This is a genomic window from Lentimicrobium sp. S6 (assembly GCF_013166635.1).
Lineage (GTDB): Bacteria > Bacteroidota > Bacteroidia > Bacteroidales > UBA12170 > UBA12170.
Genome location: NZ_JABKBZ010000016.1, coordinates 1 through 57,671, shown reverse-complemented (window position 1 = coordinate 57,671; position 57,671 = coordinate 1). Strand labels below are relative to the sequence as shown.

Genomic DNA, 57,671 nt, shown 5'->3' with positions numbered 1-57,671 from the left:
CTTTGGAGGAGCTCCAATAGTTGGGTTTTCTTCTTCAAACATAATTGAATTAACATCAGCATTACTCATCATTCTCCAGTCTTCTTTTACTTGTCCTTGGCTATTATAGTCCTTAACAAATAGTAGGGCATTCAGCTGAAATAACATATCATAAAGCAATTGGCCTTTATCTTCGTAATTTTTGAATGGATTATCAATATCTAAACCTGGTTTATACTTTTCCCAGGTGGTTCCATGATCTGAGGCAATCACTATTTTTGTGTTATCATAAACCTCATTGTCTTTCATCCATTTGATCCAAAGCGCAAATTTTTCGAGAGACCATTGAGCACTTTTAGTAGGAGAAACATCCGAAATTAATACTCCATCATCATCAATATAATTCCAAGGAAAATGTGGGACACTAGAATATATCATAATAAAATTTGGGTTTTCATCCTCTGCTGTTGAAATATAAGGGAGCAAGCGAAGAAAATTATATTTCTTTGCTATCCAAGTGTTTTTTCGTCTTTCATTCAGTGATTCTGTTTCTGAACTCCCTAATTTCATTTGGTTGTAAATTTTTGGTTTAAGGAATAATGGGGCAGAATAAAACAATGCATTTTGGGTAAGGATTTTAAAGCCATTATCAGTTGCTTTAGCAATATTTAGTTCGTTTTTATGTAAATTCCAATGGTCACTCCAAATAGGGAGTTTATGATTGTGGCTAATATCATCCATATTGGTATATGGGAATTTAGTCATAGTAATTTGAAAATCTTTATCATGGGCTTTATGAATAAGATTTTTCATTGCATTGGTAGTTTTAACTCTGTTTGAAGTTAAAGAATCCTGATTTAGTATGTTTGGATAAAATTCAAATCCCCCTAACATTCCTGGTACAGACGTGTTTGTAACTCTAGAGATTGATAGAGTGTTTGGATACCAAACAAAGCCCGAAAAAACATCTTTGTATTCTGGATTGTCTTTTAGGATTTTGTTCATACTCCAACCTTGGAACATATCAGGAAGGATAAAAACGATATTCTTTTCAGTTTTTGAGAAGCGGATGAGATCCTGGTTTGGATCAAATGTTTCTACCATTTCTTGTTTGGAGTTTGTTCTATAAAAACTGTCAGATTGAATTGAAGAGTTTAAGCTTTGACTAATGATTATTATATTAAGGGCTATTAATCCAAATTTCAATAACCTAGATTTTTTTGATAAAAGGATTTTTCTGGAATAATAGACAAGAATAAGAAGAATAAATGCCTCTAAAATATAATAATATGAGGCTGTAGCAAGATTGGCTTCCTTCTCAAATTTATTTATTTGTAAACTTCCTAAATCAATAGGTATTATAGAGGTATTTATGAATGTCGTAATTACAGCAATAAGGACTAATATCAGAATGGACTGCTTAAATCTACTTGGTATCAAGAAATAAATGCTTAAAGCTATAGCTGATGATATTATAAAAATGAGAATATTGTTTTTAATAATATCAATACCAGTGTATTCAAATGCTTCTGGGAATGAAGCTAAACTTAAGATTGGATTCCAGAAAAAAATTAAACCTAGAACATAAAAAATTGAAAGAGAATAGATTTGGAAACTAGTTTGAGTTTTGGCATTCCTACTTTTTGGAACTATTGAATAATAATAAAACATGGTAATAAAAGAAAACAAAAAACCAGGCAAAATTAAATCAGACCAAGAGGAAGGGGTTATTATTAGGTTTAGTTTTGCGATAGAAAAGGAGAATTCTTCACCATTTAATACCGAACTAGAGACTAAAAGCTGATATACCAACAAGCTAATTAGGATAATTTGTGTAGGGATAAAAAGATATTTATTTGTATTTCTTTTTGCTCTTAAAGTATATACATATCCTACGAATTGAGATAGTATTAATACAATAAGAGTGATGATATATAATTCTTTGTTCTCGCCAGAGAAATATAAATTTGCCGCAATGAAGAAATATATGGAAAGAAATAATAATGAATTAAAGTAAAAAGGAGAAACTTTGAAATTGACAATAGCTTCCCTGTTATTTCTAAAAATAATTATAAATAGGAATGCAATAAAAGTTAGAACGAAACTAAAAAAAAATGCAAAACCTAACCTTAGGTAAATATCATCGAAATTATGTTGAAAGGCCCAGATAAACTGTGAAACGAAGGCTATTGTTACTAAGGCAGTAAAAATGATCCTTAGGGAGAAAAGGTTCTCTTTATAATCGGTTTTTATTCGATTTATGGGATAGGTCTTTTTACTTTGAAACACTTCAGGGTTAGTAATGAATAATCGGAAAAAGCTAAAAACATTATTCATAGTCCAATACAGAACTAATCCAGAGGGGAGGTTGAAAAGTAAAACTAAAAATGCAATGGCAAGAACCAACATTTGCTTACGTTCTCCGGAGTCCCCATTTTTAGTGTAAAAGTAAACTGTGATTAGGTTTACTAATGTCATAATGATGGGTAAGATATTAATACTTCCCAAAAAACCATCTGGCTGACTAAGGTTAGGTATAAACCAAAAACTAACTCCATTAAGAGGTTCGAAATTTTCAAGAAATTGATAGGCTGCAATAAAAAAAGGAATCTGTAATAATAGACTTAATATTGGAATTAATGCCTTAAAAGAACTGTAATTATGCTGTCTGTTGATGGTTTTGATATAATAAAATCGTTCTTGTCCTTTATACACTCTTTTGATTTCATCAATAAGAGGTTGCATTTTTTTCTTTACTATATCATCCTTTTTTTTGGATTTTTCAATGTAGATAAAAACCGGCAATAATAGAAGAGATATAGAAAAGCTTAATATGATAATTGATATACCGTAATTTCCGGTTATACTATAACTGAACAATAGAATTTGCTCAATAATATATATAAAAGGTGACATGATTTGCTCAAAAATATTCATTCTTTATTTTATTGCTGGTTCATATTTATTTTCTCTACAATCTCCAAAATCTGATTGGCAGCTGTTTCACCAGCATGGCCAAAATGGTAAACAGATTGGTCTCTTAATTCTTCTAATTGGGTAAGAGGAGGATGGTCAAGTAAATTCCTTACTATGCCACTTATGTTTTTAATGTCGTTTTCATCAAACACTTGACCGGCTTTACTCCTTTCTCTCATTTCCCACATTTCATAATCTAACTCACTCCCTTCAAAACCTTCGATGGATTCAAAGTCGGTTTTTAAAAGCAATACTGGTTTAGAATAAAGAAATATAAAATCCCAAAAGACTCCTGATAAATCGCTGATCATCATATCAGCTTTAAGCATACTTTCTGTTCCGAGGGACTCTCTATCTATGCTAACATGTCTTTCGTTTTTCAATCGCTCCTCTATTTGAGCAATAAGTTTAGGATGGCTCACATAGGTTTGTGGGTGAGGACGTAAAATAATATCGTAGGAATCATCTTTTAATAGGTTCTCAAAGAAATCAAGGCCAAACCTATTGATAATAGAGTATTCTTTCCAGGTTGGTGCAATTAAAACAACGGGTCTTGATTTGTTTGGTTTTGGTAGGCTTTTGATATCTTCTAACATCTTGTCATAGACTGTGAAACCAGTTTCTAGTAGTTGTTTTTTATGGGTGCCTCTTTTTTCTTCTAGCTTTCTTATTCCTTCCATTTGATGAGGACCTGAGCAAAATACAGAATCAAAATAGTCAAATGCAAATTTTCTATAGGTAAATACATCAATTGGAGCATGAACGATGTGTGCGTAATGCTTAACATGCTTAGAGCGGCGTATCATCATCACGTCTAGTTGAGGTGTTGTCATCCCAACAAATTTAGCTTTCAGTTTGTTTAAATAAACCGAAGTCATGGTCAGGTTACCAATATATTTGGTATGCAAAAGAGGGGAATTGTATTTTAATCCAGGGTCGTTTTCATCAGAGCTAATATAGGCGCATTCAATGTCTCTGTTTACAAGGGCTTTAATGATAGGAGAAAAAACATGCCAATATTGTTTTCCCTCGGAATAAAAGATGATGTCAATATGTTCAAAATCATTTGTGTTCACAAAGCCTTTTCCAAGAAATAGATTTTTAACTTTATAGAAAAAGCCACGTAAAGCAAAGCCTAAAGTAGCAGCAATTGCAATAATAATATACAGTAAAGCACTAGTTGAAGCTGGATCAATATATAGTAGAATCCCTATCATTTTTGTTATTTTTTTCTATTTAATTATCGGTTTCTTCTAAGTTGAAACTAATTTTATACTAAACATCTTTAATCTTGCTCTAATAGATTAATAAAATTTTGTAGTTCTTTTGATTCTATATTTCGAGGATTGTTTTTCAACCTTTGAATATTCACATTCTCTATTATCAATTCTGGATTAAAACTCTCTATTAATATAGAGATTTTGTTTTCTAGACCAATTGATTTGAAAAAACTGTTTAAATCATTTTTTATTGTGGTTTCGTTTGAACCCAATATGCTTAAAATCTTTTTTAATCGGTTTAATACTTCCTCTTTCCCTCTTTTATCATTGCAATTGGACTGAGATACATAGCAATTGAATTCGAAAAAATAAGCTAAGCTTAAACTAACGGCATGTCCATGAGGGATTCCATAATAACTAGTGAAGGCATAAGATATGGCATGTGGGGCTGTGGTCTTACTGATATTGATGGCCTTCCCAGCCAAAAAGGATGCTTCTAGCATCAGTTCTTTTGCTTTGGCATTATTGTTTACAGCTTTGGGAAGGTTTTTCCATGCAAGTTCAATAGCTTTTAAGGCATATTCTTGGGATTCAGAATTTGAATTGATGCTCCAAATTGACTCAACTGCTTGACAAAAAGCATCTGCGCCAGTACAAGCCGTTAAATATTTATTTGCAGTTAATGAGAAGGAAGAAGACAAATAAGCATAATTGGGGAGCATGGTTTTGCTGGCTACTGAATACTTTTTCTTGTTTACATATAAAACAGAGAATGCTGTAGCTTCTGCCCCTGTTCCAGAAGTGGTAGGAATAGCTAATAGGGGAGTCTTTTGATTATTAATCTTACTATTATTTAAGATAATATCTTCAATACTATGACTTTGGTGGGTAAAAACACTAATTAGTTTTGCCATATCCAAAACACTTCCGCCTCCAATGGCAATGATACAATCGTAAGGCTTTTGCTGAAAATTTTCAATACCTTTTTTTAAATCTTCTATCTGTGGATTATTATCAAAGCCAGAGAAACTATCTGTGATTTGAAATGTATCTTCAATAAATTTCTTAGCTCCAGATTCTGTATAAGATTTGCCTCCTTTTACCAGAAAGATATTCTTGTATTTTTTGACTTTAATAAGTTCCGTTAATTCCGCTCTATTTTCTTTAAATACTATCTGCATGCTATTGAGCTAGATTTTGCATAAAGTTTGTTTTATTGTCAACAGGTTTAATTGTTGGTCGACCAAGATTATCACGTGAACCTGTTTTGGTTAATATTTCAATAAGTGCAGGATAAGAGTTTTCTGTCAACTTTTTCAATGCAAGTTCTAATTCTTGAGCATTTGCTACTTGCACTGCAGATTTATACTTGTTGGCTATGGCAATTTGAGGAATGTCAAGTCCAAATGCAACCGTAGGTTGTCCTCCAACGGACTCATGCGCACCATTATTTATGACTATGTGCAAAAGGTTTTTGGGTGATTGAGCTCCAATAATAGAAAGACCACCCATTTGCATTAATAAAGCGCCATCACCGTCAATGCAGATGATTTTCCTATTGGGTTTGTTCAATGCAATTCCAAGTGCAATTTGACTAGCGTGTCCCATGGAACCTACGGTTAAGAAATCGGCATTATGTTTTTGGTTTTTCTCAACTCTGTATTCGAAAAGTTCTCGTGAAGTTTTGCCGGTTGTAGAAACAATTAGTTCATCGCCGCTCAATTGGTTTACAATGATTTTTATGGCATCCTCACGCAAAAGAGAATAATTAGTTTCTAGTTTATTCTTGATGCTGTATTTTTCGAAAGTTCCTTTTCTTATGATAATAGCGAAAGCAGTGTTGGTCTCATTAATTTTAAGTATTACTTCTTCTAATTGAATCTGAGCTTTTTGTTCGTCATCATCAAGTATCAGATAAGGAATCTTCATCGCATCCAGCAAATCAGCTGTAACTTTTCCTTGCTTTATATGTTGGGGTTCATCTTTTTTTTCACCGCGCCATCCAATCATCATCAATAAAGGAATTTTGTATACTTCTTCATCAGTAAGGGAGAGAAGTGGGTTGACAGCATTTCCTATACCTGAATTTTGCATATAGACCATGGGTATTTTATTTGTCGCCATGTGATATCCAGCAGCAAGAGCAATTGCATTCCCTTCGTTTGCAGCAATGATGTGGTTTTGTGCAGAAGTATTATCTGTAATATAGGCACATATATCTTTTAATAATGAATCAGGAACTCCTGTAAAAAAGCTTATGTTCTTTTTTATTAGGAAATTATAGAAATGGCTAGGTTTGATCATAAGAATACTATTGGACGAATTAGGAAATTACCGGGTGAATTAAGCTTGTTCATAAAATGCACAAGCTTAATGAAATCTTTTTATTTGATAAGAGTAAGAATCTCTTTAATTGGCATACATCTATCGTTAACTTCGCTGGAGCGCTCGTTTTCTAGGATGGTTTTTGCTACATCAACCATGGCTGGATAAGCGCTACGTAATAAATGATTGGCATAAATGACCACATTAGCACCTGCTTCAATGAGTTCACTTTCGTAAATATGATTATAGCTTGATGGAACAACAATCAATGGTTTCTTATTTTCAAATTGCTTGTACTTCTCACAAAACTCTAAAATCTCATCTGAGCTTTTTTCCTTACTATGAATCATAATACCATCGGCACCAGCTTGAATATAGGCTTTTGCTCTTTTTAAAGCATCCTCCATACCTTGCTTTAAAATAAGGCTTTCAATACGAGCAATAATCATGAAAGTATCAGTAATTTGAGCTTTCTTTCCAGTTTCTATTTTTAGACAGAAATTCTCAATAGAATCTTGTGTTTGAGCAACATCAGTTCCAAATAGAGAGTTTTTCTTTAAGCCTGTTTTATCTTCAATAATGATAGCAGATACCCCAAGACGTTCTAGTGTTTTTACTGTGAATAAGAAATGTTCAGGAATACCACCAGTGTCACCATCATAAATAATAGGTTTGGTTGTTACTTCCAAAATATCATTTAAGCTATGTAATCTTGAGGTAACATCAACAGCTTCAATATCTGGCTTTCCTTTTGCTGTTGAATCCGTGAGACTACTTAGCCACATGGCATCAAATTCTTTCTTCTTACCCTCTTTATCAACAGTTAGATTTTCTACAATAAGACCAGTAAGACCATTGTGAGCCTCCATCACTCTTACAATTGGTTTGGCATCAATTAATCGTCTTAATTTTGCCATTCTAATTTGAGGGGTAGTTCCTATTTCTTTTAAACTTTGGTTAAGCTGGGTTGAGGATATTCCTTTGGTGTAAGGTACTTCATGAAGTTTACCACCCCATTCATTAAGAGTTTCAATGACCCTTTGGCGTGTTATTTTTTGAATTCCATCTTTCCAATCATCGCCATGCACTACAAATGCAGGTTTTATCTTCTTTAAATTAACAGAGTAATCTAATTCATGCTGAGGAATAACTTGGCTAACCCCTTTTATATTTTCAATGATTATTTTACGTTGCTCATATTCCAAAGCTGGTAATCTTTTATAGGAGGCTATGGCTTTATCAGTTAATAAACCAATCGTAACTTCTCCTAATTTGGCAGCTTCTTTTATAATGTTCAAATGACCAGGATGAACCATATCTGCACTCATCCCCACATAAACTATATTATTCATATATTATTTTTTTGCAAAAGTAAGCATTTTCAAATGTTATACCTATTAGGAGCTAAAGTTTTATATTCATTCTCTTAATGCCAAAAAATAGATGTTTTATATTTTATAGATGATCCAGAGGAAGTTAGTAATGGAAGTAAAGAATTGGATTACTTACTTTTGTAGAAATATTACAATCATTAGTTGTGTTATAATACTTGTGTTCCGACGGCATTTTAAACCGCTCGTTTTTCCAGATTTTACTCAGTTTTATTAATTCTATTAATCAGGGAATGGTTTCGTTTAAGAGCTAACTAAAGTGTCTTAAGTACTTAGGCTTAGTTTGATATCTGAATGAGCTCTGAGTTTATTAGTGAAAATTGAGCTGGTCTTTTAGTGACTATCTTTTTTGACTTAGTGCTTTTAGATTTAGCTTCATTTATAGCATTAATTCTTTACAAAACTCAAAGTCAATGCTCTGCCTTCAGGATTATAAACTTTCACAAAATACTGGCCTTTTGTCAATTGATTAATTTTAATCATTCCATCAGGAGAGAGTTTTCCTGAATTAAGGATATGCCCTTGTATATCAAAAATCTCATAAGTTGTTTTTTGTGAATGGTAAATATCAGATTCAATAATAATGAATTCTGTACTTGGATTAGGGTAGAGCTTGAAGGTGTTTATTGGGAGTTCATTGGTACTGGTGAGGTATTTATTCCAATATGTAAGACCTTTTGAGGTACTATCCCAAATACTTTCATTTACATTATAGTCAAAGTAAACTCCACTACGAATAATTTGTATTTCTGAGTCGAAATATTCTTCTTCTGTCTTATAATCTGGAACCCAATATTGATTTGTTGAATCTCTTCGCTCCTTTATAAAGAATATTTTTCTATTTTGGTTGTCATATTCTGTTCTTTCTGCTTCTTTAGGTAACCAAAACGAATCTGCAATGTCCCATGTGTATATACTATAGCTTAATAATAAATCATTATCATATTCCCAATTCCATTTAGTCCTATTTCTGAAACTGTTTATATCAGCATAAAAAGAGCTTTTAACCTTTTCGATCATTTGATGATTGTTATTAAAAATGTATTCCCATTTTTGAGATCTTACCCAAACGGTGTCAGCAATATCGTTAAAGCTCAACTCCATTAAAATGTTACCTAAACTATCATTAACATAGTCTGTTTTTTCTTTGAATTTCCAATATCCACTTGACCTCCATTGTATCCAAGTTGTTGAATTTAAAAACCCAAAATCATCATAAGTGTTTATAATAGAATCTAAATGAATCCAATTGTTGTCGGTAAAGTAATAATGGTTGTATCCAATTTCTTCATTATTATCATTATACATATAATTTGCTTTATACTTTTTAAGCCAAAAATTGTTGTCATCCCTAAAATATCTCACGAACAAAAATTTGTGGCCTTCAGAATTATAATACCAGTATGATTTTACTATAGTATCTAAATATTCCATAGAATAGGATACGAGTCGCTGATTAATTATATCATCATAATTATGACCTTTTCCTCTAAAATTCCATTCTTCGTTTTCATTGTTTCTAAAATATCTCTCAGTATAGTTTTCAGTATTTGACATATAAGATACTGTTTTTTCCCCATACCATGAATTATTATAAAACTCTTCATTGATTTCAGAAACAAGACCGTTTTCATCATTAATGTAGGTGTATCTTGAATAAGGTGTAGTTAATCCAGTTTCTTGATAAATACTAAATAAAGACTTCGTATATACATTTCTATTATTGATATCAGGGTACTCCCAAGTATGTTTAATCTTTATAAAATATTCCTCGAGTTGTGAATCGTAACCTAGCTCTTCAAATACCAATGGAAGACCTGTTAAAGTTCTGTCAGCTATTCTTGTTATTCTGCTTGGTCTCCAAATGAGTTCGGGTGAACTTAAATAATTGTAAGCAGAATCCAATAACCAATCTAATTCTTGTAGTGGAAAATACTCAATCTCATCAATAGTAAAGAATTTCGGAATTTCGCTTTCTTTTTGCGTTTTAGTATTTTGAGACTGCAGATATGTTATAGATATACTAAATAACAATAAAAAAGAGATAATATATTTCATAATAAACGTATTTATAGACAAACAAATATAATATTTGTTCAATCAGATGTCAATTTTGAATGAAAATAAATTTACAAAAAGTGATTAAAACAATGCATTTTGCATTTACTTTGCAGCATGGAACCAGTGGAACAAATTATAGATATCATCACGGTTGTAGGGGTGTTTGCCTTTGCTATTTCAGGTGCTTTGACGGCGATGGAGAAGAAACTCGATTTATTTGGCGTTTTTATTATTGCCTTTGCAACTGCTGTGGGTGGAGGATCGCTTCGTGATGTAATTATTGCCAATCGTTCTGTGTTTTGGCTTACAGAACCCATCTATACTTATATCATTATTGGAGGTACTATTTTTTCTATTTTATTTAGGAAGAAACTGGGCTACCTTCGTACTACATTATCCTTATTTGATACTATTGGATTGGCTTTATACACCATTATTGGAGTAAAGATTGGAATACAAAATGATTTGTCAGGTGTGAGTTGTATTGCTCTTGGTACAATAACTGGTGCTTTTGGTGGAGTTATTCGTGATATTTTAGTGAATGACGTACCCATGATATTTCAAAAAGAAGTCTATGCCACTATTAGTATTTTTGGAGGTAGTTTGTATTTTGTCCTCCATAACTTAGGTATGAATGGTTTATGGGTGGAATTATTAGCTATTTTTATTATCATTATACTGAGATCTATTGTGGTTCACTTTGAAATAAAACTGCCAACAATTTACTCTAAGCGCTAGTTTTGACTCGTATTACTCATTTATCATTAATTATATCTTAAAGAATGCTTAATTATTGAATTTCCATCCTCAGGAAACCTGCTAGCTGGAAAGAATTTGTAATTTTACACTTTCAAATTAAAGCAAATATAATGATTCAAAGAATAAAGATTTTAATTCTATTAGTTTTTATGGCTCAGTTTTCATGGGCTCAAACTACTCAAACTGCTAAGACTACTCAAGCCAAAGCATATTTAAAAGGAGATTATAAAAAAGAAGCTGTTGGACAAACCTATACTACTAATAATCAACACCAGGTAGAAGTGATTCCCGCTGTAGTAAATCCAAATGCGGAAATTAAAAACATCATCTTATTAATAGGAGATGGAATGGGTGTGAGTGAAGTATTTGCTGGATTAAGCGCAAATAATGATCAATTATATATTGAATATGCCAATAGATTAGGTTTGCAAAAAACAAAGAGCAAAAATAAATATAAGACAGACTCAGCTGCCGGAGGAACTTCAATGGCCTGTGGAATAAAAACCAATAATGGTTTTATTGGCATGGATGCAGATAGTAATGCAGTAGAAAGCATTTTAGAAATAGCTTCACAACATGGCAAAGCAACAGGATTGGTTGCTGCAGCAAAAATCACCCATGCTACACCTGCTTCTTTTGTAGCACATGTTCCGAGTCGAAAACTATATGAAGAGATTGCCGAATTCTTTATTTCCGACCACTTAGATGTATTTATCGGAGGAGGTCTTGATGATTTTAATAAGAGAGAAGATACCAGGACTTTACTTCCAGATTTAGAAGCTAAAGGTTTTCAGTTAGCCAAAACAGAGCAAGAGTTGGACAAGATTAAAGGAGGTAAAATTGCTGGATTATTAAGCAGTGGCCACATTGATAAATATCCAGCACGTGGCGAGTTTTTGCCAAACTCTACTAATAAAGCCATTGAAATTCTTTCAAAAGATGAGGATGGGTTCTTCTTAATGGTAGAAGGATCTCAGATTGATTGGGGAGGACATGATAATAGCGTAGGCTATGTGGTAGAAGAAATGTTGGATTTTGACAGAACGGTTGGAGAGGCTTTAAAGTTTGCAGCAAAAGATGGCCATACTTTAGTCATCATCACTGCCGACCATGAAACTGGTGGAATGAGTGTACATGATGCAGATCCAGAAAAAGGAAAGGTAGAAGGACGATTCACCACAGGCAGTCACTCCAGCGTTATGGTTCCTGTTTTTGCCTATGGCCCGGGAGCAGATGCCTTTATGGGTATTTATGAAAATACAGAAATTTTTCGCAAAATGATGGAAGCTTTTAAATTTGAAACAACCAGTAACCAGTAACCAGTAACCAGTATGAACTCCACTAAGCCATTAGCAGAAATCCTTCGTCCACTTAATTTTGATGATTATATTGGTCAAGAACATCTAATTGGCGATAAAGGGATATTACGTCGTTCTATTGATGCTGGAAATACACCTTCTATGATTCTTTGGGGACCTCCAGGTGTTGGAAAGACTACTTTGGCTTTTATATTAAGTCAGAATTTGGATGTCCCATTTTACTCATTATCAGCTATTAATGCGGGAGTGAAAGCAGTTAGGGAAGTTATTGATAAAGCAAGTGCATCAGGACGTAAATCGGTTTTATTTCTAGATGAGATTCATCGCTTCAGCAAATCGCAGCAGGATAGCTTATTAGGAGCTGTTGAAACTGGGACTGTAACGCTAATTGGAGCCACTACTGAGAATCCTTCTTTTGAAGTGATTTCTCCGCTATTATCACGCTCACAGGTTTATATTCTGAAATCATTAGAAGAAAAACATCTTTTGCAATTAGTGGAAAGAGCTAAGACCTATTATTCAGAAGCTTTAAGTATAGATTTAGTGTTTACGGAAACGGCAGCTTTGTTTAGAGTTTCTGGAGGAGATGCTCGTAAACTCTATAATGCCATTGAACTGGTTGTTGGAACCTTTGGTTCTCAGATTAAAAAAATAGAGTTTACAGATGCTTTAGTCTCCGAATTGATTCAAAAGAATTTAGCGACCTATGATAAAAAAGGAGAAATGCATTATGATGTCATCTCTGCTTTTATCAAATCCATAAGAGGTAGTGACCCTAATGCTGCAGTTTATTGGTTAGCCCGTATGATAGAAGGAGGAGAGGATGTTAAATTTATTGCTCGTCGTCTTTTGATACTAGCATCAGAAGATGTTGGAAATGCTAACCCCAATGCACTTCTTCTAGCCAATGCCTGTTTCGACGCAGTGAGTAAGATTGGCTGGCCCGAATCGAGGATTATCCTCAGCCAGACTACAGTGTATTTAGCCAATAGCGATAAGAGTAATTCCACTTATGCTGCCATAAATCAAGCCCAAAGCTTAGTTAAGAAAACTGGAGATTTGCCAGTCCCACTGCATCTTAGAAATGCACCTACCAAGCTCATGAAGCAAATTGGTTATGGCGCTCATTATAAATATGCCCACGAGCATAAAAACAATTTTGTAGATCTAGAGTTTATGCCCGAAAGAGTTAAAGGAATCACTTTATACCAACCTGGTAATAATAAACGAGAGCAAGCAGATCAGCAAAAAATTAAAGAACGCTGGAAAGGCAAATATTAAGTCTATTTTTTGAGAGCACTAATTCTTTGTGATGTATATTAGTACATTAAATCTTTAATATTTATTTCCTTTTTATGATGATCACAATGTTTCATGACGCTCAACAACTATGCAATCCTTAGACAGTCGCCTATCGTTAAACAATTGTTAATCTGTAAGACAAAAGCAACGAAATCATTCTAATACTGTACTTTTAGATAGCCTATTTATAAAATCAAACCTATATCTAAATGAGAAAAGTAGTTTTAATGGCGTTTATTGCCTTAATTGTAGTGAGTTGTAAGCATGAGAGGGTAGTACCCGAGTCTTTAGAAACACCAACACAAAGTCTAAGCTGTAATAGTGATACTGTTTATTTTGTCAACGATATTCAACCATTAATCAATTCTACATGTGCAACCAGTGGATGTCATGATGCCGCTTCTGCAGAACATGGTGTAGATTTAAGTAGCTATATCAGAATTATTAAAACTGGAGAAGTAAAACCCTTTCGACCTGAAGATTCAGAACTATATGAAGTGCTTTTTGAGGATGGTGATGATTTGATGCCTCCTCCGCCAATGGCTTCATTGACAAGGGAGCAAAAAGAGTTAATCAGAAAATGGATTTCTCAAGGTGCAAAAAATAATCAATGTATTGAAGATTGTAATTTAGAATCGGTGAGTTTTGCAAATGATATTCAAACTATTATTAGTAATAACTGCGCCAGTTGTCATACAGGAGCCAATCCTGAAGGAGGGATTTTATTATCGAATTATACTGAGATTTCCTTTGTGGCCAATTCTGGATTATTGGTAAACGTACTATCAGGTTCAAATGGCGCTCCCCAAATGCCCCCAGGAGGATCGGTTAATGATTGTAATATGGACAAAATAACTAAATGGATTGAAGATGGAACACCGAATAATTAGACCGATATTTCTAGCAATTTTGCTTCCTCTGTTTTTTACAGCCTGCTATTATGATAATAAGGAAGATTTATATCCTTTTGATACTGAGACCTGTGATGTGAATAATGTCACTTATTCTGGAACTGTAAAACCCATCATGGAAGCCAGTTGTGTATCTTGTCATCAACAAAGTAATCCTTCGGGAGGTGTGAGGGTAGATACTTATGAAGAATTAAAAAAAGTAGCCGATGATGGACGTTTATGGGGTAGTATCAATCATGAAGGTGGATATTCTGCCATGCCACTTGGAGGTAGTAAACTGAGTGACTGTAGCCTTCTCCAAATTCAGAAATGGATTGCTGATGGAAGTCCAAATAATTAAAAGGAAGTTGGAAGTTAGAAGCTGGAAGTAGGTGGAGCATTTCTTCGGACTTCTAGCTTCGAACTTCGAACCAAAAAAGAGGTTAAAAATAATATTTTGACATCAAAATACATTAAAAAAAACAATAAAATCTAAATATATGCTGAAGAAAATAATTCTTGGATTACTACTCATAGGACTAATAGCTGGAGTTTATGGCTATTTCTTTATGTATAATAAATCGCATCCTGATTATCAAAATATTGATGCAGAAATCAGTATTACGGCAAAAGAATTGTTTGACAAATGCAAGAATGAAGGAAAATCCCAAGAGTTCACAGGAAAGATTGTTGAACTATCTGGAACTCCTCAAGAGATAGAAAACAACGAGGGAGTTAAAACTATGGTTTTCGTTTATGACCAAGGAATGTTTGGTCCAGAAGGGGTAAGAGCGACTTTTCTAGCAGATTATAATGATAATTTAGAACTTCTAGCAATAGATAAGCCGGTGCTTCTAAAAGCATATTGTACGGGCTATAATGAAAGCGATGTGGTTTTAGAAAAGGCTTCACTAATTAAAAAATAATAAACTTAAAATCTAAGAAATGAAAAAGTATATATTTATAATGGCAGTGTTGATGATGGGGACTTCCATTTTTGCACAAAAATTCGTGACGAAATCTGGTCATATTCGATTCTATTCGGAAACACCAATGGAGACCATTGAAGCAGATAATAAACAGGTAAATTCTGCTTATGACCATGAAAATGGAGCTTTTGTTTTTAAAGTTCTCATGAAATCATTTGAATTTGAAAAAGCCTTGATGCAGGAGCACTTCAATGAGAATTATGTGGAAAGTGATGATTTCCCAAATGCATTTTTTAAGGGCAAAATTGTCAATAATGAGGATGTTGATCTGGAAAAAATGGGAGAGCTTCCTGTTAAAGTAAAAGGGAAATTAACCATACACGGAATGACCATGGATGTGGAAGCCGATGGTATGATGAATGTTCAAAAAGACATGATTTCGGCGACTTCGAAAATAATGATAGAACCTAAAGAATATGATATTAAAATCCCTGGAGCGGTGGTGAAAAACATAGCTGAAGAGATTGAAGTCTTTATCAATGTGGACCTAAAGAAATTATAGAGATAATTGCATATAAAACTATATAAATGAAAAGAATAGTACTATTTTTTGGATTAATGTTTTTTGGACTGATTTCCTCTTTTGCTCAAGATGATTTAATGGATATATTTGGCGAAGATGAAACCATAGATTATACATCTGCTACATTTAAAACCACACGTTTGGCTCTAGGATATAGTGTGGAGAATCCCGTAAAAAACGATATGATTTTTTTAATATCTCACCATTTTGGAAACATTAATGGAGGGGCTTATGAGTTTTTCGGGCTCGATCAAGCGACCATTCGTTTGGGTTTGGAATACGGAATTACTGACCGATTGACGGTTGGTTATGGTCGTAGTAGTTATAACAAAACATACGATGGATATTTAAAGTATAAAGTGCTCAGACAATCAAAAGGACTAAAGAAAATGCCTGTTACCTTGAATCTTGTGGCTGGGACAAGTATTAATACATTGAAGTGGGAGAATCCAGACCAAGAGAATTATTTCTCTAGCAGAATGACTTATCTTTTTCAAGCTATAGTGGCTAGAAAGTTCAACAAGAATTTGAGTTTGCAATTCATGCCATCCTTAGTTCATAAGAATTTGGTGGCTACGGCTAAAGACCATAACGATATTTTTACTATTGGTGCAGGAGGAAGATATAAATTCACCAAAAGAACCAGTATTAATGTGGAATATCATTATGTGATTCCTGATCAGATTCATTCTTACGATTATACCAATTCATTGACCATTGGCTTTGATATTGAAACAGGAGGACATGTATTCCAATTATTCTTCACAAATTCGGTACCTATCAATGTGACAGATTTTTTAACTCATACTACTGATAAATGGAGAAATGGTGATATATACTTTGGATTTAATATTTCTCGTATCTTTTCTTTTGGTGGGAAGAAGCATTAGAGAATTCAATTTAAATAAAGCAAGGATTAAGCCCGATGTAATTATATTATTGGGGGGGGGGCTTAGTTTTATACAATCTCCACCTCACTAACCCCATTGCTCTTTTTAATCAATTGAATTTGAGTAGGAATACGCTCTTTTAAATTCTCTACATGGGAAATGATTCCTATCATTTTTCCTTGTGCCTGTAGAGTTTCTAAAGTTGAAATTACTGTTTCTAGGGTGACATTATCTAAGGTTCCGAAACCCTCATCAATAAATAGAGATTCTATTTTCACATTGCTACTGGCTAGGTCTGATAATCCCAATGCTAATGCTAAGCTGATGAGGAATTTTTCCCCGCCACTGCTGGTATCTACATAGCGTTCTTCATCGGTTTGATAATGGTCCACTAAATTAAAGTTCAATTCCTCTCCTGAGGCATAATGCTCCTTCATTTTTAAGGAATAGCGCTTATTGAGTTTGAATAAATGGATATTGGCTAATCCAATCAATGATTTTAAGGTAAGCCTTTGGACATAAGTATTAAAAGCATGTTTGGAACCACCCAATAAATCCATGAGATCCTTCCATTTTTTGACTTGCTTTTCTTGAGCCTCTATCTCTTTAAAGATTCCACTATTTCGCTCTTTTACCTTTTGATCATGGGCAACCTTTTGGGTGATTTCTCCAGAGCGCTTGAGTTTTTTATCTTTTTCTTCTTTGGCGAGTTCGGCTTGCTTCTCCGCTTCATCTTTCGCTAGTTCAAAAGTTTTCTGTTCTAATAATGCCTTGTATTCCTGTTTGTTCTTTTCTTCTAAAGCTTTTATTTCAATAGCTTTTTTATCGATTTCTGCTTTTTGCTTTTGTAAGACTTCTTTGATTTCACTTTCCAGTAAAGCAGCATTAATTTCTTCAATATCAAGAAACTGACTTGGGGTCAGTCGCTTTTCAAAGTCGGATTGGAAATCGCGAAGTGCTTTCTTTTTCTCAAATAAATCATTTTGGATACTCTTGGACTCCGTTGTGTTTTGGGTTAATGCGGTTTCGAGTTTTTGTTTTTCTTGTAGAGCTGATTCCAAATTTTTAGCAGCTAGCTTTTCTTCTTCTTCTAAAGTGACTCGTTTACTCTTTACACTCGTTTCGCTGGGTAAAATCTCGTTCCGCTCTTTATGGAAAGCCAAAATCTCCTGGTCTAAAGCCATTAGTTCTTTATTAGACTCCTCCAATTCTTTCTTTTTAGTTTGGAGCTGGACTTCGGTATTCTTGAGCTTGAGGTTTAGTTCATCCACTTGCTTTTTATAGGCTTCTTGAGATTTCTCTTGTTTCTTATACTTAGAGATGCCTTCCTGAAGATTCTTGATGAATGTTTCTGATTCATGAATACTCGGCCATTCCAATTGAAATTGACTGAGCTGCTCTTTTAAATGACTTTCAATCTCTTTGGTTTCTTCTAATAATTGAGCTAGCAGACTTTCTTTTTCTACCAGTTTCTCTATCAGTTGTTTATTGGCTCCCTCAACAGAAGCTATTTGCTGATTTAAGCTATGAAGTGTTTCATTCTTTTGCTGTACATCTTTTTCAACATTTGCTTTTTCTTTCTGAAGAAGGTGATATTTATCGATTTCAGTTTTTAAACGCGCTATTTCTTTTTCTATCTTCTCTTTTTGTTGCTCAATGAATTCAGTTTTCCCCAATTCAAAGTTTAGATGCAATAGCTCCGAATCTGATTTTACTTTTACAATATACTGATGGCCTTGTTGAAGCTGCTCTAGAAGGTGAGCTTGACTAGATTTTGCTTGAGTGACTTCAATTTCTACTTTACCTTTTTCTGATTGCAACTTTTCAAAAATCTCTTTTCGACTTTTTAGTTCTGCTTCAGATTCGGAAATATTCAAATCTTTATACTTTTCCACATAAGGATGAGATTCGGAACCGCATAGGGGACAGGCTTTTCCTTCTTCCAAGTTGGAGCGTTCCGCTTCTAAGTTTTTAATGGATTTTTCAAGATTTACTATCTTTTCCATATCCACAACAGCCATTCTTGCCTTCTCCAGGTCTAGTTTTGCTTTTTCATAAGACAGATTCAACTTTTCAATATGCTTTGTAATAGCTGTATTCTGAGCTTCTAGATTCAACATGTTCTTAGATAAGTCATTAAATTGTTGACTTAATTGTAAAGCTTTATCCCATTTATTCAAATCAAGCACCAACTGTTCTTGTTGCTTTAGTATTTTATCTAAATCTTTCTCTTTTAATTGTTTCGCATTGATAAGGAGTTTCTCCTGAATAGGGATCAACTCTGCTTTGTTTTTTGAGGAGGCCAAATGATAAGACTTCAGCTTTTCATTATTCTCAGCGATTTCTTGTTTATCTATACTAATCTGTTTAGCGCCTATTCCTGTTCGCTGCTGATGATCACGTAATTTAGCAAACTGAGTATTCCAAGTGGGCCAATGTGTTTCAATCTCCACTAAGGTTTTATGTTCCTGAATATACCGTTCTAGCTTCTGGATTTCAAGACTATATTTCTGCTTTGAATCCTGAAAAGATTTGATTTCATTTTCATGACCGAGAAGGCTTGATTTATTCTTCTTAAGAAGAATAAGGCTTTTCTCTTGAAGTTCTTTTTTGTTTGAAATTTGGCCATCCAACTGAGCAACTTTATCTAACTTTGGAATCCAATCTTGAAAGTTTTTCTTTTTCTCTTCAACTAATTTTAAATGATTAGCCTCCTCCTTTTTTATCTTTTCAATAAGAGGCTGTAGCTTTAATAAGTTCTCTTGTACAAGATGGAGCTTCTTATCTTTCAGTAATATAAACTCTTTACTTCGAGTAATTTCTCCAATAATATCCTTAAAAACCTCAGCTTTTTCATGTAATAAAAGCCGATGGAAATTAGGTTTATTTTGCTCAAACTCGATTTGCAGATTTTCAGCTCCTAATTTAATTTCCTTTTCTTGCAGCATTAATTCATCCGCTCTCTTATACCATTCGATAATCTTAGTCAGATTTAGCATTTCTAGATTCAAATGTGTGAGCTGCTCGTTCAACTTTTTTTCTTCTTCTTGAAGTGCTATTCTATCTTCACTAGAAAGTAAATCCTCATGATTAATACGAGCTTGTATGGCTTCTAATTTCTTCTTTTCATCGTATTGCTTTTGGTTGATGCCTTCCCCAATTTTCTTATAAATATCTTCACCGGTAATCTGTTCCAATAGGTCGCCTTTATCTTTGGCATTGGCCGATAGAAAAGAAGCAAATTCACCTTGGGCCAACATAGCAGAACGTAAAAACTGATTATAATTTAATTGTAAAACCCTTTCAACCTGTTGCTGAACCTCTCTTTTCTTCTCCGCAATAATTTTTCCGCTACTGATATTTTTCAAACGGACTTCCTCCTTGGGATTATTTAGCTTTTTGCCAGTTTTGGTAGCCAATCGCATGGTCCAACTGGCTTCATATTCTTGTCCATCATTTTCAAATAGCACTCTAGAAAAAGCTTCAACTGCACCATAGCTCACTACATCTACCAAACCAGCCTTAATATTCGATTTCTTAAAACGAGGAACCTCATGATATAAAGCAATGGTGATGGCATCTAGAATAGTGGTTTTCCCAGCTCCTGTAGAACCTGTAATAGCATATAATCCCACATCTTGAAAGTGAGCTTGCTCAAAATCGATGATGATAGGAATATCAGACTTTAGGGAGTTGATGTTTTGTAGCTCTATCTTTAAAATTTTCATAATAGCCTAATCTAGTATTCTCTAACCTTGTTTAAAATCTCACTAAAAGCATCCATAATCTCTTCATTCTCATCTAAATTAAAGTTTTGCTCTTCACATTTTAATTTGAATACATCAATAGGAGAGAGGGCTTTTATTTTTTTTGAATCATGGATCAACTGCTCTAATCCCATGGTGTTTCTTTGGTTCTTTAGTGTAACTTTTAAAATTTCCAAATCAAGTACATCAGCAGCCTTATGAATTTCAGCATAGCCCATATTGGCATTGGCTTCATTATCTAAAACTACTTCCACCCAAGGCTTTAGTTGATAAGAATTGCTACTGATAACTCCCAATTGTATGATACAAGATTTTAAATTCCCTGTCACTCTTATTACCACTCTAAATTGAGGAATGATAAACTCTTCAATACTACTGATATCCTTGCCTTTGGTTTCAATGACAAGAATTTTCTTATCCGAATTTATTTCGCTAAAACTCAAAATATAAGGAGAGCCGCAATAGCGAATATGGCTTACGCCACCTACCGTTTGAGCCCGATGTAAATGTCCTAAGGCGATATAATCAAAGGTTTTGGGGAAATCTTGTGCTCCAATATGACCAAGATTCCCAACATAAATATTTTGCTCACTTTCAGAAACACTTCCTCCCGCTGCAAATAAATGCCCCATAGCTATAATAGGTGTATTCTTACTTTTTATAGAATCGCAGTATTCTGCAATTTCTGTATAATGCTTAGTTAATGCTTTCTTATATCGTTCTGTTATCTCGTCAAAAGCTTCTCCAGCAACCGCTTTTCTAATGTCCTGATCACGTAAATAAGGGATGGCTGCAATAATGATTTCTTCAGAATTGCTATTTAATTTAAATACTTCGTCTTTAATATCTTCAGAGGCTTTACCCACTACTTTAATAGACAAAGCATTTAGAAGTTCTTTTGGAGCATTTAAAGTACCTGGAGAATCATGATTACCACCTATAATGACAATATGATTGCAATTGGTTTTGGTGAGCTGAACTAGAAAATCATAGTATAATTTCAAGCTTTGAGAGGAGGGCGTTCCATTATCAAAAATGTCTCCAGAAATTAATAATATTTCTATCTCATTATCAATGATATACTCATGTAACCAGGTGAGAAATAAAGATTGCTCCTCAAATTGTGATTGCTCATGTAGTCGATGTCCAAGATGCCAGTCGGAAGTGTGTAATAATTTCATTGGATTGCGTTCAATATAGTGATTTGAGATAATAAAATGATTTCAGAACAAAATTACAAAAGTTTTCTCCATTCTCTTTGTGTTTGGGAAATAATACAATCTTAAGGTAAAAAGAAAACCAAAAAACTATTGATATACCCTCAATAGTTTTTTAATATCTTAAAAACGAACTTTATAATATCTACTTGAGAAAGCCTACAATTATTTTGAAGCTGGAAGATTTGATTCTGAATAGAAGAAGTTGTATTGGGTGATTTTGCCTAATCAGACTGCCTTTAATTATAGTTTACTCGGAGGCGTATTATGAAAGAAGATAGACTTAATCTATCTATTAAAGATTATAAACAGATTTTTTAAGAAACCAACCTAAGTCCATTCAATTTGAGATCCAAAGTAACTAGAATATTGAGTTTTAGATTTGAAAGTAAGATGTAATTGAAATATTTTGAAATATTAAAATGAAAAGCTACTACCTTCTATGGCTTAATAAGAAATTCAGGAGCTCAAAGTAAATGGTCATAAGCTGAAAAAGTTTCTGCTCTATAACCTATTCGAATTAAAAAAAACTCAGGGATAATTTCATGCTCCCAATAGTTCTCCATTTTGAAATTACAAAATCTATTCCCATTTCTCATATGTTTTTTTTATTTGGGGATAACATTTCAATCGAGTTTCCATTCTATCCCCCAAATAAAAAATCCGATAAGCTAAAAACTTATCGGATTATGATACTTTTCTGTGATCCCGCTGGGATTCGAACCCAGGACCCACGGCTTAAAAGGCCGTTGCTCTACCAACTGAGCTACGGAATCATGCTCGATTGCGGGTGCAAAAGTAGTAGTAAATTTTAAATCTGCAAGAGTTTTCAAAAGAATATTTCAAAAAAAAATGAAATAATTTATAAGCCCCAATAAATCAGTATTTTGAAAATCGAAAAAAAAACAAATAAAATCTCGATGAGCGCCCTGTAAATAGCCTTACCCATAAAATTATCGAATTATTTGCAAATGAAAATAAGCTATTCGCTACTAATTCAGTGAAAAAGGCTATTTTTGCAGCCGAAAAATAGAAGAATGGGAAATTATTTAGCAATAGTAGGAAGACCCAATGTGGGCAAATCAACATTATTCAATCGTTTGACAAAGTCACGTCAAGCTATAGTAGAGCCTACTAGCGGCGTTACACGCGATCGGCACTATGGACAATCGCATTGGAATGGTGTAGAGTTTAATGTGGTTGATACAGGTGGATATGTAATGGGATCTGATGATATCTTTGAAGAAGAAATCAGAAAACAAGTGCAATTGGCCATTGATGAAGCGGATGTTATTCTCTTTTTGGTTGATGTAAAAGATGGAATTACTCCTCTTGATGAAGATGCTGCTGAAATGCTTCGTACTTCCAATAAAACCATTTTTCTAGTTTCTAACAAAGTGGATAATTCAGCTATGTATGTAAATAGTGCTGAGTTTTATGCTTTAGGATTAGGTGAAGTATATAGTATTTCAGCTATCAATGGTTCAGGAACAGGTGATTTATTGGATGTAGTTATTCCAGCTTTTCCTAAAGAAGCGCCAGAACCTATAAATGATAATATTCCTAGATTTACTGTTGTTGGTCGCCCTAATGTTGGGAAATCGAGTTTGGTGAATGCTTTATTGGGCGATGAAAGAAATATCGTAACTAATATTGCGGGGACTACACGTGATACTATTCATACTGAATACGACAGATTTGGATTCAAATTCAAATTGGTAGATACAGCCGGAATTAGAAAAAAAGCCAAAGTAAATGAGGATATTGAGTTTTATAGTGTTTTGCGTTCACTTAGGGCTATAGAAAATAGCGATGTTTGTGTTTTGATGATTGATGCCAATGAAGGCTTCGAAGCTCAAGATTTAGCCATTCTCTCTGTCATTCAGAAAAATAATAAGGGTGTTGTTATTGTCGTGAATAAATGGGACTTAGTTGAAAAAGGTTCTAATACTCATCTAGAGTTTGCTGAAAAAATTCGTCAAAGAACAGCTCCATTTACCGATATTCCTATCGTTTTTACTTCTGTGATTACTAAGCAAAGAATTCATAAAACTTTGGAGACTATTCATGAAGTATATGAGAATAGAACAAGAAAGATCACAACAAGTAAGTTGAATGATATCATGTTACCTATTATCGAGTCTGTTCCTCCTCCGCAAGCCAGCAGAGAGCGTTATATTCGTATTAAATACGTGACCCAGTTAAAAACTCACTATCCTTCATTTGTTTTCTTCTGTAACCTTCCGAATGAGGTGAAAGATCCTTATTCACGTTTCCTCGAAAATAAACTTCGTAAGAACTTTAATTTTAATGGAAGCCCCATGAAATTGTTTTTTAGAGATAAATAATGGCAGGAGTTCGCATTGATAAATATCTTTGGGCTATTCGTCTTTATAAAACACGAAGTATTTCTGCTGAAGCCTGTAAAAATGGTCGTGTAAAGATTGATGATGTAGCTGTAAAAGCTTCACGTGAGGTCAAGGTTGGTGATGTGATTGAATTGCGAGTGAATATCATGAATAAAGTGATAGAAGTCGTAGACGTCATTAAAAACAGAATGAGTGCTAGCCTTGCTGTGCAAAAATATAAAGATATTACTCCTCAAGAAGAACTCGAAAGAGTGGAAATGATTAATGAAATGCGAACAGAACACCGCGATAGAGGGGCAGGTCGCCCAACTAAAAAGGATAGGAGAGAGCTTTCTAAAATTAAGATGGACTAATGTCTAGCTCTCATCCATATTTAAAAAGCTTCCTCATCTATTTAAAGTTGGAGAAATCTTTGTCTCCAAATAGTATTGAAGCTTATGAGAATGATATCATTAAGCTTCTTTCTTTTTGTCAAATTCCTAGTCCTAGTTTAAGTCTGAAAGAAATGAGTTTGCAGAATTTGCAAACTTTTATCCAATGGTTAGCAGAAATTGGATTAAGTGCCCGTTCTCAAGCACGCATTATTTCTGGAGTGAAAGCCTTCTATAAATTTCTATTGCTAGAAAATATCATTGAAGACGACCCAACAGATTTATTAGAGTTACCTAGATTGGGAAGAAAACTTCCAGAGACTTTAAGCCTTCCGGAAATTGATTCCATGATAGGTGAGATTGATAGAAGTAAACCTGAAGGGGAGCGCAACAAAGCGATTCTAGAGACTCTATATTCCTGTGGCCTTCGTGTAACAGAATTAGTAGAGCTAAAAATCTCAAATATTTATCCAGAGGAGTCTTTTATTAGAGTGATTGGTAAAGGCGATAAAGAAAGGCTGGTTCCCATTGGTGGTCAAGCCTTGCAACAGATTGCCTTATATGTAGATCAAGTACGTGTGCATGTTGATGTGAAAAAAGGTTTTGAGGATTTTGTATTTCTCAATAGAAGAGGAGCCAAGCTCACTAGAAATATGATTTTCATCATCATTAAAGATTTAGCTGAACGTGCTGGTATTCATAAAAATATCAGCCCGCATACCTTCCGTCATTCCTTCGCTACCCATTTGGTAGAAGGCGGTGCTGATTTACGAGCTGTACAAGAAATGCTTGGTCATGAGTCTATTATCACTACCGAAATTTATACCCACCTCGACAGAAGCTTTTTAAGAGCAGAGATATTGAATCACCATCCTCGGAATAAGCAGTGATTTTTTAATTTCAGAAAAAGTAAGCCTTTTGTATTCTTGTTAACCTTTGATTGATTTATAATCTTTAGCATTATTTTTTATCAAAATACCCCAATAAAAGAGTCCATCAATAAGCCCCAATAATTAGCATTTTTTATCATCATTTTTTCAATTACATTTTATACTTTTGCAGCCATGGAAGAAATGATATTAATACTTGATTTTGGCTCACAGTATACTCAGCTTATTGCTCGAAGAATCAGAGAGTTAAATGTTTATTGCGAAATACATCCTTATAATAAAATTCCAGAAATGGGTTCTCATATTAAAGGTGTAATTTTATCAGGAAGTCCTTTTTCTGTAAGAGATGAGGATGCTCCAAAACCTGATTTAAGTGCCATCAGAAAAACATTCCCACTATTGGGCGTGTGCTATGGTGCACAGCTTTTATCTCAATACGATGGTGGAGAAGTGATGCCATCTGAAATTAGAGAGTATGGTAGAGCTAACCTTTCTTATATTGATGATACTCATGAGTTGGTGAAAGGAATGACCAATGGAAGTCAAGTATGGATGTCGCATGGTGATACCATCTTAAATATTCCAAAAGATTTTGAAATTATTGCCTCTACTCATGATGTGAAGGTTGCTGGTTATCATATAAAAGGTGAGCAAACCTATGGTATTCAATTCCATCCTGAGGTTTATCACTCTGTAGAAGGAGCCAAGCTATTACAGAATTTCATTGTAGATGTTTGTGGTTTATCACAATCATGGACTCCAGATTCTTTTGTTGATATCACTGTTGCAGAGCTTAAGGAAACTTTAGGGGACGATAAAGTAGTGCTAGGATTGTCTGGAGGAGTTGATTCTTCGGTAGCAGCACTTTTATTGCACAAAGCTATTGGCAAAAATCTTCACTGTATTTTCGTTGATAATGGTTTATTGAGAAAGAACGAGTTTGAAGAAGTTCTAGAATCATATAAACACATGGGACTGAATGTGAAAGGCGTGGATTCTGCCGATAGATTCTATAAATCATTAGAAGGTTTAACCGATCCTGAAGGCAAAAGAAAAGCTATTGGCAAAACTTTTATAGAAGTATTTGATGATGAAGCTCACCTTATTCAAGATGTGAAATGGTTGGCACAAGGTACTATATATCCTGATATCATTGAATCGGTTAGTGTAAAAGGCCCATCAGCAACTATCAAATCTCACCATAATGTGGGGGGCTTACCTGATTATATGAAGTTAAAAATAGTGGAGCCATTAAAAACTCTTTTCAAAGATGAAGTGAGAAGAGTAGGACGAGCTATGGAAATGAAATCTGAATTACTCAAACGTCATCCTTTCCCAGGTCCTGGTTTAGGAATTCGAATTCTTGGAGATGTTACTCCGGAAAAAGTGAGAATTCTTCAAGAGGTAGATCATATCTTTATTCAAGGCTTGAAAGACAATGGTCTTTATGATATGGTTTGGCAAGCAGGAGCCATGTTCCTTCCTATCCAATCGGTAGGAGTTATGGGTGATGAAAGAACTTACGAGAATGTTGTTGCCTTAAGAGCTGTTTCATCAACAGATGGAATGACAGCCGATTGGTCACATCTACCATTTGAGTTTTTAGCCAAGGTTTCCAACGATGTGATAAATAAAGTTAAAGGAGTAAATAGAGTCGTTTACGATATCAGTTCCAAACCACCTGCTACCATTGAGTGGGAATAGAAAAAACAAAAAACAGCCTTGTATTTTAATTCAAGGCTGTTTTTTTTCTTAAAGGATAAGTATTTATTATAGATAATATAAAAAGATATCGCGCAATTACTTCACCAACCGAATACTTAATTCTTCATTATCTTTTAGCGCATTGATAAAATGCTTAGAGTTTACTTTAGTAGGAATATTCATATGTAATATCTCATTATTTTCATCGATAACTTGCACATTGATGGGCGTTTTGCCACCACCGGTTTCAATAACAGTATTCAGATTATCTATCAATTGAGAAGATACATTATGTAATTTGATGCTAAGGTCAATTCTCCTTACATATTTCTCCATCACTTCAGATAACAGTTCTATAGCATTGATTTTGAGTTCAAACTCATCACGCCAACGGGGTTTTTCTGGAGCTACTTTTAAAAGAACATATTGGTCTTTTCTACTCAAAATACTCTTGTATTTCTCGAAATTTTCGCCAAACATATTGATTTCCAATGAACCTGTATAATCCTCCACAGTGAATCTACCAAATGGCTTTCCTGTTTTGGTCATCATCGTGGTGCTAGCAGGGATAGAGATAATACCTGCTATGGTATATGGCTTGTCTCTAAGTAGCTTCAGCTCATCGGTTTCAGGCTTTTTACCATCTTTGTCCTTTTCGGTATTCATCACAATTTGATTCAGCCTTTCCATCACAGCATTGAAGCTTTTGATATCGCTATTGCAAAATTGCTTAAGTTCCATACTATAAGTATCTAGAGGATGGCCAGATAGATAAAATCCTACCACATCATTTTCCCTTTTTAATGATTCGAGTTGTGACCAAGGTTCAGTCTCTGGAATTTCTGGATCAGGCAATTCTACAGAGCCTAAGTCTCCAAATAAACTTCCTTGATTAGAGTTTTGTTCCGCTTGAAACTTATGTCCATATTGAATGATTTTCTCTAAAAAAGTTGAGCCATTTTCCATATGGAAGAAGACATGACGTGGTGTTTTCTCAAAACTATCGAAAGCACCGGCATAGACCATAGATTCTAAACTCTTCTTGTTAACTGAACGAAGGTTAACTCGTTTGACCATGCCAAAAATACCTTTATACTTGCCATTTTCTCTGCGTTCCTCTATAATCATATCGGCAGCAGCACCTCCAACTCCTTTGATGGCATTTAATCCAAAGCGAATATCTCCATCTTTATTAACTGCAAAATTAGTTCCTGATTCATTAATGTCTGGACCTAAAACCTTAAATCCTTGATTTCTGCAATCATCGATAAAGAATGTCACTTTCTCAATATCACTCATATTATTACTCAGTACAGCGGCCATAAATTCAGCTGGATAATGGGCTTTTAAATATGCCGTTTGATAAGAAACATAGGAATAACAAGTGGCATGAGATTTATTGAAAGCATATTTAGCAAAAGCTTCCCAGTCACCCCAAATTTTATTGATAAGTTTGTCTGGATTCTTTTTTGTCTCCGTACATTCCTTCATGAATCGCTCATTAGCTTTACAACCTTCAATAAATAATACTTTCAACTCATCCATCATGGCTTTAATCTTCTTACCCATGGCTTTACGGAGTGAATCGGATTGTCCACGAGTAAAATTAGCCAGCTGGCGAGAAAGAAGCATCACCTGTTCTTGGTAAACTGTGATACCATAGGTTTCTTCCAGGTATTCTTTCATCATTGGAAGATCGTATTCAATGGGTTCTAAACCATTTTTTCGCTTTACAAAACTAGGAATATATTCTAAAGGACCAGGACGATAGAGCGCATTCATAGCAATCAAATCCTCAAAACGAGTGGGCTTTAATTCCTTAAGATACTTTTTCATTCCAGCCGACTCAAACTGGAATAACCCGGTAGTATCGCCATCAGAATATAATTGGTAGGTCTTTTCATCTTCCAAGTTTACATTCTCAATATCTATTTCAACACCTTTCGATTCTTTGATATTCTCAACGGCATGCTTAATAATGGTCAGAGTTTTTAAACCCAAAAAATCCATCTTTAATAAACCAATATCCTCAACATGCTTTCCATCATACTGAGTTACATATTTTAATTCTGAATCTTTTGCAGTACTAATAGGAACATAATTCTCTAAATCTTCTTTGCCAATAATAACACCACAAGCATGAACACCAGTATTTCTAACTGAGCCCTCCAATACTTCGGCATATTTTAATACATCGGCAGCCTCGCCTTTTCCTCTTTTTATATTATTCAGTTCAGGAACTTCTTTAAAAGCATCCTTTAATGAAATACCCGGTCGAGTTGGTACAAGTTTTTGGAGTAACATGGTTTCTGATAGTGGATATTGCTGTACTCTACCCACATCTCGAATAGCTGATTTTGCTGCCAAACTACCGAATGTCACAATGTGAGCTACTCGTTTCTCACCATATTTATTCACTACCCATTCCATGATTCTTCCTCTACCTTCATCATCGAAATCGATATCGATATCGGGCATGGACACACGATCAGGATTCAGGAATCTCTCAAACAGTAGATTATATTTTACAGGATCTATTTCTGTGATACGAAGAGAATAGGCCACAGCAGAACCAGCAGCAGAGCCACGACCGGGACCCACTACAACTCCCATATTTCTTGCTGCAACCAAAAAATCCCAGACAATAAGGAAATAGCCAGGGAATCCCATCTTTTTGATAGTTTCCAGTTCAAAATCTAAGCGCTCAATGAGTTCTTCTGTTAGAACTGCTCCCCAACGAATATGTGCTCCTTCATAAACAATATGCCTGAGATATTCATTTTCATCGGTAAAACCCTCAGGAAGAGTAAAGTCAGGCATGATAGGCTTGGAGTTCAGAGGGTAATTCTCCACCTTATCAACTATTTCTTGAGTATGAGCAATGCACTCAGGATGATCCTTAAATAGTTCAATCATCTCTTTCTGAGTTTTGAACCATTCTTGACCTGAATACCTAAGACGGCTTGGATCATCAATGTTTTTTCCAGTACTGATACAGATTAATCGATCTTGAGCTCCAGAATCTTCTTTATTTACAAAATGGACATCATTGGTGGCAACTACTTTGATTCCGTATTTATGGCCCATTTCCAAAAGTTTCTGATTAACAAAAACCTGGTCTTCATATACTTTACTATCTAATTCTGGATCTCCTGACTGATGCCTTTGGAGTTCGAGGTAAAAATCTTCGCCAAATAAATCTTTATACCAAAGGGCAGCTTTTTCTGCTTCTCCTTGGCTTTCATTCATCAGTTTTTGATTCACTTCACCGCCTAAACAAGCTGAAAGAGCAATTAATCCTTCTGAATTCTGACTTAATAATTCTTTATCTATACGTGGTTTGTAATAATTTCCTTCTAACCAAGACAGACTCACCATTCTCATCAAGTTCTGATAGCCAGCTCTATTTTTTGCCAATAACACCAAATGCCAACCGCTACCGTCAATTTTGGCTTCTTTTCGGTGCATTCCTCTTCGTGCCACATAAACTTCACAGCCTAAAATTGGCTTTAAACCTTTTCCGGTTAGTATTTTGTGAAATGTTTTTACTCCGAACATATTACCATGATCGGTAATGGCAACAGCTTCCATTCCATCATTTAAAGCTTTTTCTGCTAAACGGGGAATAGAAGTCGCTCCATCTAGGATAGAGTATGGGGTATGTAAGTGTAAATGTGAATATTTTAGCTCTCCAGTAAGGATAGTCTTGGTCTTTACAGTACCTTTTTCTAATTCAGTTTGAATACTGATTTCTGGGGAGTCTGATTCATCTAGATCAACTGCATCATAGGGTTGAGTATTTAAACCTATAGCTTGGATAGTATTTGGGTTTGCCAGTTGAAAAGCCTCAAATTGTTCTTCAGAAAAATGCAATTTCCCTGCTTCAATAACTTTGAGTCGAACAAGTTCGAGAAAACAACGAGCGGTGGCTTCCACATCGGCAGCAGCATTATGTGCCATATCGAAGGCTTCCCCAAATAATTTCTCATGGAGTTCGCCAAGTTTGGGCCATTTAAACTTTCCTCCTTTTCCACCAGGAATAGCACAATAATTTGTCGATTCATTTTTAGTATCTAAACTGGTACGCTCAAAAAGGGGAGTATCGATGTCTTTCCTATGAAACTCAGCCCCAATGATATTATTATCAAATTCAATATTATGGCCAACAACAAAAGTAGTTTTCTTAAGCGTCTCGTTAAACTCATCCAAGACCATACTTAAGGCAACTCCCTGTTTTTCTGCTCTTTCAGTGGTGATACCATGTACCTTAACTACAGCATAGGGGATTTCATATCCTTCAGGTTTAATGATGTAGTTTTTAACTTCCACCAATTGGCCTTTATCATCATGCAATTGCCAAGAAATTTGGACCATACGTGGCCAATTATCCGAATTGGTGATAGGTGCATTATAATCCTTAGGTAAACCAGTGGTTTCAGTATCGTAAATTAAAAACATAGAACAGAATTAGGTTGAAAATGAGCCTTCAAAAATACCCAAAAACAACATAAGTATCTGGCTTGTTAATAATTTATATGTGACAGAAAACTAGTTATTTAGTATCATTGTTAATAAGTTGGACTAAATGTGAAAAACTGAAAGCTTTGGTCCATCTTATCGCACGATAAATTTATAGTTAACAGATTGAATATTTTCTATTAGTCTTAATAGATAGATTCCGTTTTCTATATATCCAATATTAATTTGAGTTTCATTAAAGCTTGAGTGTTGAATATACCCACTTCTAACCAACTTACCAGCAGCATTTAGAATCTGATAATTGGTTTCTTTGGATAAGTTCTCCGCTCTGATGTTAAAGACTCCTTCATTTGGATTAGGATAGATGATGTAGATATCTTTATCCAATTCTGAAATTCCAAAAGCATCTTTAGGATATAAATGTAAGACGAAAGTGTCAGACCAACTTTCCTCATTGGTGGTGATGATAAATACAAAAGACACATCTTTCTCTATACAGTTTTCATTAATTGTAAACTCATATCCGCCATTGCTCCATACTTCTCCATCTGAAATGATATCATTATATGTTTTGTGATCACTTGTAATAGTAATATCTAGATCGCTACAGATAATGACCGCAGAAACTCAGCTAGCCGTTTCAACCCCAGAATTAAAAATGCTTACTGGCATTACAATATTTTCTCCACCTTCTGCAATTTCATCAATATCAAAGCCATCAGGAGCAAAGGCATGAGTGTTTTAAATCAGGTGAGGTTCTCCTGTAAATGGTTTAATGATATATTGGGAATATGCCTTGGAGGTAAAAAATACAAATACGCTAAAAAGTAAATAGAGATTTTATTTAAGATTTGTATAATCTCTTTCTACCTTACATACCCTAATTCTATATGACTCATACCACTTTTCTTTGCCCAATTTTTGAGCTATGATATGATCGGTTTGCAGCTTCCAGTTTTTGATAGATTCCTCATCTTTCCAATAGGAAACCGTTATACCTATTTCTTCTCTTGCAGATTCAATTCCCAAGAATCCATCTTGTTTTTCAGCTAGTTCTAGCATTTTATTAGCCATTATTTCATATCCATCAGTTGAGGCATTCATAATAGAAGTAAATATAACTGCGTAATAGGGAGGTTGATGAGTTTTTGCTATCATTTATCCAATTTTTAATCCGTTTTTCACTTTTTTATCTGCACTTAACAAAACAACTTCGCCATTTTCTTCATAGATACCTAAAACCAAACACTCACTTTTAATCCCTGCAATTCTTTTTGGCGGGAAATTTACAACTGCAATTATTTGTTTACCTATGAGATCATTTGTTTGGTAATGAACAGTTATCTGAGCAGATGAGGTTTTAATACCCCATTCTCCAAAGTCAATTTCCAAAACGAAAGCTGGCTTTTTAGCTTTCTGCAAAACATCAACTGATAGAATAGTACCTACTCTAATATTTACCTTTTCAAAATCTGACCAATTAATTGTTTCATCCATAACTTTAAGTTTCAAAACAAAGATAGTAGGATACTAAATAATTCTAGAAAAATATATAAAACTCTTTTTTGTTATTTATTTCGCAAAAATCCTCAACAAGATTAATGATAGTTCTTAATATATTATTTTTGACCTTAAATATTAATTATAAAAACGATTATGGCTTTCTATCAGTTTTATAGAGAACAAATGATTAGCGCTAGCATTGATGAGGTTTGGGATTTTATTTCATCCCCACAAAATTTGAAGAAAATTACTCCAAAAGAAATGGGTTTTGATATTAGAACTAAAGACCTTCCAAATAGAATATATGAAGGAATGATTATAAGTTATACTGTGAAGCCAATATTAGGAATTAAGACCAATTGGGTGACAGAAATAACTCATGTAAAAGACAAAGAGTATTTTGTGGATGAGCAAAGGATTGGACCTTATTCTATGTGGCACCATCAGCATATGATAAAAAAGCAAGGCAATCATGTGATAATGAAAGACATTGATAGTTATCAACCTCCATTTGGTTTTTTAGGTGCAATGGCCAATAAAATGATCATTGAGAATAAGTTGAATGAGATTTTTGATTACAGAACTCAGGTTCTCAATAAACTATTCCCAAGCCATTAACCTTATTTAGATTTCCATCTATATTGTTTCAAATTCCCCACTTTTTTGAGTAATAATTATTCACTAAAAAATTTTATTTTACCCATGAATTATAGGATTGGTTTCATATTTATTATTGCCATATTTTTTTCCTCTTGCCATTTGATAAGAGGTCCCCTAGATGCTTCCGTTAAAAAGAGCATGACATTCCATGAAAATTTTGACATGCAAAATCATTTCGATAATTACTGGGAAGATGACTCTATGAATAGTCCAAGCTCATACTATCTAGAGGATGGTCATTTGAAGATAATGACTAGACCGCAAACTAAAGATAGGGTGAAGGTAAAATCGAAAAGGAGTGATTTTGGACAGGGTACTTATGAGTGGAGAATCTTTGTGCCAAACTTCAATTTAAACGACCAATGTAATATTGGAGCTTTTTTGTATCATTCTGGAGAGATGGAATATGAGCTGGATTTTGAAGTTGGATCAGGAACAAGGAAACATCGTAATGATTTATCAGCAAACCCAAATGAAGTGATAGTATATTGTACTTCTCAAAATAAACCACATCATTCAGAACGTTTTTTAATTGAATCGGAAAAGTGGCACCTTTTTAAAATGACTTTGGAAAAAGGTAGAAGAGGACATTACTTAGTGAAATGGTATATCAATGATATTTTGGTCAAAACTTTACAAACCAAGATCAAAACCAAAATCACTTTTTCAGTACACAATAGTCTTGAAAATTTGTCATTTGTGGGGGAGCAACTACCGATAAGAAAGAATGAGGTCCTCTTTGATAGTTTTGATTTTGAATAAGAAAGGTTGTGTTTTATCCACGTCTCATAATTCCATAAAAAAGAATCTTCAAAACATAATCCACTCGTCTTTCTAAATTCTTTTTTGCTCCTTTAATCAAGAGAGGAGCCTCCAAACCCTTTATGGCTGTTACCAATGCAATAGCGGCAATCTCAGTATCTTGAATATTAAACTCTCTACTTTTTACCCCTTCCGATAATATGCTTTGTAAAATACTGATTTCCTTTTGATGATATTTGTTTTGAAGTTTTTCAATAAAATCCATGTTTCGAATAAAATTATTCTCCAGCACATCATAGAAATTAGATAATTCTCTAATTTTATTTAATCGAGTAAATACATAGAGTCTGAATTTTTCCTTGGCAGGAATGGGTTGGTCTATTTTACGCATAATATCATCAAATAGCAAACCAGATTCCGTTTCTACCACTGCTTCATAAATCTCTTCCTTACTTTTAAAATAATAGTAGATACTACTTTTGCCTTTTTGAGCTCCTTCAGCTATATCATCCATTGTAGTTTTTTTATAACCATATTTAGCAAAAACGGCTCTGGCTACATCTATAATTTTCTCGCGTACTTTGGTTTTATTGCCCATTAAATTTGAATATTTAAAATTTCGACTAAAAGAGTAAAGAGTTCTAATAATGCAAATATATTTATAATAATTAATGCAGCAGCACTTTAGATGGATTAATTTAAGATTAATTTGCCTTGAATTAATTTACAATGGCCCATTCTGGAAAATTCAACATATCCTGACTAAACGCAAAAGAGCCGAAGAAGTAAACCCATAAACTCACAATAATCACAGCAATAATATTAATTAAGAAACCTGTTCTAATCATATCCTTTATCTGAATTCTATTTGTTCCAAAGACAATGGCATTTGGTGGCGTGGCAACTGGTAGCATAAAGGCTAGTGATGCAGCTAATGTAGCAGGCAACATAAACAATAGAGGATTGATTTGGATACTCACGGCCAAGCCTGCTAATATGGGTAATAGCATCTCAGTAGTAGCAGTATTCGAAGTTAGTTCTGTTAAAAAAGACATGAGTAATGTGATGATAATAACCACAAATAGTGGAGGATAGGAACTGACCCAGCTTAATGATTCTCCAAACCACATGGATAATCCTGATTCTGTAAACCCACTAGCTAAAGCAAAGCCTCCACCAAATAAAAGTACAATTCTCCAAGGAAGTTTAGCTATTACATCGCTCTCTAATATTCTATGCTGTCCTTTTTTAGTCGGAATAAGAAAAAGTGTACTCGACAATAATATGGCTATGGTTCCGTCATTAATAAAAGAAGGTTCGGGAAATAATTCACTCCAACCCGGTATGCTGAATCCTCCCAAATTGATACCACTATGGGTAATCCATAATAAGGCCATGCTTACAAAAATGGTAAAAACTACTTTTTCTTCAAAACTCGATTTCCCTAACTTTTTATATTCTGTTTTAAATACTTCTTTGGAAGTATTATTCCAATCCTTACCAGGATGGTATAAATACAATAGCCAAAAAAAGATGATGATAAAAAGAACAATAGTTAGGGGTAAGGCAAATATAAACCATGAGATGAAGTTGATTTCTGGAGCTAGTGGAAATATAATATTATATATTCTACTGAAGGATAGATTTGGAGGAGTACCCACCAATGTAGCAATGCCACCAATACTAGCAGAATAGGCTATTCCAAGTAATAAGGCAATCTGAAATTTACCTTTTAATTTATCTAATTTCAATCCATGAATAACAGATAATACAATAGGAATCATCATCATGCTAGTAGCTGTGTTCGACATCCACATACTTAAAAAAGCAGTGGCAAGCATAAAACCAAATAAGATATTCGCTGGTTTATTTCCCACTTTCATCAGTATTTTTAATGCTATTCGTTTATGTAAATTCCATTTCTCCATGGCCAAAGCCACCAAAAAACCACCAATAAATAAAAAGATGACATGATTAAAATAGGTCGAAGAAACTGTTTTCCCATTCATAATACCAAAGAGAGGAAATAATCCCACTGGCAAAAGGCTAGTTACAGAAATCGGAACAGCCTGTGTAATCCACCAAACAGCCATTAAAACAGCAACTGAAAGGGTATAGGTTACGACTCTGTTTTCAGGATCTAGGTCGAAAAATAAAACAATAATCGCCAAAATGGGACCTAATAAAAGGCCTATGGTCTTGGCATTTAGCTTTTTTTTCATATTTAAATGTGTTTTTGCTTAACAAACATAAGTAATAAGTTGCAGAAAAACAATGGTTTAGCTTTCATAAAAATAGAATAACTATTAATATACTAGTAAAAACACTCAATTATAGGCCTAAAGCATTGCTTGCTATTAAATTTTTATATATTCGCTCTCTTTTTCTATAAGAATATAATATAACATTTAAGAATTTAAATATGAACAAATTAGCTGTTATTGCCTTTGGAGGCAACGCACTTCTCAGAAGTGGTCAGAAAGGTACCATTTCAGAGCAAGAAAGTAATGTTTATGAGACTTGTTCTCATTTGGTTGATTTGATTAAAGCCGGTTACGATATCGTTATTGGCCACGGAAATGGACCTCAAGTTGGTAATGTATTACTACAACACGAAGGTGGTGAGAAAGTTTTCGGTGTACCTAAATTGCCTATAGATGTTGCTGTTGCTGAAACACAAGGTTCTATTGGATATATGATAGAGCAGCAAATGAGAAACGTGTTGTATAAAGAAGATTTAGAACGCGACATCATTACAATTATAACCCAAGTATTGGTAGATAAAGATGACCAAGCTTTTCAGAATCCAACCAAACCTATTGGTCCTTATTATACAAAAGAAGAATCAGAAAAGATTAATAAGGAAAATGGTTCTCAATTCCATGAAGATCCAAGAGGTCGTGGATGGCGAAAAGTTGTAGCTTCCCCTCGTCCAGTGCGCATTAACAATAGGAAGTCTATTGAGAAATTGGCAAGGGATGGTCAGATTGTTGTTGCTGTTGGTGGGGGAGGAATTCCTGTCTTCTATGCTGAACGCCAAAAGTTAGAAGGTATTGATGCTGTTATCGATAAAGATTTAGCTTGTAGTATGCTTGCTGCTCAAATTAGAGCTGACGAATTTTATATTCTAACAGATATTCCTCAGGTTTATATTAATTTTAATACTCCTGAACAAAAAGCTCTTGATAGAATTACTGTAAAACAAGCCAAGCAGTATTTGGCAGAAGGCCATTTTGCTGAAGGTAGCATGGCTCCAAAAGTTAGAGCAGCTGTTGAATTTGTAGAGAATGGTGGAAAACGTTGTATTATTACCACTGCTAACGAACTTGGAAAACCTGATTCGGGAACAAGAATTGTACTGAACTAGGAATAAAAAACTATACTATAAAAAAGCCGATAGGGGAAACCTTATCGGCTTTTTTGTGTTTACATATGTAAGCTACAAGATATGATTAGGGAGCGATACAGATGTAACGCACTGTATTATCCAGTATTTTCACGAAATTATTGTTTAGCTAAGTAAAAAGCTCAAAATAGGACTGAATAAATATTTATCACCGTTTATGATACAGTATTCCTGATATTTACATTAGTTATTTATAGTTAAAGTTTAAATATTTGTCAGGTATCACCATTATTATAGTATATCTATTGAAAAGCTTTATTTATACTATTAGAGAAGGCTATAAGCGAACAAGGTTGTAGCTTATATTTAATTTCATTGTATTTTTAAAATATTTACAATTGTAAATCAATTATAATTACTTTTGTTGATGCACTCATGAGTTTAATATTGTAATCAAATAGCGAGAGTATACATTTGTAACATGATAGAAAGAATAAAATTATTATTGTCCGTGAAGAATTTAAGTCCTGCTCAATTGGCTTTAAGTATTGGAGTGCAACGTTCAGGTATTTCGCATATCCTATCGGGTAGGAATAAACCTTCACTCGATTTTGTTTTAAAGATATTGGAATCATATCCTGAGATTAATGAATCATGGCTATTAGTGGGGCATGGTGAAATGCTAAAATCAAATCTTCAAAATCCTTCCTTATTCCTAGAGGATCTTAAGCAGGAAGATTTTAAATTGGAGGATTCAACACAAAAAGAAAAGAAGAAGGAAAAGCCAATTGAATCTCCTGTTCAGAACTTAAAGGAGGAAATAAAAGAGCCTTACGAGAAAAGAAAAGTTACTGGAGTTATACCAGAACAAAAAGAAACGGTAGATACCAATCAGAGTAATGTAAATAAAGTCATGGTTAATAGCTTAATTCAACAGTCCTCCACTAAGAAAATGGTACAGCTCATAGCTATTTATGAAGACGATAGCTTTAAAATATTTCATTCAATTTAGAGATAAAAAAAGCGGACACATGGTCCGCTTCCTTAAAATTGCCCTTTATATTCTTTTTAGAATCTTTCTCTTCCTGAAAAGAAGAATTTAGACTCTATTTCAGCATTATCATCACTATCAGAGCCATGAACCGCATTTTCTCCAATACTGGTTCCACACATTTTTCTAATGGTCCCTTCAGTAGCCTCTGCTGGATTCGTAGCACCAATAAGTGTTCTATAATCCTCAACAGCATTTTCTTTTTCTAAAATAGCTGCGATAATCGGTCCCGATGACATAAATTCTACTAGCCCGTCAAAAAATGGCCTATCTTTATGGATAGCATAGAATTCCTGAGCATCTTCTTTTGATAATTTAGTTACTTTTAAGGCAGAAATATGAAAACCGCCTTCATAAATTTTTTGGATGATTTTACCAGAGCAATTATTCTTATATGCTGTAGGTTTAATCATTGTAAAGGTTTTGTTACTTGTCATAGTCTTAATTATTGTTAATTAAGCTGCAAAATTATAATTTATAATAGAGTGTACAGATTTTTTGTGCTAAAAAACTTTAATTTTGCGTTAAATAGATAATTAAAAACCATAACATATTGAATACCAAAGACTATAAAGGATTAGAGCTTTATGTAAAAAAAGCAAAAAAATTAGTGCTTAGTACCCATTCTAATCCTGATGGTGATACACTTGGCTCTTGCTTAGGCCTCTATCATTTCTTCAAAACCATAGGAATTGAAAGTCAGATTATCTCACCTGATCCTTCACCAACTTTTTTAAATTGGATGCCAAGCTATAAAGAAGTTTGTATATATCAAGAGGATAAAGCAAAAGCAGATCGTATAATTAATAATGCCGATGTCATTCTTCATGTGGACTATAATGCTATACATAGAACGGGAGATGAAATGAGTTTAGCTCTTAAAAATGCTAATCAAGCGCATCACATAATGATTGATCATCACCCGAGTCCTGAATCTGGTTTTAAAGCCTATGTTAGTGATGTATCAGCTTGTTCAACAGCTCAACTCGCCTTTTATCTAACTCAAGAAATGTCAAATGGAAGCCTACTTAACCAAGAAGCAGCTACCTGTTTATATGTTGGTTTAATTACTGATACAGGCTCTTTTAGCTATGGAATGGTAGACGAGTCACCCTACCTTATAGCTGCCCAATTGGTTAAAGCAGGTATTGATGATAAGAGTATTCATGAGAAAGTTTATAGTAATAATACTCTTAATAGATTAAAACTACTAGGCTATGCTTTATCAGAAAAATTGGTAGTTATTAAGGAAGAAGAATGGGCCTATATCAGTTTACATAAGGAGGAATTGGAAAAATATCACTTTCAATCGGGTGATACTGAAGGTATAGTCAATTATGCTTTATCTATTGAGGGAGTGAAAGCAGCAATTTTATTAACTCACCGAAATGATAAAATACGTCTTTCATTCAGATCTAAGGGTGATTTTGCTATCAATGGGATAGCTAGAAATCACTTTGATGGAGGAGGGCATTTAAACGCTGCTGGAGGGAATTCTAAATTAACTATGGATGAAACCATAGAAAAACTAAAAACAAAGATGTCCGCTCTCATTATGAACCCTAAGAATAAATAAGAGATGAAAGTTTCCTTCTTTATATTTATTATACTTTTATCTTTGGTTTCTTGCCAAAACCATGAGAACGATCAAAAACCAAAAAATAGATTATCGAATAAAGTTATTAAAGACAAATTAGTTAAAACCAATCAGTTTTTGGTAAAAGCTGAAGAACAGAATATTATAGATTATATCGCTCGTCATCAATACAAAATGACAGAAACAGGCTCTGGTTTGTTTTATGAGATCTATAAAAAAGGGAGAGGAGTTCAGGCCGAGAAAGGGAAAGTTGCGGTATTGAATTTCTCCATTAGCTTATTAAATGGGAAAACGATTTATCGTTCTGAAGAAAAGGGGGTAAAAGAGTTTCTAATAGGAAAAGGTAGGGTAGAAAGTGGTTTAGAAGAAGGTATATTATTACTCCATGTGGGTGACCGTGCAAGAATTATTATACCTTCGCATCTTGCTTTTGGATTGCTTGGTGATTTGAATAAAATCCCAGAAAAAGCTACCATCATATATGATTTAGAGTTAGTTAATTTAAAATGATATTGAAAATGGAAAGAAGAATTATTGGGTTGTTTACAATTGTAACATTGGTGTTTTTCTCGTGTAATAGAGGAGAATATGCGAGTTACGATAAAGCCGATAGTGGTTTATTGTATAAAATTCATGAGGATAAGGGGTCTACAAAAGCAAAGTCAGGTGATTATCTAACAGTTGAAATGACTTATTTCACTAATGAAGATTCTTTATTATTTGATGCTCAAGGACAAACTTTTCCAATGAGATTGGAAGAACCTGTTTTTGCTGGTGATATTAATGAAGCTTTATCTTTAATGGGAATTGGTGATAGTGCAACTTTTGTAATAAGAGCTGATAGTTTTTTAATGATGAATGCTAAACTTACACAGTTGCCTAAATTTGTAACTGAAGAAAGCAAAGTCGTTTTTCATGTAAAGCTTCATGATATTCAAACGCTGGAGCAATTAGAAATGCAAGAGGCTAAAAAACGTGAGCAAGCCAGAGATGCCGAAGCAAAAACGATAGAAAAATACATAAAGGATAATAATATTTCTCAAGAACCTACATCTACAGGTTTGTATTTCCTTCCAACTAAATCTAGTACTGGGAAAAAACCAAGAGCAGGGCAAACGGTGAAAGTTCATTATACGGGTAAGTTTCTTGATGGTCGTGTTTTTGATTCATCTGTATCGAGAGGTAAGCCTATTGAGTTTAAAATAGGCTACGGGCAAGTCATTAATGGTTGGGACGAAGGCATTTCAATGATGAGAAAAGGAGAGGAAGCTACTTTTATTATTCCTTCCTATTTAGGTTACGGTGAAGGTAGAGGCGAAATTCCTCCATACACTACTCTTCTTTTTGATGTGAAGCTTATAGATATTAAATAATCAATCGCTAATAATAAATAATTAAAATTAAAATAAATGAAATTAAAACTAATTCAAGCCATATTAGTATTGGCTGTAGCTGCCTTAATCATGACTTCTTGCGATAATAGTCATCCAGGCTTTAAGAAAAATGAAAATGGGGTTTATTATCAAGTCATTTCTCATGATGATAATGCGAAAGCAGTGACTGCTGATAGTGGTATGTTCTATAGGTTAACCATGAGCTATGGTTCTTTAGATTCATTAATATTTGATGCTAAGGAAGCTAACGAAACATTCGACTTACCTGTAACTGAACCTTTATATAAAGGTGATATTAATGAAGGTTTGTCTTTATTAGCCAATGGTGATAGTGCCATTTTTATTATTAAAGCTGATTCGTTCTTTCTTAAAACTGCTAGAACCCCTGAGGTTCCAGAGATGTTTAAAGAAAATAATGATTTGTATTTCTGGGTAAATATTGAAGATATTGTTTCTGCCGAAGAATTAGAAGCTAAAAGGCAAGAAGAATTAGAACAAAGGAAAGGTCTTGAATTGGCTGATTTAGCCTTATATTTAAGTAAAAACTATCCCGATGCCCAACCTACTGAGACTGGAATGTTTATTATAAAAAACAAAAAAGGAAATGGTAAAATACCTAAGGATGGTGATATCTTGAGTTTCGATTTTAGTGTTTCTTTAATCAATGGTGAGGTTTTATATGATTCTAAACAAGCTGGTCGCCCTATGGAAGCTGAAAAAGGTAAGCCGTTTGATACTGAAGGTTTTTCTGAAGGTTTAAATTCACTTAAAGTAGGTGATGAAGCTGTTTTTGTAGTTCCTAGTAAATTGGCGTTTAAAGAACAAGGGCGTCCTGGTATCATCCAGCCCTATACTTCTTTAGTTTATGGTGTGACTTTAAATAGTGTGAAGACTAAAGCGGAACATGAAAAGGAAGTGGCTGCTCAAAAGGCAAAAGCTGAAGCCGAAACTGCACAACTTCAAAGTCAAGAAGCGGAAACTATAGCTAAGTATATTAAAGAAAATAATGTAACTGTAGCTCCTACAGCTAGTGGTTTATATTTTATAGAAACAGCAGAAGGTACTGGTGAACAAGCTACTTCTGGTGATAAAGTTAAGGTTCATTATCATGGTACTTTATTAGATGGAACTAAATTTGATAGCTCTTATGATAGAGATAGTCCATTTGAATTTACTTTAGATAGAGGACAAGTCATTAAAGGTTGGGATGAAGCCATTGCTATGATGAAAGTAGGTGGTAAAGCAACTATCATTGTTCCTTCTAATATTGCTTATGGTGCTAGAGCTCGTGGTGGTGTTATTCATGCTTATGCTCCTCTAAAATTTGATGTGGAATTATTGGAAGTAACTAAGGTTGAATAGTTTTTAAACTATTAGTATACAATTGTAAACTGGAATTTCCTTTAGGAGATTCCAGTTTTTTTTATGTGCTGATATAAATTAGATTTTACCGTTGATAAATAGCTGATAACCCTAGCCTTTATTGTTTTTGAAAACAGCGTAAATTGTATATTTTTGAAAATTAATCTCCTGATGTAATTCGAATTGGTCTTTTAGACTTATTATTTGTATTTCTAATGGACACCAATTTAAATGATATGAATCTGAGATACTGTTTATTCTTGATTTTCTCTTTATTCGTGTTGAACTTAAGTGCTCAAAATAACACTGAATTAAGAATTGAAAATTTTATTGTCACTAATCCTGTTGAAGTGAATCTTCCTTTGTTTGCCGATGTAGAAAGTATTGATGGGAAAACTTTTGAGGAGGCTGATCTTATAAAATATAAGTATTTAGAGAATATTAATTTTAGACCTGAAGCTGGAGACGAGTTAGAATGGTCAAATTTTCAATTCCTGAGATGGAATAAGAAAGTTATCAGAGAGGTTTCCATAAAGCTAAAACCTCTTAATAAGCCTTTACAAATAGCTTATGCTTGCTTTTATATTGAAAATACTGAATGGACCAACTTGGAAATGAATTTCAATTCTGGCCAAATGATGGAGGTTTTTATTGATGGCGAATTGATAAAAGGAAAATATAGCTCTGAAAAAGAAAACGATGAGAAAGAATTTAAAGTGATTAAGGATTTAGAAGCGAATAATCATGTAGTGATGATTAAAATGCTCTATAATTCGAAAGAAAATGAGGAGTGGACTCTAAGCTGTAATATAATTGCCAAAAACACGCTCAACAATATTAATTTAGTATCTTCTGATCAAGCTGAATTCTATATGGATATTGATCATTTAATGAATGGAATAGATATTCAAGAGGCAAAAATAGCTCCATCTGGTGATTATTATTTTGTGAAATATAAGATTCAAGATGGTAAATCTGAATCTCAGATAATTACTGATGTGAGAAAAGTGGCTGATAATCAAAGTGTACAATTATTTTATGGAAGTGAGGTTTCTGCTTTACAATGGTCTCCAAAAGGGAGCAAATTAAGTTATATCACCAAAATGGGCCAGAAAAGCTGGATTTGGGAATATAACTTTGAGGATGGTAAAAAGTATCCATTGGCTACCGATTTATCAGAAATAAGCTATTTTCAATGGTCGCCTAATGGTGAGTTCCTTGTGTTGACGATTATGGAAAAGCCTAAAAAGGATAATAGCGGTTTAAAGCAATTACAAGGCATGCCCGATCATTGGCCTTGGTATAGAATGCGGTCTAATATCTATTTATTAGATATTTTATCAGGCATCAAAACACCATTAACTCATGGTTATCAATCTAATCAATTACAGGATATTAGTCCCAATGGCCGATTTATACTATTTGCCCAAAATATGTATGATGAAACGGAGCGTCCTTATAGTAAACAAGTGATGATGCAATACGACAGAAGGACTCAAAAACTTGATACTTTGTGGAATAAGTTTGGCAGCGGAAATGTAAGCTATTCTCCTAATGGTACTCAATTACTTATCACTGCTGGACCTGCTTTTTTTGGTGATTTAGGAGTGAATTTAAGTGAAAGTAATATCCCAAATGACTATGACAACCAAGCTTATATCTATACTTTAAAAGATAAAAGTGTAGAAGCAATTTCTCGAGGTTTTAATCCCAATATCTTAGGTTCTAATTGGAATGCATCCGACCCTGATCATATATATTTTAATGTTTCAGATAGAACTTATATGAATATGTACCGATATTCTATTCTGGATAAATCCTATGATTTATTAACCCTTAACTGTGATGTGGTGAATTCTACTAGTCTTGCAAAAGACAAGCCATCTCTCTTATATTATGGGAGTTCTATTTCAACACCCAAACAATTATTCCTCTACGATATAGTTTTAGCTAAGAATACATTACTTGAATATCCAGAGCAACATTTCTTCGAAGACATTGTTTTTGGAGAAAATGAAGATTGGAATTTTACAAATGCTGAAGGTGTTGAGATAGAAGGAAGAATATATTATCCTCCAAATTTTGATAAGGATGATAAATATCCTCTCATCGTTTATTATTATGGAGGAACCAGTCCTGTAGAAAGAAATTTTAGAGGAAGGTATCCTAAGAATCTATTTGCAGCGAATGGATATATCGTTTATGTATTGCAACCTAGTGGAGCTACTGGTTATGGTCAAGACTTTTCTGCCATGCATGTGAATAATTGGGGACAAACGGTAGCAGCAGAAATTATTAAAGGAAGCAAGGAGGTTTGTAGAAGTCATACTTTTATTGATTCTACTAAAGTAGGTTGTATGGGAGCTAGTTATGGTGGTTTCATGACCATGTATTTAAGTACACAAACTGATTTTTTTGCCGCACATATTTCCCATGCAGGAATTAGCTCAATCAGTAGTTATTGGGGCGAAGGATATTGGGGTTATTTATATAGTCAGGTAGCATCGGCCAATAACTTTCCTTGGAATAATAAGGAATTGTATGTGGAACAAAGTCCTTTGTTTCATGCTGACAAAGTAAGTTCACCTATACTATTACTTCATGGAAATAACGATACCAATGTTCCTCCTGGAGAAAGCAGACAGTTTTATACGGCATTAAAACTATTGAAAAAAGATGTTGAATTAATTGAGATAGATAAACAAGACCATCATATCAAAGATTATCAGAAGCGCATTTTATGGCAGAAGACCATTTTAGCGTATTTTGATAAAAACTTAAAAAAACAATCCGATTGGTGGTATCATTTATATCCAAAGAAGAAGTATTAGTATGAGAGCATTAACTTTAAAGCAAAAAGAAGAGCTATTAGAGCAGTTATTAAAATCCTTAAGTGAGCATAAAGCTGGTTTATTTGAAAAAATAATTCCTAATAGAACTAGGCATCTTACTGTAGTATTGGAAGATATATTTCAATCCCAAAATGCAAGTGCTGTATTGCGCTCTGCCGATTGTTTTGGAATCCAAGATGTGCATATCATTGAAAAGAGAAATGAATATACCTTAAACCCAGATGTGGCTTTAGGAAGCAGTAAGTGGTTGAGCATGTTTAAATATAATATGCCTGAACAAAATAATACCCTAGCTGCTTTTAGGCATTTAAAAGAACAGGGGTACCAAATTGTTGCAACCACGCCGCATAAAGATGATGTAACACTAGATAAATTAGACATCTCAAAAAAGACTGCATTAGTCTTTGGAACTGAAATGGAAGGATTATCAGAGGATGCCATTAATCATGCCGATGTGCATATGAAAATACCCATGTATGGTTTTACAGAAAGCTTTAATATTTCTGTTTCTGCTGCACTTTGCATGCATCATTTGAGTGAGAAGATGAGAGCTTCCGAATTAGATTGGAAACTTTCTGAAGAAGAAAAAATAGATGTATTAGTAACTTGGGCAAAATCGGTAGTGAAGAGTTCTGAACAAATTGAAAATAGATTGTTTGGGACTGTATAAGAAGAGAAATCTATTAGCGAGTAGGAAAAGTTTGAGCTTCCAAGAAAAAGGCTTCATTTAGTGCGGTCATATTTAAATGATGCTCTTCGTTTCTATCTTCTAGATAGTTCAGAAAATCCATGGTAGGTAAGTTTCCAACTAGCTTTTCAGCAGTCATCGGGCAGCCTCCAAGTCCATTCATTACGGTATCGAATCTTCTGCAGCCAGCTTCAAAAGCAGCATTTACATTGGCTTTCCAATTTCCGATATGTGTATGTAAATGTGCTCCAAATTCTATTTGAGTAAATTCATTTACAACTGCTTTAAATGCATTGGAAATAGTATCTTCTTGTCCAACTCCAGAGGTGTCAGATAATGGAATAATCTTTACGCCAATCTTATTAAGTTTACTTACATGCTCGTGAACAATTTCTGGTGACCAGTCATCTCCATAAATATTACCAAATGCATTTGAAATATAGACTACCAACTCCTGTTGATTCCTCTGACAAATATTTTGTATTTCAGAGACATCGTGATAAGCTTTCTCGAAATTACTATTGATATTTACTTTTAAAAAAGTCTCAGAAATAGAGTAGGGATAGCCCAAATATTTGATTTGGGAGAATTGACTGGCGTCTTCAGCACCTCTTTTATTACCAATAATAGCAAGAAGTTCTGTTTTTGTATTTGCGAATTCAAGCTGCTCAACCACATCTCTAGTATCAGCCAATTGGGGAATGGCTTTGGGAGACACAAAGCTTCCAAAGTCTAAAGTATCAAAGCCAACTTTGAGTAATGCATTAATAAATGCAATTTTTTTCGTCGTTGGAATGAATTCTTTGATGCCTTGCATGGCATCCCTAGGAGTTTCTATAATTTTTACCATAAAAAAAATCGTGAGTGAGAATTATTCTCACCCACGAAATTACATAAAATATCTTGTATAAAATACTATTTACTATCACCTAAAATGATAGGCATTCCATCTGCAGAATTACCAATGATAACTACTTTAGCATTAGGAGATTCAGCTAATCTAACTGTAGCTTCAATTCCTTTTTCTTTAAGAATATTTGAAGTTAAACTAGCGTTTAGAATTCTATTAGCTTCTGCTTTTCCTTCTGCATCAATTTTTCTTCTTTCAGCTTCTTTAGACTCTTTTATCAATTTAAATTCATATTCTAAAGACTCTTGCTCTTGTTTTAGTTTCTTTTCAATGGCAGTTTTAATGGTGGGAGGAAGAGTGACGTCTCTCACCAATACCTCATTTAACTGCACATACTGATCGACTAAGATATCTCTTGTTTCAATATAAATTTCCTCTTGAATTGCATCTCTCTTAGTCGAATAAATCTGCTCTGGTGTATAACGACCAATGACTGATCTAGTTGCTGAGCGAATAGAAGGACGAACAATAGAGTTTAGGTACCCTTGGCCTTTTTCTTGATGAAGTTCACTTAGTTTTTCATGAACAGGCTGGTACCACATGGAGATATCCAATGATATTTCCAATCCATTTGAAGAAAGAACGCTCATCTTTTCTGAAACTTCTTGCTGTCGAACATCATAAATAAACATTTTATTTAAAGGATTGATAAAATGGAATCCTTCACCATAGGTGACATCTGTATTTACACCAGTGAAAAATCGAAATTCCACACCACCTTCTCCAGATTCAATGCTCACTGTCATTCTACTCCATAATGCGATGACAAGTATGACAGAAAACACGATGACTGCGATAGGTATAATCTTTTTTAAATTTAATTCAGGTTGCTGTTGTTGCATGTTATAATTTTTAATGTGATTTATTTTTCAAAGTTACGATTTATTATGGCATCATATATAGCTTGTTGAATATTTGTGCGAATATCGAATTTGCTAATTTTATAATTATCGCTTCTAGGATAAACTCTATTGGAAAGAAAAACATAAACTAAATTCTCTTCTGGGTCAGCCCAAACATAAGTTCCTGTAAAACCACTGTGACCAAAACTACTCAAACTAGCAGACTCACAGACAGGTCCATAGGCATCGTATTTTTTAAAAGGCTTGTCAAAACCCATGGCTCTTCGGTTCTCAATACCATCATGCTGATAGCTGGTATATTCATTTATCGTCGTAGTATCAAAAAACTGGATTCCTCCATAATACCCATTCTGCAAATACATTTGAAAGATGACAGCAATATCTTCAGCATTAGAAAACAACCCAGCATGACCACAAACACCACCAAGCATGGCTGCTCCAGGATCGTGAACATCGCCTCTTATAATCTGCTTTCGAAAAAGGGTATCGTTTTCCGTAGGAGCAATTTTCTCTAGGTCAAAATATTGGCGTGGATGAAACCGGGTATGATTTAGGTTTAAAGGCTTATAGAAATGCTCATAAACAAAGTTTTCAAAAGGCATATTATAATTTTGTTCCACAATTTTAGGAACCCAATAATAGCCTAAGTCACTGTATTTATAGCCTTTTCTTTTCCTTAAGTCACTATTACTGATAGTATCATACATCTCATAAGCATATTCAGATGTGATATAAAGATTTTCTGCCACACGAGTCTTAAATTCATCACTTTGCTCATTTTTAAAAACCTCGTGGTTTAATAATCCAGTGCTATCGGCATTATACCAATAGAATGGAATCCAAGACTTTAATTGAGCATTATGACTGAGGATGCTTCGGAATGTTAGATTTTGCTTATTGGTGTTTTCTAAAAACGTCAAGTATTTAGAAATGGCTGTATCTGGGTGGACTTTTTTTTTATCCTGCAAATACATAATACTTGGAATACTGGAAGTGACTTTGGTGATAGAAGCAATATCGTAAATGGTTTCACCATTGACAGCTATTAATGAATCATAGGTTTGAAATCCATAATTCTCTTGAAATATAATATAACCATTTTTGGCTATTACAATTTGACAGCCCGGAAAAGCTTTCATATTAATTCCTGCTTTAACGATACTGTCTATATTCTTATTTAGCTGAATAGTGTTAATACCTTGATTCTCGGCTTTTCCAAATTTTATTATTCCTTTTTCTGCAGTTTGAATCCCAAAACCTGCAGGATATTTCTCATTAATTTGAACAGGAAGCTTTCCTTTAAACGATAATGCACCAAAAATCATTTGAGCACTAAGGCTTCTAGTCATCTTGTTATCTTGGTGACCTAATATAAAACCCTCATAATCTGAAATATTAGTAAAGAACTTTTTAATAGCTAAAGGACTTCCTAAAAGATTGATAATACATGTTTTTTCAGAATTCGTCTTTTCAATCAACTCCATCATTGCCGATGTAATTCCAAAAGAACGTTGAGGAAATATGGTCGTATTTCCAATATTAAAGATGATGGTTTCAAATTTTTCGAGGATTTGGAAGAGGGAATCATTTTGAGTTTTTGTAAGTGCTTTTGAAGGATAAAAATAGCTGGCATCACTATATCTATATGCTGTATTTTCAAAGGTATTACCCTCCTCAAAACCATAACTAACTATAGCTAATTGCACTGGTTTCTGACAAGATAATGGTAAAATATTTTCATGGTTCGTAATTAATGTGATAGATTCCTCATGAAGTTTTTCTTTTAGGGCCAATCCTTTTGGAGTGTTTAAATCTTCTATTAGGTGATCGAAATCAAATTCAGGTTTTTCATATAGTCCAGCATCGTACTTATAGCTCAATATTTTCTTGCAACTGAGTTCTAATAGTGATTTACTAATTCTCCCTGAGGACAAAGCTTCTAATAAGCCATCAATAGCCGCTGGAATATTCTCTGGCAATAATAAAATATCATTTCCAGCTAAAAGGGCTCTCACTTCTATTTCTCCAGGAGGAAAATATTTAGTGACTCCTTTCATATCTAGGGCATCTGTAACTATTAATCCATCAAATCCCATATTCTCACGTAATAAGCCCGTGATGATATTTTTTGAAAGAGTAGAAGCTACATTTTCTTCAGCTTCGTATGCCGGAACATAAAGATGAGCTACCATAATCCCGCCTAAACCATTTTCTATTAATTCATAAAAAGGAAATAATTCAACAGAATCTAAGCGGGATTTGTCATGAGATACTACAGGCAAAGTATAATGAGAATCGGTACCAGTATCACCATGTCCCGGAAAATGCTTTGCTGTGGCTATAATTCCAGCATCCTGCAAACCGCTCATATACATGCTTGCTTTTGTTGCTACATTTTTGGGTTGATCGCCAAAGCTTCTTGAGTTAATCACCGGATTGTTTGGATTATTATTTATATCCACTACGGGAGCAAAATTCATATGGATACCCATCCTCTTACATTCTAATCCTATTTGATAACCCATATCATATATTAAACTGTCATTATAAATTGAGCCTAAAGTCATTTGAAAAGGGTAGGAGATGGTTTCTTTTAAGCGCATTCCTAATCCCCATTCTCCATCTATACCAATAAGCAATGGTATTTTGGCTATTCTCTGCCATTCTTCAGTTTGCTGTAATTGTTCACCAGGATAACCTGCAAAAAAGCAGACTCCTCCAATACTATAATCTTTAATATATTGATCTATACTTTTGATATACTTATTGGATTCCTGATTTGCTCTAATCATCAGTAATTGTCCAAACCTTTCTGAATTATTTAATGATTGATAAACAGAATCAACCCATTGTTGTTTTGGTGTAGTTTGAGAATAGGAAAGTATAATAGAAAATAGCGATAAGGCTAATATCAACAGTTTTTTCATAAATAATAATTTGATGCAAATATACCAAGGAGAATGAAAATTACAATTCTTTAACTCAAATATCATTAATTAATTTTCAGTGGTTCAACGTGTATCGAGATATCGGATTCAGTATATAGTTTTTGAATTTTGTCTTCTATAGAGTCACAAATTTTATGCGAGTCCATAACCGTCATATTAGGAGGAACTAGTAAAATAAAATCAATCATATGGCTTGGCCCACTTTTCCGACTTCGTAATCTAGTGAACTTTACCTTTTTCATAGAAGTCAATTCAAGGATTTCATCATATAGAAGTTGGTATTCGTCCTCGCTTACTTGAGAATCAAGAAGTGGACTAAATGCATTGCTAACCAAATCAAAGGACTCTTTCATGATAAAAAGAGCGACAATAATGGCGAAAATAGGGTCGAATATATGCCAACCTGTTAGCCAGATAAATAGCATTCCAGCAGCAACACCAAGCGAGGAGTATACATCTGTTTTTAAATGCAAGGCATCTGCTTCTAGAGCAATAGAATCAGTATCTTTTGCCACTTTATATAGCCTTCTGCTAACAAAAAAGTTAACTGTGGCAGAAATTAACATCACACTTCCAGCAAGTATAAAATAAGAAACTTCACTTGGCTGTGTTATCTTATGTACCGCTTCAAATATTATCCAGAATGCAGCAATAAATATTAATAATCCTTCTATAACACCTGAAATATTTTCAAATTTACCATGCCCATAAGGATGCCTTTTATCAGGTGCTTTTGATGAAATTTTAACGGCAAAAAAAGCAATAGCTGAGGCAATTAAGTCTATTCCACTATGTATAGCTTCAGACAAAATACTTACTGATCCACTCATAAACCCAGCAAAAACCTTAATAATAATTAGGAAAATATTCGAGAAAATACTCAGCCGTGCTGTTTTAACTTTAATATCCATAATTTATTTAAAAATATTACCTATATTTGTTCCGTTAGTGCTTACATCAAAAAACGGAGATCTGTTCTCCCTGTGCTCAAACGTTTACTAAAAGCGAAAGTACAACTAAAATTTTATATTATGACTGAGGAAAAATTTGAACACGGTCCTGAGGTATGGAAAAGACTCAAATTCGAAGGGCTAAAGGAAGATGAAATTTATGAAATTTCAAATTATGGTAGACTACGCCATTGGTACCCCAAAATGGATGATTTTAAAATCATGAAGCAATCTACAGTACGTGGATATAAATATTTCATGTGGTTTAAATCAAACGAAGGTTGGGATAATAAAATCAAAAAAATTGTTCACCGTTTAGTGGCTGATGCTTTCTGTGAGAAAGTTGATGAAGACTATGATTTTGTTATCCACTTGGATCACGAAAAAGGGAATAATTATTATAAAAACCTGAAATGGGTAACCAGAATGCAAATGACAGAACATAACCAGACTAATCCTAGAGTTATGGCTGCTCATGCTGCACGTAAAGGTAGAATCAATAATTCTAAATTAACGGAAGCTGATGTTTTACGTTTAAAGAAGAAAATCAAGCGTGGTAAAGTAAGACTTTATCAATTGGCTAAGGAATTCGGAATTACTCATACTCAATTAAACAGAATTCGCAAAGGTCAAAACTGGGCGCATGTTGTACTTGAGGATGATGAGGATTAGAAATCTTAAGTTTAAACTAAAATCAGGCCTATATGTTTTAGGCCTGATTTTTTTTGTCTCATGCGGACTAGATCCTCTTGAAGAGAACAAAAGTATATTTAAGTATAATGAATCCAATGGGCTTGCAAGTTTAGATCCGGTTTTCTCAAAAGACTTAGCCTGTATCAATGTTTGCGAGCAAATCTATAATGGACTTGTTCAGCTTGACTCCAACTTGTTGACCATTCCTTCTATTGCCAAAAGCTGGAATATTTCCTCTGACTTCTTACTTTATACCTTTTATTTGAATACTGAAGTCTATTTTCATGATAATGAATGCTTTGAGCAAATAGAAGGAAGGAGAGTGTTAGCGGAAGATTTTGTATATTCTCTTTCAAGAGTCTTGGATCCCAAGGTTGCATCACCAGGGCTCTGGATTTTTGATAAGGTAGACCAAACTTGGAATTCAAATGGGTTCCATGCACTGAATGATTCTACTTTACAAATCAAATTGAAAGAACCCTATTCACCATTTCTTTCCCTGTTGACTACCAAGTATTGTAGTGTTATCCCCATTGAAGCTATTGATTATTATCAAGATGAATTTAGGAACCATCCAGTGGGAACTGGTCCCTTCCAGTTTAAATATTGGGAGGAGGGCTTGAAATTGGTATTGATCAAGAATGAAAATTATTTTGAGGAAGGACTGCCCATTCTTGATGCAGTAAATGTGAGCTTCTTGGTGGACAAGCAATCTGAATTTTTATTCTTTCTACAAGGTAAAATAGATTATATTAGTGGAATATCTCCTGCATTAAGTGAAGAACTAATAACAAGTACAGGAGATTTGAATCCCAAATACCATGGGAAATTTCAAATGCTTAAAACGCCCTACCTTAATACAGAGTATATTGGCATTCTTATGGATACTTCTTTAGCCATTACGCAAAACTCTCCTCTCAGAAGTTTAGCTTTCAGAAAAGCGCTTAACTATGCTATCGATAGAAAGAAAATGCTCAAGTACATTCAGAAGAACATAGGGGAGGCTGCTGAATATGGATTTATCCCAACTGGATTATGGCCCAACCAATACCCTAGGGCCAAGGGTTATGATTATCAACCCCAAAAAGCTCGAGAATTATTTGAGCAAGCCAAAAATGATTTAGGGATTTCAGTATTTCCAGCAATTGGTATTTCTGCCACCAGTAAATCGGTTGATATTTGTAAATATTTGCAGCATGAATGGTCTCAATATGGAATCGAAACACATATTGAGCTCAATCAATGGGCAGCCTTAAGAGAGATGGTGGCCAACTCTAAAACCAACCTTTTCAGAGCTTCTTGGATTGCTGATTACCCAGATGCTGAAAATTATCTTTTATTATTCAATAGCCAATTATTCTCACCCAAAGGACCTAACTATACTCATTTTCATCTAGGTGACTACGATCGTAAGCTAAAAATGCTTAATTTTGACCAAAATATTGATGAGAAATTCAATTCCTACAGAGTATTAGATAGTATTATAATGGCAAACGCATCAGTCATTCCACTGTTTTATGATGAAGTAATAAGATTCATAAGCTCTGATATACATGGATTTAAACCGAATTCTATGAATCTTATGGTTTTGAAAAGTGTAAAAAAAAGGAAATAATTCTCTTTTTTGAAACAATTTTTATCAAACAGCGTTTAATTAATGACTTATAAATAACCACACCCTAATTGTGAAAAAATTATTATTCTATATTGTAGGCATACTTATTCTATTCGCACCTTCCAAATTTGTGGAAGCCCAGCGTGGTACCGATTGGAGTGGTCCATGGGGAATTGGAGTAGGCTTGGGGCCCACTTCTTATATTGGAGATTTAAATGAACATAACGATAATAGATTCCTTGTTATTCCTCAATCGCTTAGTTTTGCGGGAACAGGATGGTTTTCAAAAGGCTTTGGTCCAATTACTTTTGTATTACAGATGAACCTAGGAAGGCTTCAGAGTCGTGATTACACAAAAGACCAAATGTTCAGAAACAATTTTTATGAATATGCTGGAAAATTGAGGTTGAATATGAATCAAATCCTTCTTGGAAAAAGGTACCGTGTTGATAAATGGCATTTTTATACTCAAGCTGGCTTAGGAATGATGCGTTTTAGTGCATACTTAACCGATATAACAGAAGATAACTTAATTAATAATGTCGGGTACGCTGCTATTGGCAAAGCCACAAGTATGAATATGGGGCTCGGAATTCAATATTACATGACAGAAGAAGCCAGTTTACATATTGGTGTTGACTATCACGTTTTAAATAGTGATGAAATTGATGCTAAAGTAATTGGCGCTGCCAACGACTCCTACATATTTATGAGTATTGGGTTTAGTTATTCTTTCAGTGGTGGTTTTGGCGGCAGAAGAAGCTCCGCAACATGGGGCAGATATTAATTCTTATTTGTTTAAATTCTAAATTTTCGAGTATTAATTCATTCTTTTACATATAAGCAGAAAAATATTCATCGTTTTCTCAATCTTATACTCATTTGGCTGCATTTCAGAAATAGGTTTATCATTTAATTGTTCATTGGTACCTCAATGTATTTTTTCTTAACACTTTGATTTATTGAGCATTTTTGTTAATTTTACCCATCAGTAAATTAAATTAAACTATAAAAACTATGGGTAAAGGAGATAAAAAGACCAAACGTGGTAAGATCAATAAAAACTCTTACGGAAAAAAAAGACTTAAAAAAGTCAAAAATAAAATTATTGCTCCTAAAAAGCCTATTAAAAAAGTGGTGGAAGAAGAAGTGATAGTTGATAAACCAAAGAAAGCCCCCCCTAAAAAAGCAGTAGAAAAAAAAGAAGCTGTAAAAAAAGTCATAACAGAGAAGAAGGCAGTTGTTGAAATGAAGCCCACTACGTCTAAAAAAACCGTAAAAAAAGCAGTCGATAATAAAGAAGAATAATATAGAGGATTTCAAATTCATACATGTTCTAATAGGATGCCATTTAGCTTTTAGTCCGATGGCATTTTTTTTGTTGAATACCTAAAACTCACTTAAGGTTTTAGAAGAAATACTCATAAAAAAAGCCAGTCAATAACCTACTTTTTACAAAATGAAAATTTTTTAAATGTCAAGAGGATAGAGGCTAAAAAAGATGAAATTTGTGAAAAAGAAATTGAAATTTCTTTAATAAAAAATTAATTGAGACAAATTAGACGAATAAGTATTAACTTAGTTTATTGAAAATGTGATTATTGAAAGAAGTATTAAAAAACACAAGAAATAATAAAATAAATGAAAATAAATTGTTCTTGTAAGCTGCATTATATTATCTTTGCATCAAATTTTTAAATATAAGTATTATGAGTAACGGAACAGTTAAGTTTTTCAACGATTCTAAAGGATATGGATTCATTACACCTGACGAAGGTGGCAAAGATGTTTTTGTACATGCAAATGGTTTAATCGACGAAATTAATGAAGGTGACAAAGTCAGCTACGAAGTAGAAGAAGGTAAAAAAGGTTTAAATGCAGTAAATGTATCTATTCTGTAGTAGTCTTCTTTTAATAAAAAGAATTAGCTGGTCATTTTGATTGGCTTTTTTTGTGCCCTGAAGTTTCTTGATTTTATTTGTAAACCAATCAGCTCGCCATTTCTCTATATTTCTTCCTTAGCTTGTATTTAGACTCTTGTCAAAGAATATTAAATCTTGCCAAGTTCCATTTAAAACGCTCTTAATTATTTTACATTTTTGTTGTCATTATAAAATATAATTACAAATTTTAATGGGATCTCTAGAATGGTTTTGTTTATTAAGATCATAAAAAGGCACATAATTAATATTATGTTAAATATAAAACAAATAAACTACCCTATGCAGCATATTTAGTGGAATTATATATGTATGGTATAGACATAAAAAAAGCAATTCTCAAACGAGAATTGCTTTTTAATCAACTATCTAAAGAAAAATTATCTATTTTTTAATTCAGCAACTTTATCCGACTGATTTGTTGAATTGTAAATCTGCATTAAGGATTTAACTAATCCCTGGTCGTCTGGCATAATTTCTAATGCTTTCTCAAAATATGGCTGAGCAAGTAAAAATTCTTTGCTGGCTTCTTCTTTTAACCTATTGAATTCCTCTTCAGCATCATAAGGTAAATCATTAGCTTTCACAGAAATCTCAACACCTTTATTATAATATAAAGCACCCATATTATTATGTTAAATATAAAACAAATAAACTACCCTATGCAGCATATTTAGTGGAATTATATATGATATCATCTTATAATAGAAAATTATACATTTACCATTCTTCAATTCTACAGTATGTATCTTATAAATACCACTTCATTCCTTCTGAGTATGCTATCTAGTTAAATTATGGTATAGACATAAAAAAAGCAATTCTCAAACGAGAATTGCTTTTTAATCAACTATCTAAAGAAAAATTATCTATTTTTTAATTCAGCAACTTTATCCGACTGATTTGTTGAATTGTAAATCTGCATTAAGGATTTAACTAATCCCTGGTCGTCTGGCATAATTTCTAATGCTTTCTCAAAATATGGCTGAGCAAGTAAAAATTCTTTGCTGGCTTCTTCTTTTAACCTATTGAATTCCTCTTCAGCATCATAAGGTAAATCATTAGCTTTCACAGAAATCTCAACACCTTTATTATAATATAAAGCACCCATATTAT

The 57,671-nt window shown here is 33.8% G+C and carries 48 protein-coding genes and 1 tRNA gene (1 of these 49 running past the window's edge); 27 read left to right on the top strand and 22 right to left on the bottom strand.

The genetic code is table 11. The annotated features are described in order from the left end of the window. From HNS40_RS07760 to HNS40_RS07735, 6 genes are all read right to left on the bottom strand, one after another. Positions 1-2,895, bottom strand: the 5' portion of a protein-coding gene (locus HNS40_RS07760; RefSeq protein ID WP_172279386.1) for a YidC/Oxa1 family membrane protein insertase. Its footprint begins 138 nt before the window's first position; 2,895 of the gene's 3,033 nt are visible here — the first part of the coding sequence; it begins with the start codon at positions 2,893-2,895; its stop codon lies off the left edge, out of view. 29 nt (positions 2,896-2,924) lie between these two features. Beyond that, entirely contained in the window at positions 2,925-4,172 is a 1,248-nt protein-coding gene (locus HNS40_RS07755) for a CDP-glycerol glycerophosphotransferase family protein (RefSeq protein WP_172279384.1), read from the bottom strand. Between the two features lie 68 nt (positions 4,173-4,240). After that, positions 4,241-5,356 carry a phosphonoacetaldehyde reductase gene (locus HNS40_RS07750; RefSeq protein ID WP_172279383.1) on the bottom strand — a complete coding sequence of 372 codons (1,116 nt, stop codon included), beginning with the start codon at positions 5,354-5,356 and terminating at the stop codon, positions 4,241-4,243. 1 nt (position 5,357) lies between these two features. Then, a complete protein-coding gene (aepY, locus tag HNS40_RS07745; RefSeq protein WP_172279381.1) occupies positions 5,358-6,479 on the bottom strand; it encodes a phosphonopyruvate decarboxylase in 1,122 nt (373 codons plus the stop codon). Positions 6,480-6,559: 80 nt separating this feature from the next. Beyond that, complete coding sequence (gene aepX, locus HNS40_RS07740; RefSeq protein WP_172279379.1) at positions 6,560-7,852, bottom strand: phosphoenolpyruvate mutase; 1,293 nt, start codon at positions 7,850-7,852, stop codon at positions 6,560-6,562. A 426-nt stretch (positions 7,853-8,278) separates the two neighbouring features. Further along, on the bottom strand, positions 8,279-9,949 hold the full coding sequence (locus HNS40_RS07735; protein ID WP_172279377.1) for a T9SS type A sorting domain-containing protein: 1,671 nt from the start codon (positions 9,947-9,949) through the stop codon (positions 8,279-8,281). A 99-nt stretch (positions 9,950-10,048) separates the two neighbouring features. On the opposite strand from HNS40_RS07735, the gene HNS40_RS07730 reads away from it, so the two are divergent. The 8 genes from HNS40_RS07730 (at position 10,049) to HNS40_RS07695 (ending at position 16,624) form a co-directional block, all read left to right on the top strand. Further along, positions 10,049-10,690, top strand: coding sequence for a trimeric intracellular cation channel family protein (locus HNS40_RS07730; RefSeq protein WP_216663739.1), 642 nt, complete (start codon positions 10,049-10,051; stop codon positions 10,688-10,690). 131 nt (positions 10,691-10,821) lie between these two features. Beyond that, positions 10,822-12,030: an alkaline phosphatase gene (locus HNS40_RS07725; RefSeq protein WP_172279375.1), complete on the top strand. Its 1,209-nt coding sequence runs from the start codon at positions 10,822-10,824 to the stop codon at positions 12,028-12,030. Between the two features lie 12 nt (positions 12,031-12,042). After that, positions 12,043-13,311 (top strand): replication-associated recombination protein A, encoded by a 1,269-nt coding sequence (locus tag HNS40_RS07720; protein WP_172279373.1) that lies wholly within the window; start codon positions 12,043-12,045, stop codon positions 13,309-13,311. Positions 13,312-13,541: 230 nt separating this feature from the next. Beyond that, on the top strand, positions 13,542-14,222 hold the full coding sequence (locus tag HNS40_RS07715; protein WP_172279371.1) for a c-type cytochrome domain-containing protein: 681 nt from the start codon (positions 13,542-13,544) through the stop codon (positions 14,220-14,222). After that, positions 14,203-14,583: a c-type cytochrome domain-containing protein gene (locus tag HNS40_RS07710; RefSeq protein ID WP_172279369.1), complete on the top strand. Its 381-nt coding sequence runs from the start codon at positions 14,203-14,205 to the stop codon at positions 14,581-14,583. Before HNS40_RS07715 ends, HNS40_RS07710 begins: the two co-directional genes overlap by 20 nt. Before the next feature lie 139 nt (positions 14,584-14,722). Beyond that, on the top strand, positions 14,723-15,148 hold the full coding sequence (locus HNS40_RS07705; protein WP_172279367.1) for a hypothetical protein: 426 nt from the start codon (positions 14,723-14,725) through the stop codon (positions 15,146-15,148). A 19-nt stretch (positions 15,149-15,167) separates the two neighbouring features. Beyond that, entirely contained in the window at positions 15,168-15,713 is a 546-nt protein-coding gene (locus HNS40_RS07700; RefSeq protein WP_172279365.1) for a YceI family protein, read from the top strand. A gap of 26 nt (positions 15,714-15,739) precedes the next feature. After that, complete coding sequence (locus HNS40_RS07695) at positions 15,740-16,624, top strand: DUF5777 family beta-barrel protein (RefSeq protein WP_172279363.1); 885 nt, start codon at positions 15,740-15,742, stop codon at positions 16,622-16,624. Positions 16,625-16,692: 68 nt separating this feature from the next. Here HNS40_RS07695 and HNS40_RS07690 read toward each other — a convergent pair whose 3' ends face one another. From HNS40_RS07690 to HNS40_RS07680, 3 genes are all read right to left on the bottom strand, one after another. Further along, entirely contained in the window at positions 16,693-20,352 is a 3,660-nt protein-coding gene (locus HNS40_RS07690; RefSeq protein WP_172279361.1) for an AAA family ATPase, read from the bottom strand. Between the two features lie 11 nt (positions 20,353-20,363). Next, complete coding sequence (gene sbcD / locus HNS40_RS07685) at positions 20,364-21,572, bottom strand: exonuclease subunit SbcD (protein ID WP_172279359.1); 1,209 nt, start codon at positions 21,570-21,572, stop codon at positions 20,364-20,366. A 739-nt stretch (positions 21,573-22,311) separates the two neighbouring features. Beyond that, positions 22,312-22,384, bottom strand: a tRNA-Lys gene (locus HNS40_RS07680). 261 nt (positions 22,385-22,645) lie between these two features. Here HNS40_RS07680 and der point away from each other — a divergent pair. The 4 genes from der (at position 22,646) to guaA (ending at position 26,942) form a co-directional block, all read left to right on the top strand. Next, positions 22,646-23,956 carry a ribosome biogenesis GTPase Der gene (gene der, locus HNS40_RS07675; protein WP_172279357.1) on the top strand — a complete coding sequence of 437 codons (1,311 nt, stop codon included), beginning with the start codon at positions 22,646-22,648 and terminating at the stop codon, positions 23,954-23,956. Continuing rightward, complete coding sequence (locus HNS40_RS07670; protein WP_172279355.1) at positions 23,956-24,330, top strand: RNA-binding S4 domain-containing protein; 375 nt, start codon at positions 23,956-23,958, stop codon at positions 24,328-24,330. The genes der and HNS40_RS07670 overlap by 1 nt, the downstream gene beginning before the upstream one ends. Then, positions 24,330-25,238, top strand: a complete 909-nt coding sequence (xerD, locus tag HNS40_RS07665) for a site-specific tyrosine recombinase XerD (RefSeq protein ID WP_172279353.1) — start codon at positions 24,330-24,332, stop codon at positions 25,236-25,238. Before HNS40_RS07670 ends, xerD begins: the two co-directional genes overlap by 1 nt. A gap of 174 nt (positions 25,239-25,412) precedes the next feature. Further along, positions 25,413-26,942, top strand: coding sequence for a glutamine-hydrolyzing GMP synthase (guaA, locus tag HNS40_RS07660; RefSeq protein WP_172279351.1), 1,530 nt, complete (start codon positions 25,413-25,415; stop codon positions 26,940-26,942). Between the two features lie 96 nt (positions 26,943-27,038). On the opposite strand, the gene dnaE is transcribed toward guaA, so the two are convergent. The 4 genes from dnaE to HNS40_RS07640 form a co-directional block, all read right to left on the bottom strand. After that, the gene (gene dnaE / locus HNS40_RS07655; RefSeq protein ID WP_172279349.1) at positions 27,039-31,400 is read right to left on the bottom strand and encodes a DNA polymerase III subunit alpha; all 4,362 of its coding nucleotides are present in this window, start codon (positions 31,398-31,400) and stop codon (positions 27,039-27,041) included. A 156-nt stretch (positions 31,401-31,556) separates the two neighbouring features. Continuing rightward, a complete protein-coding gene (locus tag HNS40_RS07650; RefSeq protein WP_172279347.1) occupies positions 31,557-31,904 on the bottom strand; it encodes a T9SS type A sorting domain-containing protein in 348 nt (115 codons plus the stop codon). 357 nt (positions 31,905-32,261) lie between these two features. Further along, complete coding sequence (locus tag HNS40_RS07645; RefSeq protein ID WP_172279345.1) at positions 32,262-32,579, bottom strand: antibiotic biosynthesis monooxygenase; 318 nt, start codon at positions 32,577-32,579, stop codon at positions 32,262-32,264. Next, positions 32,580-32,918, bottom strand: a complete 339-nt coding sequence (locus tag HNS40_RS07640) for a tRNA-binding protein (protein ID WP_172279343.1) — start codon at positions 32,916-32,918, stop codon at positions 32,580-32,582. It abuts the gene before it with no gap. A gap of 159 nt (positions 32,919-33,077) precedes the next feature. Here HNS40_RS07640 and HNS40_RS07635 point away from each other — a divergent pair, with 159 nt between their 5' ends. Together HNS40_RS07635 and HNS40_RS07630 are read left to right on the top strand one after the other, a co-directional pair. After that, entirely contained in the window at positions 33,078-33,542 is a 465-nt protein-coding gene (locus HNS40_RS07635; protein ID WP_172279342.1) for an SRPBCC family protein, read from the top strand. 204 nt (positions 33,543-33,746) lie between these two features. After that, a complete protein-coding gene (locus HNS40_RS07630; RefSeq protein WP_172279340.1) occupies positions 33,747-34,346 on the top strand; it encodes a hypothetical protein in 600 nt (199 codons plus the stop codon). Positions 34,347-34,359: 13 nt separating this feature from the next. Here HNS40_RS07630 and HNS40_RS07625 read toward each other — a convergent pair whose 3' ends face one another. Further along, positions 34,360-34,944: a TetR/AcrR family transcriptional regulator gene (locus tag HNS40_RS07625; protein ID WP_172279338.1), complete on the bottom strand. Its 585-nt coding sequence runs from the start codon at positions 34,942-34,944 to the stop codon at positions 34,360-34,362. A 121-nt stretch (positions 34,945-35,065) separates the two neighbouring features. Continuing rightward, positions 35,066-36,568 (bottom strand): DASS family sodium-coupled anion symporter, encoded by a 1,503-nt coding sequence (locus HNS40_RS07620; protein ID WP_172279336.1) that lies wholly within the window; start codon positions 36,566-36,568, stop codon positions 35,066-35,068. Between the two features lie 200 nt (positions 36,569-36,768). On the opposite strand from HNS40_RS07620, the gene arcC reads away from it, so the two are divergent. Continuing rightward, entirely contained in the window at positions 36,769-37,713 is a 945-nt protein-coding gene (gene arcC / locus HNS40_RS07615; RefSeq protein WP_172279334.1) for a carbamate kinase, read from the top strand. 460 nt (positions 37,714-38,173) lie between these two features. Beyond that, positions 38,174-38,704 carry a helix-turn-helix transcriptional regulator gene (locus tag HNS40_RS07610; protein ID WP_172279332.1) on the top strand — a complete coding sequence of 177 codons (531 nt, stop codon included), beginning with the start codon at positions 38,174-38,176 and terminating at the stop codon, positions 38,702-38,704. 56 nt (positions 38,705-38,760) lie between these two features. Here HNS40_RS07610 and HNS40_RS07605 read toward each other — a convergent pair whose 3' ends face one another. Continuing rightward, the gene (locus tag HNS40_RS07605) at positions 38,761-39,180 is read right to left on the bottom strand and encodes a nucleoside-diphosphate kinase (RefSeq protein ID WP_172279330.1); all 420 of its coding nucleotides are present in this window, start codon (positions 39,178-39,180) and stop codon (positions 38,761-38,763) included. Between the two features lie 116 nt (positions 39,181-39,296). Here HNS40_RS07605 and HNS40_RS07600 point away from each other — a divergent pair, with 116 nt between their 5' ends. The 6 genes from HNS40_RS07600 to HNS40_RS07575 all read left to right on the top strand — a co-directional run bounded on the left by HNS40_RS07600 (position 39,297) and on the right by HNS40_RS07575 (position 46,618). Beyond that, complete coding sequence (locus HNS40_RS07600) at positions 39,297-40,319, top strand: bifunctional oligoribonuclease/PAP phosphatase NrnA (RefSeq protein ID WP_172279328.1); 1,023 nt, start codon at positions 39,297-39,299, stop codon at positions 40,317-40,319. A 3-nt stretch (positions 40,320-40,322) separates the two neighbouring features. Further along, entirely contained in the window at positions 40,323-40,850 is a 528-nt protein-coding gene (locus tag HNS40_RS07595; RefSeq protein WP_172279326.1) for an FKBP-type peptidyl-prolyl cis-trans isomerase, read from the top strand. A gap of 8 nt (positions 40,851-40,858) precedes the next feature. Next, positions 40,859-41,713 carry an FKBP-type peptidyl-prolyl cis-trans isomerase gene (locus HNS40_RS07590; RefSeq protein ID WP_172279324.1) on the top strand — a complete coding sequence of 285 codons (855 nt, stop codon included), beginning with the start codon at positions 40,859-40,861 and terminating at the stop codon, positions 41,711-41,713. A 36-nt stretch (positions 41,714-41,749) separates the two neighbouring features. Next, entirely contained in the window at positions 41,750-43,096 is a 1,347-nt protein-coding gene (locus HNS40_RS07585; RefSeq protein WP_172279322.1) for an FKBP-type peptidyl-prolyl cis-trans isomerase, read from the top strand. A 236-nt stretch (positions 43,097-43,332) separates the two neighbouring features. Further along, positions 43,333-45,927 carry a prolyl oligopeptidase family serine peptidase gene (locus HNS40_RS07580; protein WP_172279320.1) on the top strand — a complete coding sequence of 865 codons (2,595 nt, stop codon included), beginning with the start codon at positions 43,333-43,335 and terminating at the stop codon, positions 45,925-45,927. A gap of 1 nt (position 45,928) precedes the next feature. Beyond that, positions 45,929-46,618: an RNA methyltransferase gene (locus HNS40_RS07575; RefSeq protein ID WP_172279318.1), complete on the top strand. Its 690-nt coding sequence runs from the start codon at positions 45,929-45,931 to the stop codon at positions 46,616-46,618. A gap of 13 nt (positions 46,619-46,631) precedes the next feature. Here the strand turns inward: HNS40_RS07575 and HNS40_RS07570 are convergent, their stop codons facing one another. The 4 genes from HNS40_RS07570 to HNS40_RS07555 all read right to left on the bottom strand — a co-directional run bounded on the left by HNS40_RS07570 (position 46,632) and on the right by HNS40_RS07555 (position 52,268). After that, the gene (locus HNS40_RS07570) at positions 46,632-47,486 is read right to left on the bottom strand and encodes a hydroxymethylglutaryl-CoA lyase (protein WP_172279316.1); all 855 of its coding nucleotides are present in this window, start codon (positions 47,484-47,486) and stop codon (positions 46,632-46,634) included. A gap of 65 nt (positions 47,487-47,551) precedes the next feature. Further along, complete coding sequence (locus HNS40_RS07565) at positions 47,552-48,388, bottom strand: prohibitin family protein (protein ID WP_172279314.1); 837 nt, start codon at positions 48,386-48,388, stop codon at positions 47,552-47,554. Positions 48,389-48,408: 20 nt separating this feature from the next. Beyond that, positions 48,409-51,336 (bottom strand): glycoside hydrolase family 3 N-terminal domain-containing protein, encoded by a 2,928-nt coding sequence (locus tag HNS40_RS07560; protein ID WP_172279312.1) that lies wholly within the window; start codon positions 51,334-51,336, stop codon positions 48,409-48,411. A 65-nt stretch (positions 51,337-51,401) separates the two neighbouring features. Next, positions 51,402-52,268, bottom strand: a complete 867-nt coding sequence (locus HNS40_RS07555) for a cation diffusion facilitator family transporter (protein ID WP_172279310.1) — start codon at positions 52,266-52,268, stop codon at positions 51,402-51,404. A 120-nt stretch (positions 52,269-52,388) separates the two neighbouring features. Here HNS40_RS07555 and HNS40_RS07550 point away from each other — a divergent pair, with 120 nt between their 5' ends. The 5 genes from HNS40_RS07550 to HNS40_RS07530 all read left to right on the top strand — a co-directional run bounded on the left by HNS40_RS07550 (position 52,389) and on the right by HNS40_RS07530 (position 56,516). Continuing rightward, the gene (locus tag HNS40_RS07550) at positions 52,389-52,979 is read left to right on the top strand and encodes a hypothetical protein (RefSeq protein ID WP_172279308.1); all 591 of its coding nucleotides are present in this window, start codon (positions 52,389-52,391) and stop codon (positions 52,977-52,979) included. Further along, entirely contained in the window at positions 52,951-54,615 is a 1,665-nt protein-coding gene (locus HNS40_RS07545; RefSeq protein WP_172279306.1) for an ABC transporter substrate-binding protein, read from the top strand. Before HNS40_RS07550 ends, HNS40_RS07545 begins: the two co-directional genes overlap by 29 nt. Before the next feature lie 70 nt (positions 54,616-54,685). Then, complete coding sequence (locus tag HNS40_RS07540) at positions 54,686-55,402, top strand: outer membrane beta-barrel protein (protein ID WP_172279304.1); 717 nt, start codon at positions 54,686-54,688, stop codon at positions 55,400-55,402. Between the two features lie 230 nt (positions 55,403-55,632). Continuing rightward, positions 55,633-55,923: a 30S ribosomal protein THX gene (locus HNS40_RS07535; RefSeq protein ID WP_172279302.1), complete on the top strand. Its 291-nt coding sequence runs from the start codon at positions 55,633-55,635 to the stop codon at positions 55,921-55,923. 401 nt (positions 55,924-56,324) lie between these two features. Then, positions 56,325-56,516, top strand: coding sequence for a cold-shock protein (locus tag HNS40_RS07530; RefSeq protein WP_172279300.1), 192 nt, complete (start codon positions 56,325-56,327; stop codon positions 56,514-56,516). Positions 56,517-56,935: 419 nt separating this feature from the next. Here the strand turns inward: HNS40_RS07530 and HNS40_RS07525 are convergent, their stop codons facing one another. Then, on the bottom strand, positions 56,936-57,181 hold the full coding sequence (locus tag HNS40_RS07525) for a hypothetical protein (protein WP_172279298.1): 246 nt from the start codon (positions 57,179-57,181) through the stop codon (positions 56,936-56,938). 239 nt (positions 57,182-57,420) lie between these two features. Further along, a partial coding sequence (locus HNS40_RS07520) for a hypothetical protein (protein WP_371742925.1) occupies positions 57,421-57,671 on the bottom strand: 251 nt, incomplete at its 5' end.

Excerpts from the sequence above, each read along its gene's own strand:
- HNS40_RS07550 (WP_172279308.1), top strand. The coding sequence starts at position 52,389 with ATGACTGAGGAAAAATTTGAACACGGTCCTGAGGTATGGAAAAGACTC.
- HNS40_RS07725 (WP_172279375.1), top strand. The coding sequence starts at position 10,822 with ATGATTCAAAGAATAAAGATTTTAATTCTATTAGTTTTTATGGCTCAG.
- HNS40_RS07605 (WP_172279330.1), bottom strand. The coding sequence starts at position 39,180 with ATGACAAGTAACAAAACCTTTACAATGATTAAACCTACAGCATATAAG.
- HNS40_RS07710 (WP_172279369.1), top strand. The coding sequence starts at position 14,203 with ATGGAACACCGAATAATTAGACCGATATTTCTAGCAATTTTGCTTCCT.
- arcC (WP_172279334.1), top strand. The coding sequence starts at position 36,769 with ATGAACAAATTAGCTGTTATTGCCTTTGGAGGCAACGCACTTCTCAGA.
- HNS40_RS07620 (WP_172279336.1), bottom strand. The coding sequence starts at position 36,568 with ATGAAAAAAAAGCTAAATGCCAAGACCATAGGCCTTTTATTAGGTCCC.
- HNS40_RS07530 (WP_172279300.1), top strand. The coding sequence starts at position 56,325 with ATGAGTAACGGAACAGTTAAGTTTTTCAACGATTCTAAAGGATATGGA.
- HNS40_RS07595 (WP_172279326.1), top strand. The coding sequence starts at position 40,323 with ATGAAAGTTTCCTTCTTTATATTTATTATACTTTTATCTTTGGTTTCT.
- HNS40_RS07700 (WP_172279365.1), top strand. The coding sequence starts at position 15,168 with ATGAAAAAGTATATATTTATAATGGCAGTGTTGATGATGGGGACTTCC.
- xerD (WP_172279353.1), top strand. The coding sequence starts at position 24,330 with ATGTCTAGCTCTCATCCATATTTAAAAAGCTTCCTCATCTATTTAAAG.
- HNS40_RS07755 (WP_172279384.1), bottom strand. The coding sequence starts at position 4,172 with ATGATAGGGATTCTACTATATATTGATCCAGCTTCAACTAGTGCTTTA.
- HNS40_RS07720 (WP_172279373.1), top strand. The coding sequence starts at position 12,043 with ATGAACTCCACTAAGCCATTAGCAGAAATCCTTCGTCCACTTAATTTT.
- dnaE (WP_172279349.1), bottom strand. The coding sequence starts at position 31,400 with ATGTTTTTAATTTACGATACTGAAACCACTGGTTTACCTAAGGATTAT.
- guaA (WP_172279351.1), top strand. The coding sequence starts at position 25,413 with ATGGAAGAAATGATATTAATACTTGATTTTGGCTCACAGTATACTCAG.
- aepX (WP_172279379.1), bottom strand. The coding sequence starts at position 7,852 with ATGAATAATATAGTTTATGTGGGGATGAGTGCAGATATGGTTCATCCT.
- sbcD (WP_172279359.1), bottom strand. The coding sequence starts at position 21,572 with ATGAAATTATTACACACTTCCGACTGGCATCTTGGACATCGACTACAT.
- HNS40_RS07690 (WP_172279361.1), bottom strand. The coding sequence starts at position 20,352 with ATGAAAATTTTAAAGATAGAGCTACAAAACATCAACTCCCTAAAGTCT.
- HNS40_RS07565 (WP_172279314.1), bottom strand. The coding sequence starts at position 48,388 with ATGCAACAACAGCAACCTGAATTAAATTTAAAAAAGATTATACCTATC.
- aepY (WP_172279381.1), bottom strand. The coding sequence starts at position 6,479 with ATGATCAAACCTAGCCATTTCTATAATTTCCTAATAAAAAAGAACATA.
- HNS40_RS07625 (WP_172279338.1), bottom strand. The coding sequence starts at position 34,944 with ATGGGCAATAAAACCAAAGTACGCGAGAAAATTATAGATGTAGCCAGA.
- HNS40_RS07610 (WP_172279332.1), top strand. The coding sequence starts at position 38,174 with ATGATAGAAAGAATAAAATTATTATTGTCCGTGAAGAATTTAAGTCCT.
- HNS40_RS07575 (WP_172279318.1), top strand. The coding sequence starts at position 45,929 with ATGAGAGCATTAACTTTAAAGCAAAAAGAAGAGCTATTAGAGCAGTTA.
- HNS40_RS07570 (WP_172279316.1), bottom strand. The coding sequence starts at position 47,486 with ATGGTAAAAATTATAGAAACTCCTAGGGATGCCATGCAAGGCATCAAA.
- HNS40_RS07580 (WP_172279320.1), top strand. The coding sequence starts at position 43,333 with ATGAATCTGAGATACTGTTTATTCTTGATTTTCTCTTTATTCGTGTTG.
- HNS40_RS07635 (WP_172279342.1), top strand. The coding sequence starts at position 33,078 with ATGGCTTTCTATCAGTTTTATAGAGAACAAATGATTAGCGCTAGCATT.
- HNS40_RS07695 (WP_172279363.1), top strand. The coding sequence starts at position 15,740 with ATGAAAAGAATAGTACTATTTTTTGGATTAATGTTTTTTGGACTGATT.
- HNS40_RS07645 (WP_172279345.1), bottom strand. The coding sequence starts at position 32,579 with ATGATAGCAAAAACTCATCAACCTCCCTATTACGCAGTTATATTTACT.
- HNS40_RS07640 (WP_172279343.1), bottom strand. The coding sequence starts at position 32,918 with ATGGATGAAACAATTAATTGGTCAGATTTTGAAAAGGTAAATATTAGA.
- HNS40_RS07555 (WP_172279310.1), bottom strand. The coding sequence starts at position 52,268 with ATGGATATTAAAGTTAAAACAGCACGGCTGAGTATTTTCTCGAATATT.
- HNS40_RS07750 (WP_172279383.1), bottom strand. The coding sequence starts at position 5,356 with ATGCAGATAGTATTTAAAGAAAATAGAGCGGAATTAACGGAACTTATT.
- HNS40_RS07735 (WP_172279377.1), bottom strand. The coding sequence starts at position 9,949 with ATGAAATATATTATCTCTTTTTTATTGTTATTTAGTATATCTATAACA.
- HNS40_RS07715 (WP_172279371.1), top strand. The coding sequence starts at position 13,542 with ATGAGAAAAGTAGTTTTAATGGCGTTTATTGCCTTAATTGTAGTGAGT.
- HNS40_RS07535 (WP_172279302.1), top strand. The coding sequence starts at position 55,633 with ATGGGTAAAGGAGATAAAAAGACCAAACGTGGTAAGATCAATAAAAAC.
- HNS40_RS07670 (WP_172279355.1), top strand. The coding sequence starts at position 23,956 with ATGGCAGGAGTTCGCATTGATAAATATCTTTGGGCTATTCGTCTTTAT.
- HNS40_RS07705 (WP_172279367.1), top strand. The coding sequence starts at position 14,723 with ATGCTGAAGAAAATAATTCTTGGATTACTACTCATAGGACTAATAGCT.
- HNS40_RS07590 (WP_172279324.1), top strand. The coding sequence starts at position 40,859 with ATGGAAAGAAGAATTATTGGGTTGTTTACAATTGTAACATTGGTGTTT.
- HNS40_RS07525 (WP_172279298.1), bottom strand. The coding sequence starts at position 57,181 with ATGGGTGCTTTATATTATAATAAAGGTGTTGAGATTTCTGTGAAAGCT.
- HNS40_RS07630 (WP_172279340.1), top strand. The coding sequence starts at position 33,747 with ATGCAAAATCATTTCGATAATTACTGGGAAGATGACTCTATGAATAGT.
- HNS40_RS07585 (WP_172279322.1), top strand. The coding sequence starts at position 41,750 with ATGAAATTAAAACTAATTCAAGCCATATTAGTATTGGCTGTAGCTGCC.
- HNS40_RS07545 (WP_172279306.1), top strand. The coding sequence starts at position 52,951 with ATGTTGTACTTGAGGATGATGAGGATTAGAAATCTTAAGTTTAAACTA.
- HNS40_RS07560 (WP_172279312.1), bottom strand. The coding sequence starts at position 51,336 with ATGAAAAAACTGTTGATATTAGCCTTATCGCTATTTTCTATTATACTT.
- der (WP_172279357.1), top strand. The coding sequence starts at position 22,646 with ATGGGAAATTATTTAGCAATAGTAGGAAGACCCAATGTGGGCAAATCA.